The sequence below is a fragment of the Streptomyces sp. T028 genome, from assembly GCF_048159505.1.
GTDB lineage: Bacteria > Actinomycetota > Actinomycetes > Streptomycetales > Streptomycetaceae > Streptomyces.
In genome coordinates this window covers 1-56,124 of sequence record NZ_JBLRVZ010000048.1, presented here as the reverse complement: position 1 = coordinate 56,124, position 56,124 = coordinate 1, and the positions used below count along the sequence as shown (strand labels likewise).

General features: G+C 72.1%; 42 protein-coding genes and 2 pseudogenes. 15 read left to right on the top strand and 29 right to left on the bottom strand.

Annotated features, from left to right (window positions below):
• Positions 1-24 precede the first annotated feature (24 nt).
• Genes ACLZN2_RS38745 through ACLZN2_RS38735 form a run of 3 tightly spaced genes read right to left on the bottom strand, consistent with a single transcriptional unit; the run spans position 25 to position 3,722 of the window.
• Positions 25-948: a carbohydrate ABC transporter permease gene (locus ACLZN2_RS38745; protein ID WP_416984291.1), complete on the bottom strand. Its 924-nt coding sequence runs from the start codon at positions 946-948 to the stop codon at positions 25-27.
• Complete coding sequence (locus ACLZN2_RS38740; RefSeq protein WP_416984290.1) at positions 945-1,991, bottom strand: ABC transporter permease; 1,047 nt, start codon at positions 1,989-1,991, stop codon at positions 945-947. Before ACLZN2_RS38740 ends, ACLZN2_RS38745 begins: the two co-directional genes overlap by 4 nt.
• A gap of 27 nt (positions 1,992-2,018) precedes the next feature.
• Positions 2,019-3,722 carry an extracellular solute-binding protein gene (locus ACLZN2_RS38735; protein ID WP_416984289.1) on the bottom strand — a complete coding sequence of 568 codons (1,704 nt, stop codon included), beginning with the start codon at positions 3,720-3,722 and terminating at the stop codon, positions 2,019-2,021.
• A 328-nt stretch (positions 3,723-4,050) separates the two neighbouring features.
• Here ACLZN2_RS38735 and ACLZN2_RS38730 point away from each other — a divergent pair, with 328 nt between their 5' ends.
• Positions 4,051-6,909 carry a glycoside hydrolase family 3 C-terminal domain-containing protein gene (locus tag ACLZN2_RS38730; protein ID WP_416984288.1) on the top strand — a complete coding sequence of 953 codons (2,859 nt, stop codon included), beginning with the start codon at positions 4,051-4,053 and terminating at the stop codon, positions 6,907-6,909.
• A gap of 73 nt (positions 6,910-6,982) precedes the next feature.
• On the opposite strand, the gene ACLZN2_RS38725 is transcribed toward ACLZN2_RS38730, so the two are convergent.
• The 3 genes from ACLZN2_RS38725 to gabT form a co-directional block, all read right to left on the bottom strand.
• On the bottom strand, positions 6,983-8,428 hold the full coding sequence (locus ACLZN2_RS38725; RefSeq protein ID WP_416984287.1) for an aldehyde dehydrogenase family protein: 1,446 nt from the start codon (positions 8,426-8,428) through the stop codon (positions 6,983-6,985).
• A gap of 122 nt (positions 8,429-8,550) precedes the next feature.
• Positions 8,551-9,162 (bottom strand): phosphatase PAP2 family protein, encoded by a 612-nt coding sequence (locus tag ACLZN2_RS38720; protein WP_416984286.1) that lies wholly within the window; start codon positions 9,160-9,162, stop codon positions 8,551-8,553.
• 590 nt (positions 9,163-9,752) lie between these two features.
• Positions 9,753-11,087, bottom strand: coding sequence for a 4-aminobutyrate--2-oxoglutarate transaminase (gabT, locus tag ACLZN2_RS38715; protein ID WP_416984285.1), 1,335 nt, complete (start codon positions 11,085-11,087; stop codon positions 9,753-9,755).
• A 237-nt stretch (positions 11,088-11,324) separates the two neighbouring features.
• Between gabT and ACLZN2_RS38710 the strand changes: the two genes are divergently transcribed.
• Complete coding sequence (locus ACLZN2_RS38710) at positions 11,325-13,721, top strand: ATP/GTP-binding protein (RefSeq protein ID WP_416984284.1); 2,397 nt, start codon at positions 11,325-11,327, stop codon at positions 13,719-13,721.
• Positions 13,722-13,794: 73 nt separating this feature from the next.
• On the opposite strand, the gene ACLZN2_RS38705 is transcribed toward ACLZN2_RS38710, so the two are convergent.
• Positions 13,795-14,214 (bottom strand): IS200/IS605 family accessory protein TnpB-related protein, encoded by a 420-nt coding sequence (locus ACLZN2_RS38705; protein WP_416984283.1) that lies wholly within the window; start codon positions 14,212-14,214, stop codon positions 13,795-13,797.
• 25 nt (positions 14,215-14,239) lie between these two features.
• Positions 14,240-14,788 (bottom strand): hypothetical protein, encoded by a 549-nt coding sequence (locus tag ACLZN2_RS38700; RefSeq protein WP_416984282.1) that lies wholly within the window; start codon positions 14,786-14,788, stop codon positions 14,240-14,242.
• A gap of 203 nt (positions 14,789-14,991) precedes the next feature.
• Between ACLZN2_RS38700 and ACLZN2_RS38695 the strand changes: the two genes are divergently transcribed.
• Entirely contained in the window at positions 14,992-16,599 is a 1,608-nt protein-coding gene (locus tag ACLZN2_RS38695) for a PucR family transcriptional regulator (protein WP_416984281.1), read from the top strand.
• 106 nt (positions 16,600-16,705) lie between these two features.
• Here the strand turns inward: ACLZN2_RS38695 and ACLZN2_RS38690 are convergent, their stop codons facing one another.
• The 6 genes from ACLZN2_RS38690 to ACLZN2_RS38665 are packed head-to-tail and all read right to left on the bottom strand — an operon-like array spanning position 16,706 to position 23,901.
• The gene (locus ACLZN2_RS38690) at positions 16,706-18,124 is read right to left on the bottom strand and encodes an NAD(P)/FAD-dependent oxidoreductase (protein ID WP_416984280.1); all 1,419 of its coding nucleotides are present in this window, start codon (positions 18,122-18,124) and stop codon (positions 16,706-16,708) included.
• Positions 18,125-18,167: 43 nt separating this feature from the next.
• Entirely contained in the window at positions 18,168-18,968 is an 801-nt protein-coding gene (locus ACLZN2_RS38685; RefSeq protein WP_416984279.1) for an ABC transporter permease, read from the bottom strand.
• Entirely contained in the window at positions 18,969-19,898 is a 930-nt protein-coding gene (locus tag ACLZN2_RS38680) for an ABC transporter permease (protein ID WP_416984278.1), read from the bottom strand.
• Positions 19,898-21,049 (bottom strand): ABC transporter ATP-binding protein, encoded by a 1,152-nt coding sequence (locus tag ACLZN2_RS38675; protein ID WP_416984292.1) that lies wholly within the window; start codon positions 21,047-21,049, stop codon positions 19,898-19,900. The genes ACLZN2_RS38680 and ACLZN2_RS38675 overlap by 1 nt, the downstream gene beginning before the upstream one ends.
• A gap of 5 nt (positions 21,050-21,054) precedes the next feature.
• Positions 21,055-22,302: a polyamine ABC transporter substrate-binding protein gene (locus ACLZN2_RS38670; RefSeq protein ID WP_416984277.1), complete on the bottom strand. Its 1,248-nt coding sequence runs from the start codon at positions 22,300-22,302 to the stop codon at positions 21,055-21,057.
• A 54-nt stretch (positions 22,303-22,356) separates the two neighbouring features.
• Positions 22,357-23,901 carry a gamma-aminobutyraldehyde dehydrogenase gene (locus tag ACLZN2_RS38665; RefSeq protein WP_416984276.1) on the bottom strand — a complete coding sequence of 515 codons (1,545 nt, stop codon included), beginning with the start codon at positions 23,899-23,901 and terminating at the stop codon, positions 22,357-22,359.
• Between the two features lie 211 nt (positions 23,902-24,112).
• Between ACLZN2_RS38665 and ACLZN2_RS38660 the strand changes: the two genes are divergently transcribed.
• Complete coding sequence (locus ACLZN2_RS38660) at positions 24,113-24,670, top strand: NADAR family protein (protein WP_416984275.1); 558 nt, start codon at positions 24,113-24,115, stop codon at positions 24,668-24,670.
• A gap of 258 nt (positions 24,671-24,928) precedes the next feature.
• Here ACLZN2_RS38660 and ACLZN2_RS38655 read toward each other — a convergent pair whose 3' ends face one another.
• Positions 24,929-25,942 carry a DUF4190 domain-containing protein gene (locus ACLZN2_RS38655; protein ID WP_416984274.1) on the bottom strand — a complete coding sequence of 338 codons (1,014 nt, stop codon included), beginning with the start codon at positions 25,940-25,942 and terminating at the stop codon, positions 24,929-24,931.
• Positions 25,943-26,234: 292 nt separating this feature from the next.
• Here ACLZN2_RS38655 and ACLZN2_RS38650 point away from each other — a divergent pair.
• Positions 26,235-27,467 (top strand): annotated as a pseudogene (locus tag ACLZN2_RS38650) (adenosine deaminase).
• An 18-nt stretch (positions 27,468-27,485) separates the two neighbouring features.
• Positions 27,486-28,190, top strand: a complete 705-nt coding sequence (locus tag ACLZN2_RS38645; protein WP_416984273.1) for a glycerophosphodiester phosphodiesterase — start codon at positions 27,486-27,488, stop codon at positions 28,188-28,190.
• On the opposite strand, the gene ACLZN2_RS38640 is transcribed toward ACLZN2_RS38645, so the two are convergent.
• Positions 28,166-29,881, bottom strand: a complete 1,716-nt coding sequence (locus ACLZN2_RS38640; protein ID WP_416984272.1) for an RNA polymerase sigma factor — start codon at positions 29,879-29,881, stop codon at positions 28,166-28,168. The genes ACLZN2_RS38645 and ACLZN2_RS38640 overlap by 25 nt on opposite strands.
• Before the next feature lie 278 nt (positions 29,882-30,159).
• Between ACLZN2_RS38640 and ACLZN2_RS38635 the strand changes: the two genes are divergently transcribed.
• Entirely contained in the window at positions 30,160-31,341 is a 1,182-nt protein-coding gene (locus tag ACLZN2_RS38635; protein WP_416984271.1) for a serine hydrolase domain-containing protein, read from the top strand.
• A 137-nt stretch (positions 31,342-31,478) separates the two neighbouring features.
• Positions 31,479-32,354, top strand: coding sequence for a hypothetical protein (locus tag ACLZN2_RS38630; protein WP_416984270.1), 876 nt, complete (start codon positions 31,479-31,481; stop codon positions 32,352-32,354).
• 7 nt (positions 32,355-32,361) lie between these two features.
• Here ACLZN2_RS38630 and ACLZN2_RS38625 read toward each other — a convergent pair whose 3' ends face one another.
• Positions 32,362-38,160: a TIR domain-containing protein gene (locus ACLZN2_RS38625; protein ID WP_416984269.1), complete on the bottom strand. Its 5,799-nt coding sequence runs from the start codon at positions 38,158-38,160 to the stop codon at positions 32,362-32,364.
• A gap of 93 nt (positions 38,161-38,253) precedes the next feature.
• Here ACLZN2_RS38625 and ACLZN2_RS38620 point away from each other — a divergent pair, with 93 nt between their 5' ends.
• Positions 38,254-39,531, top strand: coding sequence for an SLC13 family permease (locus ACLZN2_RS38620; RefSeq protein ID WP_416984268.1), 1,278 nt, complete (start codon positions 38,254-38,256; stop codon positions 39,529-39,531).
• Between the two features lie 86 nt (positions 39,532-39,617).
• Positions 39,618-40,169, top strand: coding sequence for a hypothetical protein (locus ACLZN2_RS38615; protein WP_416984267.1), 552 nt, complete (start codon positions 39,618-39,620; stop codon positions 40,167-40,169).
• Between the two features lie 37 nt (positions 40,170-40,206).
• On the opposite strand, the gene ACLZN2_RS38610 is transcribed toward ACLZN2_RS38615, so the two are convergent.
• The 7 genes from ACLZN2_RS38610 to ACLZN2_RS38580 form a co-directional block, all read right to left on the bottom strand.
• A complete protein-coding gene (locus ACLZN2_RS38610; protein WP_416984266.1) occupies positions 40,207-41,106 on the bottom strand; it encodes an inositol monophosphatase family protein in 900 nt (299 codons plus the stop codon).
• Positions 41,078-41,740, bottom strand: a complete 663-nt coding sequence (locus ACLZN2_RS38605; RefSeq protein WP_416984265.1) for a hypothetical protein — start codon at positions 41,738-41,740, stop codon at positions 41,078-41,080. The genes ACLZN2_RS38610 and ACLZN2_RS38605 overlap by 29 nt, the downstream gene beginning before the upstream one ends.
• 44 nt (positions 41,741-41,784) lie before the next feature.
• Positions 41,785-42,744: a hypothetical protein gene (locus tag ACLZN2_RS38600; RefSeq protein ID WP_416984264.1), complete on the bottom strand. Its 960-nt coding sequence runs from the start codon at positions 42,742-42,744 to the stop codon at positions 41,785-41,787.
• A 77-nt stretch (positions 42,745-42,821) separates the two neighbouring features.
• Entirely contained in the window at positions 42,822-43,436 is a 615-nt protein-coding gene (locus ACLZN2_RS38595; protein WP_416984263.1) for a hypothetical protein, read from the bottom strand.
• On the bottom strand, positions 43,420-43,926 hold the full coding sequence (locus ACLZN2_RS38590) for an RNA polymerase sigma factor (RefSeq protein ID WP_416984262.1): 507 nt from the start codon (positions 43,924-43,926) through the stop codon (positions 43,420-43,422). Before ACLZN2_RS38590 ends, ACLZN2_RS38595 begins: the two co-directional genes overlap by 17 nt.
• The gene (locus ACLZN2_RS38585) at positions 43,923-44,570 is read right to left on the bottom strand and encodes a class F sortase (protein ID WP_416984261.1); all 648 of its coding nucleotides are present in this window, start codon (positions 44,568-44,570) and stop codon (positions 43,923-43,925) included. The genes ACLZN2_RS38590 and ACLZN2_RS38585 overlap by 4 nt, the downstream gene beginning before the upstream one ends.
• Complete coding sequence (locus tag ACLZN2_RS38580) at positions 44,567-44,932, bottom strand: sortase-dependent protein (protein ID WP_416984260.1); 366 nt, start codon at positions 44,930-44,932, stop codon at positions 44,567-44,569. Before ACLZN2_RS38580 ends, ACLZN2_RS38585 begins: the two co-directional genes overlap by 4 nt.
• Positions 44,933-45,082: 150 nt before the next feature.
• Here ACLZN2_RS38580 and ACLZN2_RS38575 point away from each other — a divergent pair, with 150 nt between their 5' ends.
• Positions 45,083-46,174, top strand: coding sequence for a substrate-binding domain-containing protein (locus ACLZN2_RS38575; RefSeq protein WP_416984259.1), 1,092 nt, complete (start codon positions 45,083-45,085; stop codon positions 46,172-46,174).
• 13 nt (positions 46,175-46,187) lie between these two features.
• On the opposite strand, the gene ACLZN2_RS38570 is transcribed toward ACLZN2_RS38575, so the two are convergent.
• The 3 genes from ACLZN2_RS38570 to ACLZN2_RS38560 all read right to left on the bottom strand — a co-directional run bounded on the left by ACLZN2_RS38570 (position 46,188) and on the right by ACLZN2_RS38560 (position 48,595).
• The gene (locus ACLZN2_RS38570) at positions 46,188-46,988 is read right to left on the bottom strand and encodes an IclR family transcriptional regulator (protein WP_416984258.1); all 801 of its coding nucleotides are present in this window, start codon (positions 46,986-46,988) and stop codon (positions 46,188-46,190) included.
• Between the two features lie 324 nt (positions 46,989-47,312).
• Positions 47,313-48,077 (bottom strand): cyclase family protein, encoded by a 765-nt coding sequence (locus ACLZN2_RS38565; RefSeq protein ID WP_416984257.1) that lies wholly within the window; start codon positions 48,075-48,077, stop codon positions 47,313-47,315.
• Positions 48,078-48,109: 32 nt separating this feature from the next.
• Positions 48,110-48,595 carry a hypothetical protein gene (locus ACLZN2_RS38560; protein WP_416984256.1) on the bottom strand — a complete coding sequence of 162 codons (486 nt, stop codon included), beginning with the start codon at positions 48,593-48,595 and terminating at the stop codon, positions 48,110-48,112.
• 126 nt (positions 48,596-48,721) lie between these two features.
• Between ACLZN2_RS38560 and ACLZN2_RS38555 the strand changes: the two genes are divergently transcribed.
• Positions 48,722-49,492 carry an IclR family transcriptional regulator gene (locus ACLZN2_RS38555; RefSeq protein ID WP_416984255.1) on the top strand — a complete coding sequence of 257 codons (771 nt, stop codon included), beginning with the start codon at positions 48,722-48,724 and terminating at the stop codon, positions 49,490-49,492.
• A gap of 115 nt (positions 49,493-49,607) precedes the next feature.
• Here ACLZN2_RS38555 and ACLZN2_RS38550 read toward each other — a convergent pair whose 3' ends face one another.
• Together ACLZN2_RS38550 and ACLZN2_RS38545 are read right to left on the bottom strand one after the other, a co-directional pair.
• Positions 49,608-50,810, bottom strand: a complete 1,203-nt coding sequence (locus ACLZN2_RS38550) for an ABC transporter substrate-binding protein (RefSeq protein ID WP_416984254.1) — start codon at positions 50,808-50,810, stop codon at positions 49,608-49,610.
• Between the two features lie 118 nt (positions 50,811-50,928).
• Positions 50,929-52,377, bottom strand: a complete 1,449-nt coding sequence (locus ACLZN2_RS38545) for a gamma-aminobutyraldehyde dehydrogenase (protein WP_416984253.1) — start codon at positions 52,375-52,377, stop codon at positions 50,929-50,931.
• Positions 52,378-52,551: 174 nt separating this feature from the next.
• Here ACLZN2_RS38545 and ACLZN2_RS38540 point away from each other — a divergent pair, with 174 nt between their 5' ends.
• The 3 genes and pseudogenes from ACLZN2_RS38540 to ACLZN2_RS38530 all read left to right on the top strand — a co-directional run.
• Complete coding sequence (locus ACLZN2_RS38540; protein WP_416984252.1) at positions 52,552-53,076, top strand: Lrp/AsnC family transcriptional regulator; 525 nt, start codon at positions 52,552-52,554, stop codon at positions 53,074-53,076.
• Positions 53,077-53,095: 19 nt separating this feature from the next.
• A complete protein-coding gene (locus ACLZN2_RS38535) occupies positions 53,096-54,460 on the top strand; it encodes an aspartate aminotransferase family protein (RefSeq protein ID WP_416984251.1) in 1,365 nt (454 codons plus the stop codon).
• Positions 54,461-54,663: 203 nt separating this feature from the next.
• Positions 54,664-55,359, top strand: a pseudogene (locus tag ACLZN2_RS38530) (ABC transporter ATP-binding protein); the annotation flags it as partial.
• Positions 55,360-56,124 lie beyond the last annotated feature (765 nt).

Here is a 56,124-nt window from a genome sequence, read left to right as displayed (position 1 = left end):
CCCCCACGCACCCGCACTCGGGACTCAGCCCTTCACGGCCCCTGTCAGCATGCCCTTCTTGAAGTGTTTCTGGACGAACGGGGACAGGACGGCCACCGGTAGCAGGGCCATCACCATGACCGCCATCTGGACGGCCAGCCCGGACAGTTCGCCGGTCTTGATGGCCTGTCCCAGTCCGACCGGGGCCTCCTGCTTCTGGACGAGCTGGATCATGACGTTCTGCAGCGGCATCATGTCCTGGTCGTTCAGGTACAGCGACGCGTTGAACCAGGCGCTCCAGTACCCGACGGCGTAGAACAGGGTGATGACCGCCAGTACCGCCCTGGACAGCGGCATGACGATCTGCCAGAGGATCCGGAAGTCCCCGGCGCCGTCGATGCGCGCGCTGTCGATCAGTTCCTGCGAGATGCCCATGAAGAAGCCGCGCAGGACGAGGATGTTGAAGACGCTGACCGCGCTGGGGAGGATCAGCGCCAGGTAGGTGTCGGTGAGGCCCAGGGACTGCACCAGCAGGTACGTCGGGATCAGACCGGCGCTGAAGAACATCGTGGCCAGCAGGACGAGCAGCAGCCAGCGATGGCCCAGTGAGCCCGAGCGGGAGAGGCCGTAGGCGCACAGGACGGACACCGTCATGGAGAACAGCGTGCCGACCAGGGTGATGAGGACGCTGATCACGGCCGCCCGGGTCACCTGCCCGCCGCTCAGCAGCTCCCGGTAGGCGACGAAGGTGATGCCCTTGGGGATCATCACCAGCCCGCCCGCCTGGTCGATGGTGCGGCGGGAGGAGAGGCTGGTGACGACGACGATCCAGATCGGGAAGAGGATCCCGAGGCAGGCCAGCGCGAGGACCAGCCCCTTGCCCGCGAGCCCCGCCTTGCTGGGCTCCTCCTCCCAGGCCGGCCGGGGAGGCGCGGACCACGGACGGGACTTTTCGAGCACCGTGCTCACTTCTTGTACACCCCCTGCTCGCCCATGAGATGGGCCACCTTGTTCGCGGCGAGGACCAGCCCGAGGCTGACGACGCCCTTGACCAGACCGGCGGCGGCCGCGTACCCGAAGTCCTGGTTGCGCACGCCGTTCCACCAGACGAAGGTGTCGAGGACCTCCGAGGCTCCTGGCCCGACGGAGTCGCGTTGGAGCAGGATCTGTTCGAAGCCGACGGTCAGGGCGTCGCCGACGCGCAGCACCAGCAGCAGCGCGATCACGGGGCGCAGGGCCGGGAGCGTCACGTGCCAGATGCGGCGCCGGCGTCCGGCGCCGTCCATCGCGGCGGCCTCGTACAGGTCCGTCGGGACGGAGGACAGCGCGGCGAGGAAGACGATGATCCCCCAGCCGGCGTCCTTCCACACGCTCTGCGCGGTGATCAGGTACTTGAAGGTCTCGGGGTCGGTCATGATGTCGAGGCCGTCGTAGCCGTGCTGGCGCAGCAGCTGGGAGAGGATGCCCGCGCCGCCGAACAGCTGCTGGAAGACCGCGATGACCAGCACCCACGAGAAGAAGTGCGGCAGGTACAGGATGGCCTGCGAGATCGCCCGCACCCTCGGCCTGACCACGCTGTTGATCAGCAGGGCCAGCAGGATGGGGATCGGGAAGTACAGCACCAGTTGCAGGAAGAACAGCACCAGCGTGTTCGTGACCGCGTCCCAGAACGCCGAGTCCTCGAAGATGCGCTGGAAGTTCTCCAGGCCCACCCAGGGGCTGTGCAGCATGGAGACGATGCCGTTGTCGCTGATGTACGGGTCGTAGTCCTGGAACGCGACGATGTTGCCCAGGATCGGCACGTAGGCGAAGAGCAGGACCAGCGCGAGGGCCGGCAGGGTCATCAGGAGCAGGACGCGGTCGCGTCTGAAGCGCAGGCGCAGGCTCAGCTTCCCCGAGGGCCGCTTCGCCGCACCCCCGGTGGGGCCGGTGGCGCCGCCGGACGCCACCGGGGACTTGTCCGTCTCGTCTGCTGCCTCGGCACCGCTGCGAGGCACCGTGCTGTGGGACACGGCCGTTCTCCTTGCCTCGGTACCGGGTCAGCTCGCCGCCGAACCGTTCTCGTCGAGAATCTTCTGGTACCAGTCGCGCAGCTGGTCGCCGCCCTTGCTCTTCCAGTCGGAGACGGCCTGCTGCATGTCGCTGATCTTCTTGCGGCCGCGGATGATGTCGTCCTCGAGCTGCTCGAAGTCGCTGGAGAGGTTGGCCCAGCGGGACGGCTCGGTGATCTGCATGCCGTAGAAGGAGGACTTCTTGGTGTGGGCGCCGACCTTCTGCTGCCACTCGACCTGCCCCTTGGCGACCTCGGGGAAGTCGGGGTGGGCAAGGGTGTTGGCCGGGCCGTCGATCATCACGTACGCGTTGAGGACGTCGATGTTGCCCTGGTCGGTCTTGACCGGGACGCCGTCCTTGAGGGTGTAGTGGGTGCCCTCCACGCCGTAGTTGGTCATCATGTACTCCTTGGTGCCGTACGGCGCCGCGGTGACGTTGGCGACGGCGAGCACGTCCTCGATGACCGACTTGGGCGCCTTCTTGTTGACGAAGGCGAAGATTCCCGCCGGGTTCTTGGCCCAGAAGGTGGGGGTGCCGCCGTCATGGGCGAAGAGGTCCATGCCCCAGACCTTGAAGTCGGGGTTCTGGGCGGCCTGTTCGGCGGTGCGGCTGTACCACTGCGAGATGTCGTTGTTGTAGATGAGGTACTCGCCGGCCGCGAACTTCGGGCCCGGGTCGGTGGCGCTGCTCTTGCCCAGCTTGGCGTCGGGGTGCACGAGTTCGTCGGCGAACAGCTTGCGCGTCCACTCGATGGCTTCCAGGTACTCCTGGGTCTCCATGCGGTTGATGAGCTTGCCGTCGACGAGGTTCCACATGAGGCCCTTCTCGTCGCCGGGCAGCACGCCGAAGAGGTTCCAGGCCGTCCACTTCATGTCGAGACAGGCCCACCGCTTGGCCTTGGCGTTGGTGATCTCCTTGGCCAGGGCGAGGAACTCGTCGGCGGTGGTGGGGACTTCGTACCCCTCCTTGTCGAAGATGTCCTTGCGGTAGAGGGGCACGATGTTGGAGACGTACGCCGACGGCATCGGCAGTCCGCGCAGCTTGCCGCCGAAGATGGAGCGCTGCCAGGCGTCCGTGGGGATCGCGGCGAGGTTCGGGTACTTCTTGACGGCGTCGCCGGAGAGGTAGGGCCCGAGGTCGGCGAACTTGCTGATGATCGCGCTGGGTATCCGGCCGTTCATGTTCCAGCCGGGGACGACGACCACGTCGGGGACGTCGCTGGAGGCGAGGACCGCGCCGAGCTTCTGCTCGTAGGTGTTGCCGTCCTGGTTCTGCCAGACGACGTCGACGCCGATGAGGTCGTTCATGCCCGTGTAGTAGGCGTTGTCGGCCTTCGGCGGGGAGCCCCAGAACGGCGACATTATGGTGACCTTGCCGCCGCTGCCGAGCTTCTTCGGCACCGAGGTCTTCAGTCCGGCCATGTCGAGCTTGCTGGTGAAGCCGATCGAGGAGCCGTTCTTGGCCGGGATGTCCGGCGTCACCACGTTGCTGGCGACGTACGTCGGCAGGATCTTCTTGGCGTCCTTGCCGGAGGTGGTGCCGTCGCGCGAGCCGCTGTCCGAGCCGCCGCAGGCGGACAGCAGCGGCATCCCTCCCGCCACCGCTGCGGTGGCGACCGCCGTGGAGGCGAGGAAGCCTCTCCGGCTCGGGCCGGAGGCCCCGGAAGAAGCGGAAGCGGCGTTCGGCGTCATTGCGTCAACCCTTCATGGCGCACCAGGACACCCGGCGGTGGCCGTCGGCTGCGGTGTCTCGAGTGGATCTGGCTGAGCTGAAGCGGGTCCTCCGACCACTGTCACGTAGATTTTCAGTCGAAGCGCTTCGATGTTGCTGCGAGGTTAAGTGAACACCGGGGGGTGCACAAGGGTCGCTTCCAACATTCCTCCGAGGTATGGGAGGTGACCTGTTCTTATGCCCTGCTTGAAATAAGCGTGAGGTTCCCTTGACACCCGCCCGGGTGTCGAATGAGCATCGAAGCGCTTCGAAAGCGCCCTTCCCGCTCCATCGCAAAGGGATCCCCACGTGACCGCACCCACGCCGCACACGCCGCCTTTCCGCGATCCGCAGCTGCCGTTCGCGAAGCGCATCGACGATCTGCTGGCGCGCCTCACCCCGGCCGAGAAGGTCGCCTTCCTGCACCAGTTCGGGCCCGCCGTCGAGCGGCTCGGCGTCGCCGCGTTCCGCACCGGCCAGGAGGCCCTGCACGGTGTGGCGTGGATGGGACCGGCAACGGTGTTCCCGCAGGCGGTGGGGCTGGGCGCGACCTGGAACCCGGATCTCGTACGCCGGGTCGGCGAGGCGGTGTCCAAGGAGGCCCGGGCGATGCGCGCCCGCGACGACCGCGTGGGCCTGAACGTCTGGTCGCCCACGGTCAACCTGCTGCGCCACCCCCTGTGGGGCCGCAACGAGGAGGGCTACTCCGAGGACCCCAAGCTGACCTCGGCGATCGCGACGGCGTACACGCACGGTCTGCGCGGCGACCATCCGACGTACTGGCGCACGGCCCCGGTCCTCAAGCACTGGCTGGCCCACAACAACGAGACGGGCCGGGACGTCACCTCCTCCTCGGTCCGCCCGCGCGTGCTGCACGAGTACGATCTGCGCGCCTTCAGGGAGACCGTCGAGGCGGGCGGGGTGGCCGGGGTGATGCCGGCGTACAACCTGGTCAACGGCCGCCCCAACCATGTCTCCCCGTATCTGCGCGAGCAGTTGCGCACCTGGACGGACGAGGAGCTGCTGGTCTGCTCGGACGCGGGCGCGCCCTCCAACCTGGTCGACTCCGAGCACTACTTCGACACGCACGAGGAGGCGACGGCGGCCGCGCTCCAGGCCGGCGTGGACAGCTTCACCGACCACGGCACCGACAGCTCGAAGATCGTCGCCCGGGTCGAGGGGGCCCTGGAGCGGGGCCTGCTGACGGAGGCGGACATCGACGCGGCGGTCCGCCGGCAGCTCTCGGTCCGCTTCCGGCTCGGCGAGTTCGACCCGCACGACGACCCGCACGCGGGCACCGGCGAGTTCGACACCCCGGCCCACCGCGAGCTCGCCCGGGAGGCCGCCGAGCAGGCGATCGTCCTGCTGCGCAACGACGGGGTGCTCCCGCTGGCGGCCGACACCCGGATCGCGGTCGTGGGCGTGCTCGCCGACGAGTGCAAGCTCGACTGGTACAGCGGCACCCTGATCCACCGCTCCACCCCGCTGGAGGGGCTGTACGAGCGGTTCGGCGCGGAGCGCGTGGAGTTCGCGGAGGGCGTGGACCGCGTCCTGCTGAAGACCTCCGCGGGAACGTTCCTGAAGGTCCCCGAGGCCCCCGAGGCCGCCGACGAGGTGCGCGGCGCGGAGGGTGCCCTGGACCCGGCGCTGCTCGCGGGCCGCACCGATCTGCCGCCGCTGACCTCGGACGTCACCGGCACGGAGCTCGCGCTCGTCGACTGGGGAGAGGGTGTGCTGACCCTGCGCGCTCCCGACGGCCGCTATGTCTCGGTCGCCGAGGACGGCTTCCTGCGCGCGTCCGCCGACCAGCCGGGCGGCTGGATCGTGCAGGAGACGTTCCGCCTGGAGCCCCACGCGAACGGTCACCTCCTCCGGCACCTGGGAACGGATCGCCACGTGTGTGTCGCCGCCGACGGCGTCCGGGTTGCCGGGGGCGACGGGGACGGCACCGAGGGCGAGGCCGAGGTCTTCGAGGTGGTCGTCGTCGAGCGCGGCGAGGACGCGGTGGCCCGGGTCACCGACCGGGCGGACGTCGTCGTGGTCGTGGCGGGCAACGACCCGCACATCAACGGCCGGGAGACCGAGGACCGTACGACCCTGGCCCTCCCCGCCCATCAGGAGCGGATCCTCGCGGCGGCCCGCGCCTCGGGCACCCGCACGGTGCTGGCGCTGGTGTCGGCGTACCCGTACGCCGTGGAGCCGGGCCGGCTGGGCGCGGTGCTGTGGACGGCCCACGGCGGGCAGGCGGGCGGCACCGCCCTCGCCCGGGTGCTGGCCGGTGACGTCTCCCCCGCCGGCCGCCTCCCCCAGACCTGGTACGCCGACGACGCCGATCTGCCCGACCTGCTCGACTACGACGTGATCGGCGCCCGCCAGACGTACCTGTACTTCGAGGGCAGGCCCCTCTTCCCGTTCGGGCACGGCCTGTCGTACGCCTCCTTCTCCTACGCCGACCTGACGGTGGACGTCGGGGACGGCCGGGCGCGGATCTCCTTCACGGTCGCCAACACCGGGGACATGACCGCCGACGAGGTCGCCCAGCTCTACACCCGCGCCGTGGACCCGTCCGTCACCCGGCCGCGCCGCGAGCTGCTCGACCACCGCCGGGTCACGCTCGCGCCCGGCGCCACGGCGGAGGTGTCCTTCGACGTCCCGCTGTCCGCGTTCGCGTTCTGGGACGTCGCGCGGGGCGGCCGGCGGGTCGAGCCGGGGCCGTACGACCTGCTCGTCGGCGGGTCCAGCGAGGACGTCCGGCTGCGCAGGACGATCGTGCTCGACGGCGAGGCGGCCACCGCGCGCCCGGCCCTCCGCCGGGGCATCTCCGCCGCCGACTTCGACGAGCAGAGCGGGACCGCGATCGTCGACCTGACGAAGGTGGCGGGCGACGCGGTGACGCCCGTCGGCGGCGGCTCGGGCGAACTGGTCTACCGGGCCTGTGACTTCGGGCCCGGGACGACGGGGGTGACGGTGACGGTGGCCGGGGAGGGCACGGTCGAGGTGTCGCTGGGCGGCGCCACGGCCACGGCCGTGCTGACCGTCCCGACGCCCACCTCGGGCCCGTACGACTACGTCACCGTCGAGGCGCCCTTCACCGCCGCCGGTGTGCACGACCTGCGTCTCGGACTGCGCGGCCCGCTGCGGCTCGCGCACGTCGGCTTCTCCGGTTGAGGGTCCGGACCAGGCCGACGGCAGGAAGGGGTCCGGCACCGGAAGGCATCGGTGCCGGACCCCTTCGGGAGAGTCAGAGCGCGAGGCCCGTCAGGACCAGGACGCGCTCGTAGGTGTAGTCGTCCATCGCGAACTTCACGCCCTCGCGGCCCACGCCCGACTGCTTGGCGCCGCCGTACGGCATCTGGTCGGCGCGGTAGGAGGGGACGTCGCCGATGACGACACCGCCGACCTCCAGCGCGCGGTGGGCGCGGAAGGCGACCTGGAGGTCATGGGTGAACACGCCTGCCTGGAGGCCGTACTTGGAGGAGTTGACGGCCGCGAAGGCCCCGGCCTCGCCGTCCACCTTCTGCACGGTGAGGACCGGCCCGAAGACCTCCTCGCAGGCGATCTTGGTGTCGGCCGGTACGTCGGTGAGGACGGTCGGCGCGTAGGAGGCGCCGTCGCGCTTGCCGCCGGCCAGGAGGGAGGCGCCCGCGGCGACGGCCTCGTCCACCCAGGTCTCGACGCGCTTGGCCGCGTCCTCGCTCACCAGCGGGCCGACGTCGGTCGTGGCGTCCGAGGGGTCGCCGGTGACCTGGGCCTCCACGGCCGCGACGATCCGCGGGAGGAGACGGTCGTAGACGGCGGCGTCGGCGATGACCCGCTGCACCGAGATGCAGGACTGGCCGCCCTGGTAGTTGGAGAAGGTGGCGATCCGGGTCGCGGCCCAGTCGAGGTCGGCGTCGGAGGCGTAGTCGCCGAGGACGACGGCCGCGCCGTTGCCGCCCAGCTCCAGGGTGCAGTGCTTGCGCGGCACCGACTCCATGATCGCGTAACCGACCTTCTCGGAGCCGGTGAAGGAGATCACCGGCAGCCGCTCGTCCTGGACGAGGGCGGGCATGCGGTCGTTGGAGACCGGCAGGATCGACCAGGAGCCGGCCGGCAGGTCCGTCTCGGCCAGCAGGTCACCGATGATCAGGCCGGACAGCGGGGTCGCGGGGGCCGGCTTGAGGATGATCGGCGCGCCGGCCGCGATCGCCGGGGCGATCTTGTGAGCGCACAGGTTCAGCGGGAAGTTGAACGGCGCGATGCCGAGCACGACGCCCTTCGGGAAGCGGCGGGTGAGCGCGAGCCGGCCCTGGCCGCCGAGGTCGGTGTCGAGCCGCTGGGCCTCGCCGCTGTTGAAGCGCCGGGCCTCCTCGGCCGCGAACCGGAACACGGAGACGGCCCGGCCGACCTCGCCCCGGGCCCACTTGATCGGCTTGCCGTTCTCGGCGGAGATCAGCTGGGCGATCTCCTCGGTGCGCTCGGCGAGCCGCTTGCTGACGTGGTCGAGGGCGGCGGCGCGGACATGGGCGGGGGTGGCGGCGAACTCCTCGCGCACGGCGTACGCGGCGGCCACGGCCTCCTCGACCTGGGCGTCCGTCGGCACGCTGACCCTGCCGACGAGCCGGCCGTCCCACGGGGAGCCGACGTCGAAGCTGTCCTCGCCGGTGGCCTGGCGGCCGGCGAGCCAGAAGCTGTGGGTGGAAGTCATAGGGGCGTTCCCGGCCCTTCCGCGTTGGGGGTGTGCTGTGTGCTGTGGATGGCGTGGTCCACGGTAGGCCTGGCGGGGCGCGGGAGCGCTTGTCCGAGTCGTACGGGTGGACCGTCGGCGCACTACGGTTTGGCGCGGTCGGAGTGGGTCGCCCTGCGCAGGAACAGCCAGAGCACACCGAGGAGCACGGCGCACAGGCACCAGCTCGCCATCACGTCCAGCGGCCAGTGGTAGCCGCGCCGGACCAGCCCGTAGGAGACGGCGAGGACGAGCAGGCCGGCCGTGGCGACCGCCAGCCGCCGGGCCAGGGCCGTCAGCAGCCACGGCAGCAGGATCATCGCCGCGGAGCCGTAGGCGACGGCCGCCGTCGCCGTGTGCCCGGAGGGGTAGTAGCCGGTGGCGGGCGGCACGACGGGGGTGCCGGGCCGCGCGGTCCACTCCTTCAGGGGTACGACGATCAGCGGCACCAGGGTCAGCAGGACGAGGGCGGCGACGGGCGGCAGCCACCAGCGCCGCCTGCCCTCCCACTGCCCGTGCAGGGCCACGTACACCGTCACCAGTACCAGCACCGGGACCGCGACCTGCACGTTTCCCAGGTCGGACAGCAGCTCGGAGAACCGGTCCGGGTGGATCAGGGCGTGGCTGAGGCGGGCGTCGGCGGTGAGGAGGGGGCCGTCGGCCATCACCTGCCAGGTGATCAGGGCGAGGAGGAGGGCGGGGAGGGCGAGGAGCATGGGGGACAGCTTGGCAGGTGGGCGGTGCGGGGGCGCTGTGCGCGTGCGGGGCGCTGTGCGCGTGCGGGGCGCTGTGCGCGTGCGGGTGCGTTGTGGCTGGTCGCGCCCACGCGGCGGAGCCGCACATTGACACAGCCCCGCGCCCCTGACGATCGCCTGCGGCGATCGGGGGCGCGCCGACGGGGCTGTACTCCCTCGCAGAGCACGCCAAACACAAAAAGACCCCGTCAGGGTCCGAGAAGAGGTCTGGAGAAGGAGGTCGGCCACCCCGGAACGGGGGGGATGGTTCCGAGGTGGCCGTCCGGATCGGAATGCCGGCCGCCCCGGGGGGTTTGGGGCGGGCGACCGTCCGATCGGTGAGGAGATCCGGAGCCCTCGGGCTCCGGTTGTGTGCGCGAGGGCACGACCAGGTCGAAGCTGGGGAGGCCCCGGCCTGGGGGTTCGCCCGCAGTCACCTGCGGGCGGGTGTATCTCTCATCTGGGTAGAACGTACGGCAGTGACGGGCGGTACGACAGACGGATGCGTGACCCGCCATGCACCCCGCACACCTTCTTCACACGGCCTGCCGTCCCTGGGGAACAGCTGTGCGTCAGAGGCCGGCCAGGGCCTGCTCGATGATGTCGAGGCCCTCGTTCAGCAGGTCCTCGCCGATGACGAGCGGGGGCAGGAAGCGCAGCACGTTGCCGTAGGTGCCGCAGGTCAGGACCAGCAGGCCCTCCCGGTGGCAGGCCTTGGCGAGCGCGGCGGTGGCCTCCGGGTTCGGCTCCTTCGTCGTACGGTCCTTGACGAGCTCGATGGCGATCATCGCGCCGCGGCCCCGGACATCGCCGATGACCTCGTGCTTCTCGGCCATCGCCGTCAGGCGGGCCTTCATCGTCGACTCGATCTCCTTCGCCCTGGCGTTGAGGTCGAGCTCCTTCATCGTCTCGATCGAGCCGAGGGCGCCCGCGCAGGCGACCGGGTTGCCGCCGTAGGTGCCGCCCAGGCCGCCCGCGTGCGCGGCGTCCATGATCTCGGCGCGGCCGGTGACGGCGGCGAGCGGCAGACCGCCCGCGATGCCCTTGGCGGTGGTGATCAGGTCCGGGACGATGCCCTCGTCCTCGCAGGCGAACCACTGGCCGGTGCGGCAGAAGCCGGACTGGATCTCGTCGGCGACGAAGACGATGCCGTTGTCGGCGGCGAACTTGCTCAGCGCGGGCAGGAAGCCCTTGGCGGGCTCGATGAAGCCGCCCTCGCCGAGGACCGGCTCGATGATGATCGCGGCCACGTTGTCCGCGCCGACCTGCTTGGTGATCTGGTCGATGGCCTGCGCGGCGGCCTCGGGGCCGGCGTTCTCCGGGCCGGTCGGCCAGCGGTAGGCGTAGGCGACGGGGACGCGGTAGACCTCGGGCGCGAAGGGACCGAAGCCGTGCTTGTACGGCATGTTCTTCGCCGTCAGCGCCATGGTGAGGTTGGTGCGGCCGTGGTAACCGTGGTCGAAGACGACGACCGCCTGGCGCTTGGTGTAGTAGCGGGCGATCTTGACGGCGTTCTCGACTGCCTCGGCGCCGCTGTTGAAGAGGGCCGACTTCTTGGCGTGGTCGCCCGGGGTCAGCTCGGCGAGGGCCTCGGCGACCTCCACATAGCCCTCGTACGGGGTGACCATGAAACAGGTGTGGGTGAAGTCGGCGAGCTGCGCGGAGGCACGGCGTACGACGGCCTCGGCGGATGCGCCGACGCTGGTCACGGCGATGCCGGAGCCGAAGTCGATCAGCCGGTTGCCGTCGACGTCCTCGATGATGCCGCCGCCCGCCCGCGCGGTGAACACCGGCAGCACCGAGCCGACGCCCTGGGCGACCGCGGCGACACGGCGGGCCTGCAGCTCCTGCGACTTCGGGCCGGGGATGGCGGTGACGATCCGGCGCTCCTGCGGAAGGGCGGTCATGACGGCTCCTGAGGGTTTTCTTCTGTTTCCGGCTTCCTTTCTCGCAGGCTAGGGCGGGGAACGAGGGGTCGGCATGCTCCATGTGGGCGTTGTCGGCGGGGCCGGTTGTCCGCCGTGGACAGTGACGGGCGGGCGGCGATCCGTGCGGCCCGGCCCCGTATGCGGTGAACTCCCCTTGCGGGGGCGTTAGATTGACCGCTGATGGTGGACGGAGCGGCTGGTCAGGGGGCAAGGGCGATGGACAGCGACGGGATGCGGGACGCGCGCGGTACGCATGCGAATCCTGTGCCGCGTCCGGCGGGACCGCCGCAGGTGCCGCCCCGGCCCTCGGCCGCACCGCCCGCGTCGGCCGTGGGGAGCTGGCTCGACGAACCGCGCCCCGCCGCGAAGCCCGGCATCTGGCGCTTCGGGTACCGGCCGCCGAAGGGTGACCGGGCGGTGGAGCGGCTCGCGCCGGTGACGGTGATCGGGATGCTGGTGCCGCTGGTGGTGGCGCTGGTGCTGTGGTCGCTGTGGCGGCGCGGCAGCCTGCCGTACCAGTTCACGCTGCTGCGGCTGTTCACCCCGGGCGACTGGTGGTGGGGCGGCACGATCGCCTCGCCGAAGACCAATGAGGGCGCCGAGGCCCGGGTGGTCTACGACGGCGTCTTCTTCGCCGTCCTCGTCCTCACCATGGGCCGGCTGGGCAGCTGGCCGGAGACGCTGCGGCATTTCGTGGGCCGCCGTGCGCAGCCCGCCCGCGCCCTGCTCGCCCTGCTGTGCGCGCTGGCCGCCCTGAGTTTCGTTTTCCCCGGCGCGTTCGGGGTCGGCTGGGACGCGCTGCCGGTCCTCGACCCGCTGTTCTCGCTGATCGTCCTGATCAGCGGGAGCTACGAACTGTTCGCCTCCGTCCTGTTCACGGACACCCTGTACGCGGTCGTCACGCTGCTCGTGGTGTGGCCGTTCGCCAAGGCGGGCGGCTGGTGGCCGTATCTGAAGGAACGGCTCGCCTCCCGTGGGGACGCGAAGACGCCCGCGCCGGCCGTCGCGCGGCCCCCCGCCCAGTGGCCCGAGCTGCGGGACGCCGGGCAGGTCGAGGCCGCCGAGCTGCTGACCGGTGAGGTGGCCGGCGGGCGGATGAACGACGTGGACTGCGCTCGGGTGCGGCGGGCGTGGACGGTGGGGCTGCCGGAGTTCCGGGAGACCGTGCTGCGGCAGGGCGGGGCCGCCTGGACCCACCCCTCCGGCGCCCGCGACCTGCCACGCCGCGCCGCCCACCACGATCTGCTCGCCGGGCAGGTCCGCATCGGCCGCTGGGTGGCCGCCGAGCGCACCCCCGTCGCCTACCGCGACGCGGGTGCCGCGCTCGGCCCGGACGTGCTGGGCACCTCGCTGCTGGCAATCGGCCCGTCCGGCGCGGGCAAGACCCGCACGCTGGTCGAGCCGCTGACGGAGGCCCTGGCGCTCCAGGCGCTGACCGGCGGCTGCGCGGTCGTCGCGGTGTCCTCGCCCGGCGGCGGCCCGCTCGGCGCCGACTCCTCGTACGACGTGATCGTCCGGATCGGCGACCCGTCCTCGGTGTACGACCTGGACCCGTACGCCGGGTCCGACGACCCCGACGAGGCCGCCGCGCTCCTCGCCGAGGCGCTGGTCGGCGACCTGGACACCGTCAACGGGCAGAGCGCGGCGACCGCGCTCGCCCAGCTCCTCGGCCCCTACCGGGCCGCCTACGGCCGCTTCCCCGACCTGGGTGACCTGCGCGAGCTCCTGGAGGGCGAGCCGGGTGCGCTGGGCGCGCTGCGGGAGGCGGTGGCCGGGGACCAGGTCATGCGCCGGGAGCTGGAGGCGCGGATCCGGCAGACGGGGACGCCGGGCGATCCGGGCCGTGCCCTCGCCGACCGGCTCGCGCTGCTGAACCGGCCGGTGTTCGCCGGGTTCTTCGGCGGCGGGGGCGAGAGCGGCGGAAGCAACGGCGGCGGGAGCGACGGCGGCGGCGACGCCCACCGCGCGTTCTCGCTGCGGGCCGTCGCCCACCACCCCCTCCGTGTCCGCGTCGACCTGCCCGAGCGGGGGCACGAGGAGGCGGGCCGGCTGATCACCCGGCTGGTCCTCGCCCAGTTCCACGCCGTCGTACGGGAGGGACGGCGGGCGCACTTCGTCTGTCTGGTCCTGGACGACGCGACGGGCACGGTGACCGCCGACTCGGTGCGCCGGATCCAGCGGCTGCGCTCGCAGAACGCGGGCGTGGTCCTCGCCCTGCGCTCGGTGGCGGACGTGCCGGAGGCGTTGCACGGGCCGCTGTACGGGGCGGTGGGCTGCCGGATGGCGTTCTCCGGGATCACCACCTGGGACGGCGGCCGGTTCGCGCAGACCTGGGGCACCGAGTGGGTGGAGACCACGGAGGTCGCCAAGCACACCGTCTTCGCCGACCAGCCGATGACCCGGGCCATCCACGCCCTGCGCAAGCTGGTGACCGGCAAGGCGGTGACCACGGACGCGGTGACCGTGCGCCAGGTCGAGCGGGAGCGGTGGTCGGCGTCCCAGCTGGCGCACGAGGTGCCGCCGGGCCACGCGGTGCTGTCCCTGACGAGCGTCGGGGGCGAGCACGCGCCGCCGATGCTGGTGGACCTCAGGGGGTCAACTACTCGGCCCTGAAAGAACCGAGCTTGTTGACTCAGTCCCCTCATGGCGTCGCTCATGCTCCCGACTGCCCACTACAACAGGGCGGTCACGGGTCACATCCACCGATCCCAGCGGTGCCGGGACCGGATCGGGCATGTTGACGAATACCCACGCCGAGCGTGCACGATCTCGCACGTTGACCCCGGCGACGTGGTCGGCCGACCCAGCGAGGCCGCACCGACGACAGCGGAAAGTGTCCCGAGTGGGGCGGTTGCACCCCGGCACGCTTTGCCTTGTAGGCGATGAACGCGCCGACCTGGTGGAACGGCCAGGAGGACAGCCGTGCTCGCTGGTCGCGCGGAACCGTGACCCGCTCGCGGATGCCCTGAAGTTCCTCCAGGGCGATACCACGCTCGGTGCGTTGGGCGACAGCAACGACTTCCTTGGCCACCTTGTGATTGACGTGGGTGGCGTGGCGGGATTCCTTCCTTGCCCGCTTCCTGAGGAGCTGCTTGGCGGAGCGCATCTTCTTGGCCTGGATCTCAGCCCGTTCACGGGCCTGCCAGCGCCGGTACCGGCCGAGCCTGCGGCCCTGATGGTTGTCCCCGTCCGAGGTCGTGGCGAGGTTGTGAGCAGGCGAAGCGGACGTTCTTGACCCGCCCGTCCAGGGTCCAGATACTCACCGTCTGCGCGTCGTAGTTCCATGACAGGCACCGGTCGTCGTACGTGTGCGCGGCATCGGTTCGGAAGGTGACCGCCTTGGACTCTGCCTTGCGGCGGCGCTTGGATCCCTCCGGGCCGAGATTCCCGGCCCGGATATTCGCCCGCAACGCGCTGCAGGCATCGGCCACCCGTTTGATGATGTGCTGTGCGGCCTGCGCCCCGAAGCCACCGGCCCTGAGCTCGCCATAACACAGCTTGCGCAGCTCACGAATCGACGCCTTGAGCCCGAAGTGCTCGAAGCCGACAGCGGACACTCTGTTCGCGGCCTCGTTGATTGCGGGCAGGGTGCGCTCGAGTGCCGACGCCTGCCCGGCGTCCGGGATGACCTTGACCTGCACCACCAGCTTCACGATCACCGCACGTTCCCAGTCCTTCACCTGACCGGGTGAACCCAGCGCCTGGGTGCCTGGCCACCTGCCCCGCCTGAAACTGTGCTTAGCCCCTGACAGCGATACGGAAGCCCCGGGGTCCTCGCAAGATCATACTGAAGGGCGTACGAGGACCTCGCCAGTGAGGCAGAATCGGCGCAGGCCGTTCATACGCGGCGGCCAAAGGATCACTCTCCCCGTCTGAAGGCCCCATGCCTCCCACGCTCGCCTCGCTCGTCCACCACTCCGCGCTCAAGCTGACCGTGCGGGCGGGTGGGGACCGCCTGGACGTGCCGGTGCGCTGGGCGCATGTCAGCGAGCTCGCGGACCCCGTGCCGTACATGGAGGGCGGGGAGCTGCTGCTGATCACCGCGCTGAAGCTGGACGCGGAGGACCCCGAGGCCATGCGGCGCTATGTGAAGCGCCTGGTCGGGGCCGGGGTGGTCGGGCTGGGTTTCGCGGTCGGCGTCAACTACGACGAGGTCCCGAAGGCGCTCGTCGAGGCGGCCGAGCGGGAGGGTCTGCCGCTGCTCGAGGTGCCGCGCCGTACGCCGTTCCTCGCGATCAGCAAGGCGGTGTCGGCGGCGATCGCAGCCGATCAGTACCGGGCGGTGACCGCCGGGTTCGCCGCCCAGCGGGAGCTGACGAAACAGGCGCTGACGGACGGCCCGGAGGGGCTGCTGGCCGCGCTCGCCTCCCAGGTCGACGGGTGGGCGGCGCTCTACGACGCCTCGGGCGCCGTCGTCGCGACCGCGCCGGAGTGGGCGGGCCGGCGAGCCGCGCGGCTCACGGCGGACGTGGAGCGGCTGCGTGAGCGCCCGGCACCCGCCTCGGCGGTGGTCGGCGGGGCCGGGCCGGCCGAGGGCGGCGAGAGCGCCGAGAACACCGACCGGGTCGAGCTGCACACCCTGGGCTCCGGCCGCCGCCCGCGCGCCGCGCTCGCCGTCGGCACGGCCGCCGCCCTCGGCACGGCCGAGCGGTACGCCGTCCACTCCGCGATCGCCCTGCTCACCCTCACCACGGAACGCTCCCGCTCCCTGCAGGCGGCCGAGCAGCGCGTCGGCACGGCGGTGCTGCGGATGCTCCTGGCGGGCGAACCGGACCACGCCCGGGCCGTCGCCGGTGATCTGTACGGCGCGCTGCTGGACGCCCCGTTCCGGGTGATCGTGGCGGAACCCGGGCCGGCCGGGGCCGAGCCGGACGGCGATCCCCTCGGCGGTCTGACCGAGGTGGCCGAGTCCGCCGCCGCCCGCTCCGGCGAGGCCGTGCTGGTGGTGCCCGAGGGCGAGCGGCTGGTGGTGCTCGCGGCGGACGGGGGCGCGGCCGTCGCGGCGGTCACGCGGTGCGCGGCGACGCTGGAGGTGGCCCGCGCGAACGGCGAGGAACGCGCGGACGAGGAACTCGTCGTCGGCCTGTCGGCGCCGGCCGGTCCCATAGCGGCGGCAGCGGCGTACCGGCAGGCCGAACAGGCGCTGTCGGTGGCCCGGCGGCGGGGCCGGATCCTGGTCGAGCACGAGCAGCTGGCGGCGGGCTCGATGCTGCCGCTGCTCGCGGACGACGCGGTGAAGGCGTTCGCGGACGGTCTGCTGCGCGCGCTGCACGAGCACGACGCGACCGGCCGCGGCGACCTCGTGGCCTCGCTGCGCGCCTGGCTGTCCCGGCACGGCCAGTGGGACGCGGCGGCGGCCGATCTGGGGGTTCACCGGCATACGCTGCGGTATCGGATGCGGAGGGTCGAAGAGATCCTTGGGCGGTCTCTTGATGATCCGGATGTGCGGATGGAGCTTTGGCTGGCGCTGAAGGCGACGTCGGTGGAGTGAAGGTTCGGTTTCGGGTGCGGCGCCGTTGTGGCTGGTCGAGCCCACGCGGCGGAGCCGCACATCGATACAGCCCCGCGCCCCTTTGGGGCGCGTCCGACTCCCCCTGTCAGCTGTCGAAGCCGAGGCCGAGCCGGTCCATGGTCCGCAGCCAGAGGTTGCGCCGGCCGGCGTGCGCGTCCGCCCGGGCCAGCGACCACTTGGTGAGCGCGATGCCGGTCCAGGCGAACGGTTCGGGCGGGAAGGGCAGCGGCTTCCTGCGGACCATCTCCAGCCGGGTCCGCTCGGTGTCCTCCCCCGCCAGCAGGTCCAGCATCACCTCGGCGCCGAAGCGGGTGGCCCCGACGCCGAGGCCCGTGTACCCGGCGGCGTAGGCGACCTTCCCGTGGTGGGCCGTGCCGAAGAACGCGGAGAAGCGGGAGCAGGTGTCGATCGCGCCGCCCCACGCGTGCGTGAAGCGGACCCCCTCCAGCTGCGGGAAACAGGTGAAGAAGTGCCCGGCGAGCTTGGCGTACGTCTCCGGCCGGTCGTCGTACTCGGCGCGGACCCGGCCGCCGTACGGGTAGATCGCGTCGTAGCCGCCCCACAGGATCCGGTTGTCGGCGGACAGCCGGAAGTAGTGGAACTGGTTGGCGGAGTCGCCGAGGCCCTGGCGGTTCTTCCAGCCGATCGCGCCGAGTTGTTCGGCGGTGAGGGGTTCGGTCATCAGGGCGTAGTCGTAGACCGGGACGGTGTACGCCCGCACTCGCTTGACCAGGCTGGGGAAGATGTTGGTGCCGAGGGCGACCTGCCGGGCGCGGACCCGGCCGTACGGCGTGCGGACGGTCATCCCGGCGCCGTACGGCTTGAGGTCGAGGGCGGGTGTGTGCTCGTGGACGCGGACGCCGAGCTTCAGGCACGCCCGCTTCAGGCCCCAGGCCAGTTTGGCGGGGTGGAGCATGGCCACGCCCCGACGGTCGTACAGGCCCGCCTCGAAGGTGGGCGAGGCGACCTGTGCGCGGACCGCGTCGGCGTCGAGGAACTCGATGCCCTCGGCGAGCCCGCGCCGGTCCAGTTCCTCGTACCAGTCGCGCAGTTCCCACGCCTGGTACGTCTCGGTGGCGACGTCGATCTCGCCGGTGCGTTCGAAGTCGCAGTCGATGCCGTGCCGGGCGATCGCCGCCTCGATCTCGTCGAGGTTGCGATCGCCCAGCTCCTGGAGGGTGTGGATCTCGTCGGGCCAGCGGGCGAGCCCGTTGGGCAGCCCGTGGGTGAGGGAGGCCGCGCAGAAGCCTCCGTTGCGGCCCGAGGCGGCCCAGCCCACCTCGCGGCCCTCCAGCAGCACCACGTCCCGCCGTGGATCGCGCTCCTTGGCGACGAGCGCGGTCCACAGTCCGCTGTAGCCGCCGCCGACGACCAGCAGGTCGCAGCTGTCGGCGCCGGTGAGCGCGGGCTCGGGGTGGGGCTTGCCGGGGTCTTCCAGCCAGTACGGCGACGGCTGGGCGTCGGAGAGAGAAGCGAGCCACCGGTTCATGGCGCCAGGGGCCATGATTTCAACTCCCTACAGGGGTGTTACTGGGTTTTGAAGGCGCTCATGCCTTCTGTTTGTTTCGGCGGTTTCCGATGACCATCGAGGTCAGCACGAGCAGTACGGCGACCAGGAACATGGCCGTACCGATGACGTTGATCTGGACGGGCGTTCCGCGCTGTGCCGAGCCCCAGACGAACATGGGGAAGGTGACGGTCGAGCCCGCGTTGAAGTTGGTGATGATGAAATCGTCGAAGGAGAGCGCGAAGGCGAGCATCGCGCCCGCGGCGATTCCGGGGGCCGCGATGGGCAGGGTGACGCGCAGGAAGGTCTGCACCGGTCCGGCGTAGAGGTCCTGGGCGGCCTGTTCCAGGCGTGGGTCCATGGACAGGACGCGTGCCTTGACGGCGACGACGACGAAACTGAGGCAGAACATGATGTGCGCGATCAGGATCGTCCAGAAACCGAGCTGCGCGCCCAGGTTGAGGAACAGGGTGAGCAGCGAGGCGGCCATGACGACCTCGGGCATCGCCATCGGCAGGAAGATCAGCGAGTTGACGGCGCCCCGCGCGCGGAAGCGGTAGCGGACCAGCGCGAAGGCGATCATCGTGCCGAGGAGGGTGGCGCCGAGGGTCGCCCAGATCGCGATCTGGAGGCTGAGCGACAGCGAGTCGCACATTCCGGCGACGCCGCAGGGGTCCTGCCAGGCGTCGGTGGAGAACTGCTGCCATGCGTAGTTGAAGCGTCCCTTCGGTTTGTTGAAGGAGAACACCGTGACGACGATGTTGGGCAGCAGGAGATAACCGAGGGTCAGCAGTCCCGCGATGACGACGAGATGGCGCTTGAACCAGTTGACGACAGGCATCTAGACCAGGTCCTCCGTCCCCGCCCTGCGGATGTAGATGGTGACCATGAGGAGGATCGCGGCCATGAGGATGAACGACAGGGCGGCCGCCGTCGGATAGTCCAGTACGCGCAGGAACTGCGTCTGGATGACGTTTCCGATCATGCGGGTGTCGGTGGAGCCGAGGAGTTCGGCGTTGACGTAGTCGCCGGCCGCCGGGATGAAGGTCAGCAGCGTGCCGGAGACGACACCGGGCATCGACAGCGGGAAGGTCACCTTGCGGAAGGTGGTGAGGGGGGTGGCGTACAGGTCGCCGGCCGCCTGGTGCAGCCGTACGTCGATGCGCTCCAGCGAGGTGTAGAGCGGCAGGATCATGAACGGCAGGAAGTTGTACGTCAGTCCGCACACCACCGCGAGCGGGGTGGCGAGGACCCGGTCGCCGGAGGTCCAGCCGAGCCAGCCGGTGACGTCCAGGACGTGCAGGGTGTTGAGGGCGCCGACGACCGGGCCGCTGTCCGAGAGGATCGTCTTCCAGGCGAGGGTGCGGATCAGGAAGCTGGTGAAGAACGGCGCGATCACCAGGATCATGATCAGGTTCCGCCAGCGTCCCGCGCGGAAGGCGATCAGGTACGCCAGCGGGTAGCCGAGGATCAGACAGAGGATCGTCGCGGCGGCCGCGTAGAGGACCGAGCGGACGAACTGCGGCCAGTACTCGCTCAGCGCGTCCCAGTAGGTCGCGAGATGCCAGGTGACCTTGTAGCCCTCCTCCAGGGAGCCCGTCTGCACGGACGTGGAGGCCTGGTAGATCATCGGCAGCGCGAAGAACACGACCAGCCAGAGCAGGCCGGGCAGCAGCAGCCAGTACGGCGTCAGGCGGCCCCGCCTGCGCGGCGGCTTCTTCTCGGGCGCCGCCGGGGAGAGTGGCGGGGGCGCCTCGGTCAGTGTCGCCATCAGACCGCCGCCTCTTCCTGGATGCCCGCGTCGATGTCCTGGGCCGCGTCGAGCCCGAACGTGTGGGCGGGGCTCCAGTGCAGGACGACGTCGGCGCCGGGGACCAGGCGGGCGTCGCGGTCGAGGTTCTGGGCGTAGACCTCGAACTCGGGGCAGACCGCGCTGTCGATGACGTACTGGGTGGAGACGCCGATGAACGAGGAGTTGGCTATCTTCCCGGTGATGCGGTTGCGGCCCTCGGGTATCTGGCCCGCGTCGTCGGCGTGGGTGAGGGAGATCTTCTCCGGGCGTACGCCGACCAGCACCTTGCCGCCCGCCGAGGTGGGCGCCGAACAACGCGCCTCGGGCAGGACGAGCTTGCCGCCGCCCGCCTTCAGCACGATGTCGTCGCCGCTCTTGGTGTCGACCTCGGCCTCGATGAGGTTGGACGTGCCGAGGAAGTTGGCGACGAACGTGGTCTGCGGGTTCTCGTAGAGGTCGGTGGGCGAGCCGAGCTGCTCGACGCGGCCCGCGTTCATCACGGCGACCGTGTCGGCCATCGTCATGGCCTCCTCCTGGTCGTGCGTGACGTGCACGAAGGTGATGCCGACCTCGGTCTGGATGCGCTTGAGCTCCAGCTGCATCTGGCGGCGCAGCTTGAGGTCGAGGGCGCCGAGGGGCTCGTCGAGGAGGAGCACCTTGGGGTGGTTGATGAGGGCGCGGGCGACGGCGACGCGCTGCTGCTGGCCGCCGGAGAGCTGATGGGGTTTCTTGCGGGCCTGCTCGCCGAGCTGGACGAGCTCCAGCATGTCCTCGACCTGCTTCTTCACGGACTTGATGCCGCGTCGGCGCAGACCGAAGGCGACGTTCTCGAAGATGTCGAGGTGCGGGAAGAGGGCGTAGGACTGGAAGACGGTGTTCACCGGGCGCTTGTACGGCGGGAGGGCGGTGACGTCCTGGTCGCCGAGGTGGACGGTGCCGGAGGAGGGTTCCTCCAGCCCGGCGATCATGCGCAGGGTGGTGGTCTTGCCGCAGCCGGAGGCGCCGAGCAGGGCGAAGAACGAGCCCTGCGGGACGGTCAGGTCGAGCGGGTGTACGGCGGTGAAGGAGCCGTAGGTCTTGCTGATGCCGGTGAGGCGGACGTCGCCGCTGCCGTTGTCCGTGGTCTTCATTGTCGTCACGCCCCAGTGAGCTTCGCGAACTGTGCTTCATAAGCGGTCTCTTCCTTCGTGCTCAGGGAGCGGAAGGCGTGGGACTTCGCCTGCATGGCCTTGTCGGGGATGATCAGCGGGTTGTTCGCCGCATCCTCGTCGATCTTCGCGAGCTCCGCCTGTACGCCGTCGACGGGACAGACGTAGTTGATGTACGCGGCGAGCTCGGCGGCCGCCTCGGGCTCGTAGTAGTAGTCGATGAGCCGTTCGGCGTTCGTCTTGTGACGTGCCTTGTTGGGGATCAGCAGGTTGTCGCTGGAGGTCATGTAGCCGGAGTCCGGGATGACGAAGTCCACGTCCGGGCTGTCCGCCTTGAGCTGGACGACGTCACCGGCCCAGGCGATACAGGCCGCGAAGTCGCCGCTGGTGATGTCGGACGTGTAGTCGTTGCCGGTGAAGCGGCGGATCTGGCCGCTGTCGACGCCCTTCTGGAGGCGGGCGATGGCCGCGTCGTAGTCGTCGTCGGTGAAGCTCGCCGGGTCCTTGCCCATGTCGAGCAGGGTCATGCCTATGCTGTCGCGCATCTCGGTGAGGAAGCCGACCCGGCCCTTGAGCTTGGGGTTGTCGAGCAGGTCGGAGACGGACTTCACCTCGACGCCGTCCAGCGCCTTCTTGTTGTAGGCGATGACCGTGGAGATGCCCTGCCAGGGGTACGAGTACGCCCGCCCTGGGTCCCAGTCGGGGCTGCGGAACTGCTGGGACAGGTTGGCGTAGGCGTGCGGCAGGTTGGACGCGTCCAGTTTCTGGACCCAGCCCAGGCGGATCAGGCGGGCGGCCATCCAGTCGGTGAGGACGACGATGTCGCGGCCGGTGTCCTGCCCTGCCGCGAGCTGCGGCTTGATCTTCGCGAAGAACTCGTTGTTGTCGTTGATGTCCTCGGTGTACTTGACCTTGATGCCGGTCCGCTGGGTGAAGGCGTCGAGGGTCGGGTGCTGCTTGCCGCTGTCGTCGACGTCCATGTACTCGGTCCAGTTGGAGAAGTTGACGGTCTTCTCCTTCGCCGAGTGGTCCTCCGCGGACGTGCCGCCCTGGGTCTTGCCGGCCGCGGGGATCCCGCAGGCGCTCAGCGCCCCGAGGCCGCCCAGGGTGAGCGCGCCGCCCGCGGAGGCGCGCAGCAGCGACCGGCGGGTCATGGCCGCCCGGCCGTTGCGGAAGCTGCGCCTGATGGCGGCCACTTGGGCCGGGGACAGGCGGTCGGGCTCGTACTGCTCCATGCGCGTGGTGCCCTTTCGGGAGATCCGGCCGTGGTCTGCGGCCGAGGGTCGTCGCTAACAGTCCCCGAAGATGGTGCGGTGCCAGGCCTTCCGGGCGACCGCCGTGTTGTCGAACATGACGTGCTTGATCTGGGTGTACTCATCGAACGAATACGCCGACATGTCCTTGCCGAAGCCGGAGGACTTGTAGCCGCCGTGCGGCATCTCGCTGATGATCGGGATGTGGTCGTTGATCCACACGCATCCGGCCTTGATCTCGCGGGTCGCGCGGTTCGCCCGGAAGACGTCCCGGGTCCACGCGGAGGCGGCGAGCCCGTACGGGGTGTCGTTGGCGAGCCGGATGCCCTCGTCGTCGGTGTCGAAGGGCAGGACGACCAGGACCGGCCCGAAGATCTCGGACTGGACGACCTCGCTGTCCTGCGCTGCGTCCGCGATGAGGGTGGGGCGGTAGTACGCGCCGCCCTTGAGCCCCTCCTGTGGGGCCTCGCCGCCGGTCACCACGCGCGCGTAGGCACGCGCCCGCTCCACGAAGGCGGCGACGCGGTCGCGCTGGACGTGGGAGACGAGCGGGCCGATGTCCGTGCCGGCCGCGAACGGGTCACCGACCCGGACGCCCGCCATGAGGGCTGCGGTCGCCTCGACGAACGCCTCGTACAGGGGCCGCTGCACGTACGCGCGCGTGGCGGCCGTGCAGTCCTGGCCGGTGTTGATGAGCGCGCCCGCGACCGCGCCGTGGACGGCGGCCTCCAGGTCGGCGTCGTCGAAGACGACGAAGGGGGCCTTGCCGCCGAGTTCCAGATGGAGGCGCTTGACGGTGGCGGTGGCGATCTCGGCGACGCGCCGGCCGACGGCGGTGGAGCCGGTGAAGGACGTCATGGCGACGTCGGGGTGGCCCACGAGGTGCTCACCGGCCTCCTTCCCCGTCCCCGTCACGATGTTGACGACCCCGTCCGGGATGCCGGCGTCGGTCACCGCCTGCGCGAGGAGCAGCGAGGTCAGCGGGGTGAGCTCGGCGGGCTTCAGGACGATCGTGTTGCCTGCGGCGATCGCCGGAAGGATCTTCCACGCGGCCATCTGGAGGGGGTAGTTCCAGGGGGCGATGGAGCCGACGACGCCGATGGGCTCGCGGCGGACGTAGGAGGTGTGGTCGCCGGAGTACTCACCGGCCGCCTGCCCCTGGAGATGCCGGGCGGCGCCCGCGAAGAAGGCCGTGTTGTCGATCGTCCCCGGGACGTCGAACTCGCGCGTCAGCTTCAGCGGCTTGCCGCACTGGAGGGACTCCGCGCGCGCGAAGTCCTCGGCGCGGTCGGCGAGGACCGCGGCGAGACGGTGCAGGGCGTCGGAGCGCTCTCCGGGCGTGGCGCCGGACCAGCCGGGGAAGGCGGCGCGGGCGGCGGCGACGGCCGCGTCCACGTCGGCGGCGCAGGCCAGTTCGTACGTGTACACCTCCTCGCCGGTGGCCGGGTCGATCACGGTGTGGGTGCGGCCCGAGGTGCCCCGGGTGAAGCGGCCCGCGATGTACTGAGCGCCGTCCGTGAAGCGTTCCCGCGCGGGGAACCTGTCGGTGGTGTCCGGGGTGGCGGTGCCCGGGTTCTGCATGTCGCTCTCCTCCGCCTTCGCCCCGCCTTGCGCGGGGGCCGGTGGCGTAGCTCCAGCCTGATTTGAGTGCCGATCCTGACAGAGCAATGGCACTCCAACAAGGGATTCCGTTGTTGCCTTTTGGTTACGCGACGGAATCTGTCGACCAGGTGTCGAGTCGGGGCGGAAAAGGCGGGACGCAGTGTCAGTGGTGCCTGCCATGCTGGCGTGCATGGAGACGATCAACAGCCGGGAGTCCCTGGTCAGGGAGGTCCGGGCGGGGGCGAGGGTCACATACCTGCACTTCTGGGGGCACCGGCCGCGGCCGGACGGCCGGCTGGGTTCGAGCTGTCTGAGCCAGTGGTGGCCGTCACCCTTCGTGGTGCAAGGGGTGTCCTATGCGACGGCCGAGCACTGGATGATGGCGGAGAAGGCCCGTCTGTTCGGTGACGCGGAGGCGGAGCGGCGGGCGGTGGCCGCCTCGCACCCGTCCCAGGCGAAGAAGGCGGGCCGGCTGGTGCGCGGCTTCGACGAGGAGACCTGGGCGCGGGAGCGGTTCCGGATCGTCGTCGAGGGCAGCGTCCACAAGTTCCGCTCGGCCCCGGAACTGACCGGCTTCCTGCTCGGCACCGGCGACCGCGTCCTCGTCGAGGCGAGCCCCGTCGACCGCGTCTGGGGCATCGGCCTCGCCGCGGACGACGAGGCCGCGGCGGATCCGGAGCAGTGGCGGGGGCCGAACCTGCTGGGGTTCGCGCTGATGGAGGCTCGGGGGCGGTTGCGGGGGGACTGAGCCCGGGATCGGGGCCGGGGGCCGCGGGCCGGGATCGGGGGGCCGGGGGCCGGACGGGGGCCGGGACGGGGGATCGAGGGCTCGGGAGCCCGGGTTCGGGGGCCGGGCGGGAGCCCAGGCCCGGGGTCGGGTTGCTGTTCGCGAATCCGGCCGACGGGCGACAAGTGGTGATTGAGTCTCAGCGACACGCCGTGTGTGCGGCGTGTCGCTGAGACTGAGCGCACACTTGGCTCTCGCTGCGCGGGAGTTCGCCGACGTTCAGGACGGGATCATGACGGCCAGGGCGCCCAGGCCCGCTCCCAGGACGATGCCCGCGATGCCGCAGATGATGCCGGCCAGGGCCTGGCCCGGGTTGGCGGCCTCGCCCCGGCTTGCTTTGCTGCGGCCGATCGCGCCGAAGATGACGCCCAGGACGCCGACGACGATCGCCAGCGGCCACACGCAGAAGAGCACGGCCGAGATGATCCCCAGCACCATCGCGGCCACCCCCATCCCGTTGCTCTCTGTGGGGGGCATGCCGGGCCAGGAGTAGCCGCCCGGGGCCGGGTAGGGGTAGCCGTACGGCAGCCGGCCGGGGCCGTCCGGGGAGATCGGCGGCGGAGGCACCGCACCGGGGTGGGCGAGTGGCGCCGCGAAGGGGTTGGGCGGCGGACCGGTCATCCCCGTCACCGGGTACGGCGGCGGCCCGCCTGCCAACGTGGCCGGATCCGGCGGCGGGAAGGAGGCGAAGGCGCCGCTCACCGGTGGAGAAACCGGGCTTGCCCAGGGGTGCGGGGCGGCGTCCGCCGGGGGCAGCGGGGCGGCCGGGCCGGCCCAGGAGCGCGGGACATCGCTGTCCGCGAGGGCCGCAGGCGCGGCGTCCGCCGGGGGGACCGGGGTGGCGCCGTTCGCCAGGGGCAGCGGGGCGGCCGGGCTCGCCGGGGGGTGGGGTATCGCATCGGCAGGCGGGGCCTGGGGCGGCGGCTCGTTCGCGGTCCTGTGGGCGGGGCCCGCCTGGGCTTCGTCATCCGGGGCTGACCCCTCGGCCAGGGGCACGTCGTCCGGCTGGACCTCGGTCGACGCGGACCGGTCCGACCGCGACTCGGCCGAGGGAGCCCGGTCCAACTGGACCTCGTCCGACCGCGTTCCCTCCGACGAAACCTTCCCCGAGGCCGCCTTGTCCAGCGGCACCCCGGCCGTCGCATGCCGGGGACCGTCCGGCTCGGCGGGAGCAGGGGTCGGCCATGTTTCGCGGGCGGCGTCACCGGCCGGAGTCGGCGCGTCGTCGGACATGCGCGGGATCCCCTCTGTCGAACGTTCCGTCATGCTACGGCCCGAGGCCCGGCGCCGAGGGTCCCGGGGCGGAAGCCGACGGACACCCCCTATTGACGTCCACCCCGCAGCCTCTCCGCCATCCTCCCCGCCGTCCCTGCCACTCTCCGCCGCCTTCCCCGCCCCTCCCCTCCGGCCTCCCCGCCACTCTCCACCGCCCCCGCGCCCTCTCCACATCCTCCCCGCCACTCCCCGCGCCCTCTCCACCACTCTCCGCAGCCCTCCCCCGGACCCTCTCCGGCCCACCCCGCCAATCCCCGCAGCCCTCCCCGCCTACGATGACCCTGACCCACCGATCAGCCGATCACCCGCGTCCCGTCCGGACCCTCCCGTGGCCGGGGACGCCGTCCCGGGGAGGACCCCCTTGACCGACCGCCTCGACGTCTCCGCCGCAGCCGCCGCGTCCGGCGCCCCCACCGGATCCACCGGACCCACCGGACCCACCCGCGCCGGAGTACGCGATCTGCACGCGTTCATCGCCGGGCTGCCCAAGGCCGAGCTGCATGTCCACCACGTCGGCTCCGCCTCCCCGCGGATCGTCTCCGAGCTCGCCGCCCGGCACCCCGACTCCAAGGTGCCCACCGACCCCGAGGCCCTGGCCGACTACTTCACGTTCACGGACTTCGCGCACTTCATCGACGTGTACCTGTCCGTCGTGGACCTGATCCGCACCCCGGAGGACGTCCGGCTGCTGACGTACGAGGTCGCCCGGGACCTGGCCCGCCAGCAGGTGCGGTACGCCGAGCTGACCATCACGCCGTACTCCTCGACCCGGCGCGGTATCGACGAGCGGGCCTTCATGGACGCGATCGAGGACGCCCGCAAGGCGGCCGAGGCGGAGTTCGGGACCGTGCTGCGGTGGTGCTTCGACATTCCCGGTGAGGCGGGGCTGGAGTCCGCCGAGGTGACCGCGCGGCTCGCCACCGACGACCGGGTCCGGCCCGAGGGGCTGATCTCCTTCGGCCTCGGCGGACCCGAGATCGGCGTGCCGCGCCCGCAGTTCAAGCCCTACTTCGACCGGGCGATCGCCGCGGGCCTGAGGTCCGTGCCGCACGCCGGTGAGACGACCGGCCCGGAGACCGTGTGGGACGCGCTCACCCACCTGCGCGCGGAACGCATCGGGCACGGCACCAGCTCCGCGCGGGACGAGAAGCTCCTCGCGCACCTCGCCGAGCACCGCATCGCGCTGGAGGTGTGCCCCACCTCCAACATCGCCACGCGGGCCGTCCGCACCCTCGACGAGCACCCGATCAAGGAGTTCGTGCGGGCCGGAGTCCTGGTCACGATCAACTCCGACGACCCGCCGATGTTCGGCACCGACCTCAACACCGAGTACGCCGTCGCCGCCCGGCTCCTCGGCCTCGACGAGCGGGGCGTGGCGGACCTCGCGAAGAACGCGGTCTCGGCGTCCTTCCTGGACGAGCCGGGCAAGGCCGGGATCAACTCCGAGATCGACACGTACACCGCCGCGTGGCTCGCCGTCTGACCCGGACACAATGGGCCCATGCAGACGCTGACTGCCGTGGCCCATCGCGGCGCCCCCTACCGCTTCCGTGAGAACACGCTCGACTCGCTGCGTTCCGCGCTCGCCCTGGGCGCGGACGCCGTCGAGTTCGACGTACGCCTCACCAGGGACGGCGTGCCCGTGCTGCTGCACGACGAGACCCTGAGGCGGCTGTGGGAGCTGGACCGCCCGCTGCGGTCCCTGTCGGCCGCCGAGGTGCGCGGACTGACGGCGGGCGGGGTGCCGACCCTCGCGGAGGCGCTGGCGGCGACCGAGGGCAGCCGGGTGATGGTCGACCTGCCCGGAGCCCGGAACGTACGGCAGGCCCGCCGGGTCGTGGACGCCGTCCGCGAGGCCGGGGCGGCCGACCGCGCCTACTACTGCGCGGGCGCCGAGGAGATGCTCGCCGTCCGCGCGGCGGATCCGTCCGCCGAGATCGCCCTGACCCGCACCAGCCTGGCGCCCCCGCGCCCGGTCCTGCTCGACGCGATCAAGCCGCACTGGCTGAACTACCGTTTCTCCCTGGTGGACCGGGCCCTGGCCGCGCGCGTCCACCGCGGCGGCCACCTGCTCTCCGTGTGGACCCCGGACACCCGCCGCTCCATGCGCCGACTGATCGCCGCGGGCGTCGACTCGATCACCACCAACCGCATCGACGTCCTGACCGGCCTCCGGGACCGTTACACCGACACGCGTGAGGCCTGAGGAACGGTCGCCGGGTCGGCCGGGGTCTCGCGGGTGACGTACTGCGGGACCGGGGTGTCGTCGTCGCCGGTGTCGCGGACCAGGCCGTAGCGCCCCGCTCCCTCGGGGGGCCCGGTGAGGATGTCCTTCTTCACGGCGTCCCAGGTGCTCGGGAAGACGCTCACGCCGTAGTCGGCGCCGCGTTCGTTCAGGGTGAGGGTGACGCTGCCGTCGACGTAGAAGTACTCGTTCTGCCACATCTGCTGGGTGCCGGCCGGCAGGACGGCGAATCCGGTGGCCGAGCTGCCCATGCCGGTGGCGGTGGTGTCGGTGGTGCTCGTCGGGTCGTCCATCCGGCGCCCGCCGCCCGAGGCGACGTGGAACAGCCTGCCCTTCAGACCGGTCCAGGACGGCATGACCAGGCTGCCGGCCCGGTACTGCGGCGAGATCTGCCAGCGCACGAGGACATAGCCCTGACCGCTGAGGGTGACAGCGTCCCCGCGGTGGTTCATGACCGCGTGGGCGCCGCCGGTGCTGGTGACGCCGGCCTCGGGCCGGTGCGGCAGGGCGCCGGGCGGGGTGTCGGGGTCCGGCGCCTTGTCCACGGCGTCGACGACACTGCCGTACCCGGAGTTCTTGCGCGTCGCCGACGGGGACGGCGAGGGAGAAGCGGACCGCGAGGGGGACGGGGGGCGCGTCTCCGGTTGGAAGGCCGTGCTCGCCGCGGTCGTCGGGGCGGTAGCCGCGCGCGGCGGGTCCTCCGGCGTCTGTACGGCGACGTAGGCGCCGCCCGCTGCCAGCGTGGCGCCGGCCGTCACCGCGACGGCGGGCTTGGTCAGCACGCCCAGCACCTTCGCGGACCAGCCCACGGAGGCGGAGCCCACGGAGGCGGAGCCCGCCACGGCCGCCGCGGTCTTGCCGCCGAGGGCGAGGGACAGCGTGAAGCCGACCGGGACGGGGACCAGCGCGATGCCGACGAGCAGCCGTTCCGCCGGAACGACGCTCTCGCGGGTGTCCCCGCAGTAGCCGCAGCCCCGGATGTGCCGGGCGAGCCGTTTGCGCCAGACGGAGTCGGGGCGGCCGTTCCAGCGCGAGGTCAGCTCGCGCAGGTCGGGGCAGGCGCCGTCGAGGGCGCGCACGATGCCCCGGGAGACCTCGAGGCGCTCCTTCACTCGCTGGACGCGCACGGCGGCGTGCTGCCGGCTGATCCCGACGGCAGCGGCGAGTTCGCGACGGGTGAGTTCGCCGGCGACCTCCAGCCACCACAGGGACAGCAGTTGCCGGTCCTCGTCGTCCAGCCAGCGCACCGCCTCCGCGACCTCGCGCCGCTGGCCCTCCAACTGGAGTCTGAGCACGGTGAGTTCGGCGAAGTCGGCGGCTCCCTCGGGCGCCGTGCTCTCGTCGAGGCGGGCGGCGGTCCTGCGGCGCGCGCGGTCCCGGATCTGCCGCATGGCGATGGCCACGAGCCAGGAGCGGAAGCTGTCGGGGTCGCGCAGGGAGCCGAGGTTGTCGACGGCGCGCAGCATGGTCTCCTGGACGACGTCGTCGACGTCGGCGTGGCCGTTCAGGGCGCGGCCGACGATGTTGTAGACCAGCGGCAGCCAGCCCTTGACCAGCTCGTCCAGCGCCCGCCGGTCACCCGCCTGCGCGGCGGCGATGACGGCCCGCCAGTGCCGCCCGGCCTCGGCACCGGCATCGGCGTAGGTCCTCATGCCCGCACCCTCTCAGCCGGGCCCCCGCTGTTGGCAATGTCGGAGATCACACCCGAGGGGACGGCCGAACCGGCCAGGGGATAACAGTTTTTCGACACCCGTAGGGGTCGACCCCCACAACTCCCCTAACTGACAAGGAAGTTGCTCGGGGTCCGGTCAGGGGCGCGTGCCCTCCTCGGTGAGGATCCGTTCCCGCGCGCCACACCGGAAGATCATCACGAACGGACCCTCCGATCACCGACCGCCACCCCCTCCTTCTCCTTCCCTGGAGTCCCCGTATGCGCGCTCGACGTCGCACGACCGTCCTCGCCGCCTCGCTCGTCCTCGCCGCCTCCCTCGCGACGGCCGGCCCGCTGGCCGCCACCCCCGCGTCAGCCACCCCCGCCGCCCCCGCCGCCCCCGCCGCCCCCGCCGCCCAGCAGGCGAGCAAGCTCGACGAGCAGGCTCTCGCCGCCGCGATCTCCGGCCTCCCCGACGCCGACGCGACCGCCGCCCTCGTCCGCGTCGGCGGCACGGACGGCACCTGGCGCGGCAGCGCGGGCGTGCACGACCTGGAGAGCGGCACGGCGGCGGACCCGGACGCGCGCTTCCGGGCCGGGTCGACGACGAAGGTGGTGACGGCGGCGGCCGTGCTGCGGCTGGCGGCCGAGGGGAAGGTCGATCTGGACCGGCCGGTCCAGCGCTATCTGCCGGGCCTGCTCGGCAAGCAGTTCCGGCCGATCACGGTACGGCAGCTGCTCAACCACACCAGCGGCATCCCGGCCGGGGACGGCCTCGGCGAGACCTTCGAGGAGGTGTACGCCCACCGCTTCGACACGCTCGCCCCGGAGCGGGTCGCGGCGTCGGCGGGGGCGAAGCGGCCCGAGTTCCGCCCGGGGAAGGAGCAGCACTATCTCAACATCAACTACACGTTCCTCGGCCTGCTGATCGAGAAGGTGACCGGGCGGTCGTACGCCTCCGAGGCGACGCGGCTGGTGCTGGCGCCGGCCGGGATGCGGGACACGTACTTCCCGGGCACCGATCCGCGCATCCTCGGCCCGCACAACCACGGCTACCAGAGGGTGGAGAAGGCCGACGGGACGACGGAGTTCCTGGACGTCACCGAGTGGAACCAGGCGGACCGGTTCGCGGCCGGGGACATGATCTCCACGACCGCCGACCTGGAACGGCTGCTCGTCGCCCTCTTCAAGGGCCGGATCGTGCCCGAGCCACAGCTCCAGGAGATGTTCACGGTCCCGGCGGACATCCCCGGCGCCGCCTACAGCGCGGGGCTCACGCGGTACGAAGTCGACGGGCGGGTGTACTGGCTCAAGACCGGGGCCCGCTACGGCTACAGCGCGGTGATCGCCGGCACCCGGGACCTGAGCCGCACGCTCGTCTACTCGGTCAACTCGACGGACGCGAAGAGCGAGGACGCGAACCCGGTGATCGGCCGGATCGTCACGGCAGCGCTCTTGTAGCACCGTCGATCAGCACCGTCGATCAGCACTGGCGATCAGCACTGGCGATCAGCCCTGGCGATGCATACCCCATAGGGGTATAGTCTGGGTTCTTGCATACCCCCCAGAGGTATCCACCGGACGCACAGGAGCCCGCCATGAAGCCCCTCCAGACGATCGGCGCGTTCTCCGCCGCGCTCGCCGTGGTCTTCGGTGCCGCCTACGGCATCGGGGCGGCGGTCGGGCCGGGGACCCCCGCGTCCACGCCCGCCGCCGACCACGGGGAGGCGCACACCGAAGCGGCGGAGTCCCCCGACCTCACCCCGGCCGGGCTCCAGGTCTCCGAGGGCGGCTACACCCTCGATCTGGAGACCCGGAGCCTTCCCGCCGACCGGCCCGGCACGCTGCGCCTCACCGTCCGGGACGCGCACGGGGAGCCGGTCACCGCCTACGAGACCGAGCAGACCAAGCAGCTCCACCTGATCGTCGCCTCGCGCGAGCTCACCACCTACCGCCACCTCCACCCCACCCGGGACGCGGACGGCACCTGGAGCATCCCGGTCGATCTCCCGGCCGCGGGCTCCTACCGCGTCTTCGCCGACTTCCGCCCGGCCGGGGCCGAGGAGAGCCTCACCCTGGGCGCCGACCTCACCGTCACCGGGCGCTACGAGGCGACCGCACCGGCCGCGCCCACCGCCACGACCACCGTCGACGGCTACACCGTGTCCCTCGACGGCAGCCTGGAGGCCGGGGCGGAGAGCGACCTCACCCTCTCCGTCGCGCGCGACGGCCGGCCGGTCACCGCGCTCCAGCCCTACCTCGGCGCCTACGGCCATCTGGTCGCCCTGCGCTCGGGCGACCTCGCCTATCTGCATGTGCACCCGCACGACGAGGCGACGAACGGCCGTATGTCGGGCCCGGACGTCTCCTTCGCCGCGACCACGCCCAGCGCGGGCACCTACCGCCTCTTCCTGGACTTCAAGGCGGGCGGCACCGTCCACACGGCGGCGTTCACCGTGAGCACGGAGAGCTAGCCGGCACTCACCTCAGCGGATCCTCCAGCGCCACGTTCCGCACCCCCGGCAGATGGCCGTCCAGTTCCCCCGGCTCGAAGCGGCACATGCCGACCGCGTGCCAGAACTCGCCGGTGACGTCCCCCTCGTACTTGTAGCCGCCGGAGGGCGCCAGCGCGGCCCAGCCGCCGGGCAGGCCGACCAGGGTGGCGCGCAGGGCCGCCGGGCCGCCGGCCGGGACCTCCCACAGGCGGACCGTGCCGTCCTCGCCGCCGCTGGCGAGGAGGGAGCCGTCGGGACTGAAGGCGACCGCCAGGACCCGCCCGGTGTGGCCGCTCAGCGCGGCCGTCTCCCGGCCGGTGTGCGCGTCCCACAGCCGGACCGTGCGGTCGTCGCCGGCCGTCGCCAGCAGCGGGCGCAGCGGATGCGCGGCGGCCGTCCACAGCTTGCCGGTGTGGGCGGACAGCCGGTGCACGGCCACCCCGTCCCGCCAGATCACGGCGTCCCCGTCCCAGGAGGCGCTGGCCAGCCAGGAGCCGTCGGCGGCGAACGCCACCGCGTACACCCGGTCGGTGTGGCCGTCGAGGACGGCGGTGATCCGGTGCTCGTCCAGGTCCCAGACACGCACCCGGCGGTCGTCGCAGCCGGTGGCGAGGACCCGTCCGTCGGGCCGGAAGGCGATGGAGCGGACCCGGCCGAAGTGCTCGCCGATGGTGACGACATGGGCGCCGGTGGCCCGGTACCAGAGCCGGACGGTGTCGTCGTCGTTGGCGGTGGCGAGGAGGTCGCCGTCGGGGCTGAACGACTCGGCCCAGACGTGGTCGGTCTCCGCGTCCATCTCGCGCTGGTACTCGCCCGTCGCGGCGTTCCACAGATACATGTCGCCGTCGCTGCTCGCGGTGGCGAGCAGGCTGCCGCCCGGGCTGAACACGGCCGAGACCAGACGGTCGCTCTGGCCGGTCAGCTCGCGCAGCCGCTGTCCGGTGCTGGAGTCCCACAGCCGGATCACACCGTCGTTGCCGCCCGCCGCGAGTATCGAGCCGTCGGAGCTGAAGGAGAGGGTGTTGATCTTCCGTCCGTGGCCGCGCAGGATGCGCCGGCCCTGGCTGGTGGCGGGGTCGTGGAGCCGTACGACCCCGTCGTTGCCGCCGGTCACGAGGAGGGAGCCGGTGTCCGGGGCGGGGGCGTCGCCGTGCGGGCGGAACTTGCAGACCCAGACCGAGCCGCGGTGCTCGGCGGGCTGCCGGGTGAGCGGTACGGCCACCGGGTCGGCGCCCGGCTCGACGCGCCAGAGCCGGACCACTCCCTGGCTGTCCCCGGCGGCGAGCAGGCTGCCGTCCGGGTCGAAGAGCACCTGGTAGACGGCGCCCCGGCAGCCGCCGAGCAGCCCGGCACCGGTCCCCTCGGCCAGGTCCCACAGCCGGACCTCCCCCTCGGTGTCGCCGCTCACCAGGTAGCGGCCGCCGGGGTGGAAGTCGAGGGTGTAGACGCGGCCGGTGTGCCCGGTGAACTCGTGCCGGAGGCTGCGGTCGGCGACGTCCCAGATCCGGACCGTGCCGTTGCGCCGCTCGTCGCCGCGGTCGCCGGTGGCGAGCAGGGTGCCGTCGGGGCTGAACCGCGCCCGGTACACCGCGCTCTGATGGCCCGGCAGTTCACCGGTCCACCGCCCGGTCGCGAGGTCCCACAGCCGTACGGAGGTGGAGGCGTCGCCTGTGACCAGGGTGGTGCCGCCGGGTGCGAAGGCCACGGTGTAGACGGGCGCGGAGTGGCCGGGCAGCCGGTGCAGCGGGGTGCCCGAGGCGGTGTCCCAGACGGTGACCACGCCCTCGGCGTCGCCGGTGGCCAGCAGGGAGCCGCCGGCGTCCAGGGCGACGGGCCACACGCCGCGCGGATGGATGTCCAGGACGTGCAGGCAGCGGCCGGAGACCGGGTCCCACAGGCGTACGGTCCCGTCGGCGCCGCCGGTGACGAGGACCCGCTCGCGGAACTTGACGGCGTAGACGCGGTCGGTGTGGCCCTCCAGGGTGCGCAGGGCGGTGCCGGTGGCGGCGTCGCAGACCAGCACCCCGCCGTCCTCGGCGCCGACGGCGAGGAGTTCGCCGTCGGGGCTGTAGGAGATGGGTTCGGGCAGCCGGCTGGTGCGCATGTCGAAGCCGTACGGCATGCCCACCGCCGAGGGCCGGAAGCCGGAGTCGACGGCCATGCCGGGGGCGAGGGCGGCGGCGGCCAGTTCGGGTGCGCGCAGCAGCCGCGGGTCGGTGGTGGCCGTGACCAGCGCGGCGCGCTGCCAGCGGCCGCCCTCGACGCGGGCGCCGGTCAGGTCGGTGCGGATCAGCCGGGCCCGGCGCAGGTCGGCGCCGCGCAGATCGGCGTCGGAGAGGTCGGCACCGTCGAGCCGGGCGCCGGTCAGCCGGGCGTCGCGCAGGACCGCGCCGGCGAGGTTGGCGCCGACCAGCCGGGCGTCGGTGAGGTCGGCGCGGGTGAGGTCGACGCCGGAGAAGTCGCGGTAGGAGAGGTCCTCGCCGGCGAGCGCGGCCCCGCGCAGATCGGTGTGGGCGGGCACCCGCAGCCGGGAGAGGATCTTCACGGCGTTGGCGCGGGCCACCTCGTCCTCGTCGCCCTCAAGAGTCCGCTCGGCCCACTCCTGGCAGGCGCGGTGGTCGGCGAGATCGCACAGGAACTCCACGGCGAGCTGGCTGAGCCGGCGCCGGGCGAGCAGGGCGCTGTCCCCGCCGACCAGCCGGTTCGCGCACTCGCGGGCGATGAGCCACTCCACCACCGAGCCGTGGATGAACCGGAACACCCCGTCCTCGCTGCGCACCAGCAGGCTGCCGGAGCCGACGGCGTGCGCGGCCTGCCCCGGGGAGAGCCGGCTGGCGGCGAGCCCGGTGAGGGTCTCGGCCACGTCGGTCAGCTCGTCGAGCCGCAGGGAGTCCTGGCCGGTCTGCCACAGTCTGAGCGCGAGCGCGGTGACCGCGTTCCACAGCTGGTCGATGCTGAGTCCGGGGGCGCGGCCGGGGCCGCCCGTGGCGCGTTGTTCCTCGAAGGTGAGCCAGGCGGTGAGGACCTCCTGGTAGAGCCCGGCGGGGCTGAGGGCGCGGCCGGCGCCGGCGACCGCGCGCAGTTGGTCGTCGTCGAGGTCGGCGACGAAGCCGAGGAGGCGGGGGTTGCGGCACAGGGCGAGCAGGTCGGGGATGGCGTCGAGCAGGCGCACCCGGCGGTCGGCGGCGCGTTCGTCGCCGTCGTAGCGGTTGACCAGGTAGGCGCGGATCTGCTGCGGGGTGAATTCCTGGACCGCGAGGACGCGGCGGTGCGGGAGCATGCCGACGCGTTCGCCGAGGGCGGTGAGCACCTGGCCCTGGGAGCGGAAGTGCTGGGTGCGGCTGCTGACGACGATCTTGGCGCTGTCCACGGCCGAGTCGAGCAGCACCTGGAGGCGTTCGGCGGCGCGGTCGTACGTCACGCGGGTGACGAGTTCGTCGAAGCCGTCGAACAGGAGCACGATCCGGCCCTGCTGGAGCATGTACCGGAAGGCGCGCAGGTCGATGTTGTCGACGCCGTGCGCGGCGAGGTGGGCGGCGACGAGGCCCTCGAAGGAGTAGGCCCGGTCCAGGGCGTTCAGTTCCACCAGCAGCGGGACGAGGTGCGGCAGTTCGACGGGGATACGGCGGGCCAGCTCGCGCAGCGCGAACGTCTTGCCGTGGCCGAAGTCGCCGAGCAGCAGCAGGAAGCGGCCCTGGTCGGAGTCGAGGAGGCGGAGCATGGCGTCGACCAGTCCGTCGCGGTCCTCGGCGTCGAGCCGTTCGACCTCGCGGTAGCGCTGGGGCAGGTACATGCCCGGGGGGTAGCGGGGGTCGGTGCGCAGGCGTTCGCTCTGGGCGCCGACGTAGGCGCGCAGGTCGAGCAGGCCCTGGAACTCGGTGAAGCTGCGCACCCGTACGCCTCTGCGGCGGGCGAGGTCTCTGAGTTCGCGGGCGGGCGGGGGGCCGTCGTGGACGAGTTCGGCCTCGGTCTCGGAGTCGGCGGCGTGCACCAGGGCGACGACGCGGTCGACGTCCTGGGCGGTGGGGGTGCCGGTGTGGACGGCGACGCGCTGCTGGCGGACGAAGCCCGACTGGGTCCAGGTGACGAGGAGTTGGGGCACGGGTCCGTCGACCGGGCGGATCTGGGCGCCCTCGTGCCGGGTGCGGCAGACCTCGGCGACGCGGGCGAGGAGCACCTCGGCCGGGGACTGCACGGCGCGCGGCTCGGGGTCGGGGGCGCGGTCCGCCCGCGGTTCGGCGGCGGTGGGGTCGGCGGGGCCGAAGGCGCGGTGGGCGCGGCGCCACTCGAGACGGTCCTGCCGGGGTTCGCCGGGGCCGGGCCAGGTCGCGAGTCCGTCGCGGCCGATGCGCAGCAGCTGGTGCCGGGCGGGTCCGGCGGTGCCGAGCAGGGGCAGTTCGCCGGAGCCGGTGGTCAGCAGCGGGCGGGCGCCGGGTCCGGCCGGGCCGTGCAGCAGCAGATGGAGGCGGGGTGCGGTCAGGCGGGCCAGTACGTCGGTGTCGCGCAGCGGCCCGGAGCCGTTCTGGGCGGCGGTGCGCAGCACACCCTGCGGGGCGCTGCCGGGGGCGTGGCGCAGGGCGCCGATCCGCAGCCAGCCCTCCTGCTCGTACGGCCTGAGGGCCTGCGCGAACCAGGCGGCCTGCTCGCGGCCGACCAGGCCGTACTGGTCGTCGAGCCGGTGGCTGTACGCCATGGAGGAGTTGAGGCCGGCGACCACGGTGTGCAGTTCGGGCACGGGGAAGAGGGTCCAGGGCTGGTCGCTGTCGAAGACGACGTCGAGTCCCTGGTAGAGCTCCTGGAAGACCCGGGCGAAGTGCCGCCACTTGGGCCAGTAGGGCGGCCGTGGCGGCATCTCGTCGGCCTCGCAGGTGCTGAAGTAGGCGCGGCAGGCGGCCTGGTTGACGTCGTGGCCGCCGGGGACGAGGGCGACGCGGTGCGGTTCGAGGCCGAGCAGGGCGCGCAGTCCGGTGAGGAAGGCGAGCGCCTGGTCGAACTCGCGGGGGCTGCCGGAGGCGGTGAGGTCGCCGGTGACGACCAGCAGGTCCGGGGAGGGCGCCCCCGCGTCGGTGAGTTCGACGAGGTCGCCCCAGATCGCCGCCTGGAGTTCGGCCGGGTCCTGGCCGCGTCCGAAGACGGGCCCGGCCAGGTGCAGCACGGTGACCGCCTCGCGGACCGCCGGGTCCGCTTCGGCGCGTGGATAGGCGGGTGGGGCCGGGGGCCTGCGCCGGCCGGCCCAGCCGGGGCGGCCGAGCGGTCTGCCCGCCGGGGGTGCGACCGGCGCGGACGGCGCGGGCGGCACGGGCTGTCCCTCCCCGGGGTAGCCGGGCCGCAGCGTGGGGCGGGCCCGGCCGTCGAGTGCCTGCCGGACCCGGATGAGCAGCAGTTCGCGGGCGGCGGCCGGATCGGTCACCGGGACGAGGTCGACGTAGGTGATGGTGGCGAGGAGTCCCTCGACGGGGATGTCCTCGACCCGGACGGTGATCAGCCGCCGCTCGGGCACGTCCGGGTCGGCGCGCAGGGCGGCCTGCCACTCCATCCGGCCGTACCGGGACCGCTCGTAGTTCCGGGACAGTACGGCGATGACGGCGGCGGACTCGCTCACCCCCCGGTCCATGAAGTCCACGAAGTTCGTGCCCGGCACGAAGTCCCAGGCCTGCAGGACGGTCCGGTAGCCGGCCTCCTCCAGGGTCCAGGCGATCCAGGACGCCCAGCGCTCGTCGGCGGGCGAGTAACTGACGAAGAAGTCCAACGGCCCGGTGTCCCCGGTCATCTGACGGTCCCCCATATATTCAATGATGCAATGGACGAGCGTCGTTTTGGGCTGATTTCACGCCAACCCCCCGGTCACACGGCAGCACACGTGTGCGACCCTTCCCCCGTGTCTGTCTTACGGCGTCTGCATGTACTGGACCGGGTGGCGATCGCCCTGCTCGCGACCGGACTGCTGTGCGTGGCCACGGGGTGGCTGCCGGCCGCCGACGCGGGCGACGCGATGGGCCGGATCGCGCCGCTGCTGGCGTTCCTCGGCACGGTGATCGTGCTGGCGGAACTGACCAGCAGGGCCGAGGTGTTCGACGTGGTGGCGGCGCGGGTGGCCCGGGCGGGCCGGGGCAGCTATCCCCTCCTCTTCCTCCTCTGCGTGGCCTTCGCCTCGGTCACGACGGTCTCGCTCAACCTGGACACCACGGCGGTGCTGCTGACGCCCGTGATGCTGGCGCTGGCGGGCCGGGTCGGCATCGCGGCGGTCCCGCTCGCCATGACGACGGTGTGGCTCGCCAACACGGCGAGCCTGTTGCTGCCCGTCTCCAATCTGACGAACCTGCTGGCCGCGGACCGGGTGGCCCTGTCCTCCCTGGGCCTCGCGGGCCGGATGTGGGCCCCCCAGCTGGCGGCGATCGCGGTGACGATGGCCTGTCTGTGGGGGTTCTTCTGGCGCCGCGGCCGTCGGACGCCGGCGCCGCGGGGCCGCCCGGGGGGAGGTCCCGGGGCGGCACGGGTGGAGGAGGTACGGGCGGAGGGTCCGCGGGCGGCGGAGGGCGCCGACCGCTATCTGCCGCCCGGGGTGCACCGGCCCGCCGACCCCGTGGTGTTCCGGGCCTGTGCGCTGGCCTGCGCGGGCTTTCTGCTGGCCATCCTGGTCGCGGACGTGGAGCTGTGGATGGCGTCCGCGACGGCCGCGGCGGTGGCTGTCGTGGCGTTCGCGGCGCGTGAGCCGAAGGCGCTGCGCTGGTCCCTGGTGCCGTGGCGGCTGCTGGTGATGGTGCCCGGGATGTTCCTGGTGGTGGAGACGGTCAACGCCCACGGCCTGCACCAGATGCTGTCCTCCACGGTGGGCCACGACGGCGGCACCCTCGGCCTGTTCCGCGCGGCGGCGGTCGGCGCCGGACTGTCGAACGTCCTGAACAACCTGCCCGTCTACCTGGCCGGCGAGGGCGCGGTCCCGGTGGGCAACCACGACCAGCTCCTCGCCCTGCTGATCGGCACCAACGCGGGCCCGGTCATCACCCCGTGGGCCTCCCTGGCGACCCTGCTCTGGTACGAGCGCTGCGTCGCGTACGGCGTACGGGTACCGGTGGCCCGCCTGATGGGCACGGGCGCGGTCCTGGCGGTCAGCGCGGTGGCGGCGTCGGTGACGGCCCTGGCGCTGACGCGGTAGGGTCTCGCCCGCCGTCGTCGCGGCCAGGGCCCGCGCCACGCCCCCCTTGTCCTTCCCCCTCCTGCGCTTCTCATCGAGGAACTGCCATGCCCGAATGGCTCATCACGCTCCTGATCGCCGTCGGCGGTCTGCTGGCCGCGAACTACGCCCGGCTGCAACTGGCCCACCATCGGCAGGAGGCAGCCGAGCGCCGGGAACAGCACCGGATCCACGCACGGCGGGACGCCTGGCGGCCGGAGTACGAAAGCGCGGTGAAGCTGCTCATCGACGCGGCGGACCTCGCCTACCGGGTGTGCAGTCTCGGGCCTTTGACCCACGAGGAGTTGAAGGACATCGGTGCGCAGCAACTGCACTACAGCCTGGACCAGGCGTCCAAGCGTGTGCTCGAAGAGGTCCGCGAGCCGCTGGAACGCGTGGCCCGGCATGTCTGCGAACTGCTGGGGTACGGCTTGGCGAGCGAGGAGGAGACGCTCGACCTGTACGAACGGGTGCGGTCCGGTGCCGCCTCCGAGGTGCCCCCGCACGGAACCATCACCGCTCAGCGCCGGATGGCGGGGCAACAGACCCTGACCGCGTCGGAACTGGAGCAGGCGGTCGCCACCGCCCGCACCGCGCTCACCAGGGCATGGGGCGGATGAGCCGGTTGCCCGGCTCGCGTCGGGGGTGCCGCCGCCGTTACGGAGCGGAGTAGGGCGGAAGGTGCGCCGGAGCCCGCTCCGGCCGGCGGCGTCCCGCGGGGACGTACGACTCCGCCACCGTGTCCAGCAGGCGGGGCAGGGTCTCCGGGCGGGCGGCGACGAAGGAGCGGTTCGTGTCGGGGCCGGTGAAGGCGGCCGGGAAGTCACGGCCGTCCAGGTGGCAGAGGGTCACGCCGGCCTCGCGGGCGAGGAGGGCGCCGGCCGGGAGGTCGATCGCCTCGGCGCGGTAGCCGACGAAGCCGTCGATGTCGCCGCGGGCGAGCATGGCCCAGGCGACGAGGGGAGCCCAGAGCTGGAGCAGTCGGCGGGAGCGCAGTTCCAGGGTGTGGCGCAGGGCGCGGGCGGTGGGGTCGTCGCGGCGGACCGTGTGGCCCTGGGTCCAGGCGAGGAGAGGTCCGGAGGGGGCGGCCGGGCGGGGGGAGGGGGCGAGCGGGCCGCCCGGGCCGCGGGCGCCGGCGCCGCGCACGGCCGACCAGGTCCGGCCGGTCAGCGGCTCGTGCACGACCCCGACCACGGGCAACGCGTCGACGCACAGGGCGATGCCGACGACGTAGACGGGCAGCCCGATCACCACGTTGTTGCTGCCGTCGAGGGGGTCCACCAGCCAGGTCCGGCTGCCCCCGTCCCCGGCCGCGGCGTCGCCCGTCTCCTCCGCGAGGATCCGGTCGTACGGGAAGTCCTCGCGGATCCGGTCGACGACGAGCCGCTCGGCCAGCAGGTCCAGGTCGGTGACGACATCGCCGTTCTCGCCCTTGGGCCGGGCCGCGAAGCCGTCCGGGAAGCGGGAGCGCAGCAGCGCCCCGGCCGCCTCGGCGGCCGCCACCGCCGTACGGCACTCCGGGGTGAGGTCAGCCGGCGGGTGGGGGTTCGGGCTCATGGATCCTCCTGAGCGCGGCCTGGGCGATCCGGGCGGTCTGGGCCGCGTCGCACATCCTGCGGACCACCCGGTGGCCCGGGGCCCGCAACGGGCCCAGGGAGAGGTCCGCCCGGCCGGGCAGTGTCCGCCCCAGCACCAGCGTGGCGGTCGGACGGCCGTCCGGCACCACCGTGGTGTGGAACTCACCCGCCGGAAGGGCGTAGGTCTGGCCCCGGGAGCTGGTCTGGCCGGGGCCCGGCAGACAGCGCACCAGCCGTCTGGTGGGCCGCAGTTCGTCCACGCCGGTGGGCCGGCTGAGCACCTCGAAGACCCGGTGGGTGGGTTCCGCGGTCTCCTCGGCCACCCCCATCCGCCGGTTGTCCAGATGGCCGTAGAGCACGGTGCTGATCAGGTCCCAGCTGTGCGAGTGCACTTGATGATCGGTCAGGATCGGGTCTGTCGGTCCGAAGACATGGACGCAGACGCCGTCCGCCCCGTCCCGCAGTACGGGAAGACAGACGAACCCCAGTGGATGGCGCACCGCGCGCAGGGCGCGGCGGCCGGTCACGACCTGCTGCAGTTCCGATGCGGCGTGCCGCACCAGCTCGGCGGACTCACCCCGCCGGGCGGCCCGTTCCAGGGCCGGGTAGTCCATGGTCTCCCCCTCGGCGGACCTCGATGGACCGGAGTAGGACGCGCTCAGCCGCGGTAGGGGTCCTCGGCGCGCAGTGCCTTGTCGATGATCTCGCCGACGTCACGGTCGGTGAGGCTCGTCGGCAGGGGCACCCCGAGCCGGTCCATGAGGCGTCTGACCTCGTCGACGGTGGGCTCGTCGCCGAGCTCGGTCGCCTCCCGCAGATCGAGCTTGACGGCCTGCTCGCGGCTCTGGTGCAACTCGGTGACGTAGTAGTCGTACAGCGGCCGGTCCCGCTCCACACAGAGGCTGACGCGGCGCGGGTCGTCCTGCGTGATGATCAGACAGGTGTCGGAGAGGTCGAAGCGCAGCGCCGGGGCGACGGAGCTCAGGTGCACGTCGATCTCCAGGGTGTCCAGCCGCTGCCGGTGCCAGACGGCGGCCAGGACGGTGGCGTACGACTCCTTGCGGGTGCGTTCGGTGGTCCAGCCGCCGGCGTTGTCGTGGCCGAAGGTGCGCCGGAAGCGGGCGTAGGCCTCGCAGACCCGGTCGTCGGCCGGGTTGACGATGTCGATCTTCACGCTGAGGGCGCGGCGCTGCCGCTGCGCCTCCAGCACGCACTGGGGCAGGGTGACGGCCCGCAGATAGGTGCCGGTGCCGCCCTTGAACACCCAGCGGGCGGTGGTGCGGCGGGCCTGTTCGAGCGCGAGGGTCACCTCGGGCCCGGCCAGGGAGCGCACCATCGCCAGGTCCTCTATCGCCCGGCCGGTCGCGGCGGTGGCGGCCCTGATGTCGGCCATGCGCCGCCGGCGCTCGGTCAGCGAGCCGTACACCAGGGCGGCCAGCACGAGCAGGATGGACCCGCTGACGACGTTGTTGTTCTTGTCGAAGTCCTGGTCGGTGATGTCCAGCAGACCGACGGTCAGGGCGACCCCGATGGCGACGACCCCGTCCGCGTTGCGGACCGCCCAGGCGATCGAGTCCTCCAGCCGGCGTCCCGACGGCTGCGGTTGGCTGCGCGACACGTCCCCCACCCTCCCCCGACGGCGACTTCCATGGTAGGAGCACCGACAGGCCGACGGCTACGGCGTGTGAATCGGACTCAACGGCGCGTACTCGACTCCAGGGGCGCGCTCGACGGCGCCTGGGTGGTGGAGGAGCCGTCGGTCCCGGGGACGGCGGAGGGGGCGTCGTCGGCACCCGTGCCCTCGGAGGTGGCTTCGGAGACGGGGGACACCTTGGACGGGGTGAGCGCGCCCGGCTGCTCGGACGCCGACGTGTCCGGCACGACCGAGGGGGCCGGGCTGGCCGACAGGTCCGGTCCGTCCGACGGCTCGGTCGACGGTTCGGGCGACGGCTCGGTCGACGGTCCGTTCGACGGGCTGCTCGCGGGCGGCGGGGCGAGTGGGACCGTCGGGCGGGCCGGGGACTCGTGCGCGGTCAGCCGCAGCGGCAGCAGTACGGCGAGCGCGGCGACGGCGCAGGTCGCGGCGGCCCCGGCGGCCGTGCGCAGCAGCCGACGGCGGGAGGCGCCCCGGCGGATCTCCTCGTAGCGGCCGGGCGGCGGGGCGAGATGGCCGACGGGAGGCCGCAGGACGACGGTGAGCGGGTCGTCCGGGTCGGGGTGGTCGGGGTCGGGCCGGTCGAGGTGGGCGCGGTCGAGGTCGCGGCGGCCGGGGTCCGGGCCGTCGTCGAAGTCGTCAGCGGGTGTGATCAAGGCTTCTCCTCAAGTGGGCGCGGAGCAGTTCGCGGGCCGCGTGCAGGTCGGCCTTGACGGTTCCTTCCTTGCGCCCGGTCAGCACCGACACCTCCCGGATCGGCATGTCAGCGTAGTAGTGCAGCATGATCGGCACGCGCAGCCGGTCCGGCAACGACTGCACGAGCAGCCGGACCGAGGGGTCGTGCGGTTCGGCGGGCGCGTGCACCGCGGCCTCGACGGTGGCCCGGCGCACGGCCCGGCGTTCCCGCTCCAGTTTGCGCCAGTGGTCACGGACCAGGTTGGCGGCGGTGACGTAGAGGAAGCCCTGGGGTTCCGCGACGGACGTCCAGCGGGCCCAGAGCCGGGTGAAGGCCTCCGAGGCGATCTCGTGGGCGGTCCCGTCGTCGTCGACGAGCCGGCGGCACCAGCCGGCGAGGCGTGGGTAGAGGGCGGCGAACAGTTCGGACGCCGCCCTCTCGCGCTCCCGGGAGCGGGCGGGGCGTTTCAACGTTCTCCCGCGGAGGTGTGGGTGGAATCCGAGGTCAGCGCGGCGAAGACGATCACGTTGTCGCGGTAGCCGTCCCCGCTGCGGGGACCGCCGCACGTGATGAGACGCAACTCCGGCCGGTCCACGTTCCCGTAGACGTCCTCGGTCGGGAACTCCGCCTTGTCGACGGTCCGTACCTCGGTGACGGCGAACTCGGCCGTCGTGCCGTTCCCCAGGCGCGCCGCGATCCGGTCGCCCCGGCGCAGCCGGTCGATGTGCCGGAAGACACCGTCGCCGTAGTCGCCGACGGTGACGTGGCCGAGGATCACCGACGGTCCGGTCTGCCCCGGCGTCGGCGAGTGCCCGTACCAGCCCGCCCGGTCGTGCGCCTCGACCGGCGGCACCTCCACGGTGCCGTCGGCCCGCAGCCCCAGCCGCATCACCGGGGTGTCGACCCCGATGGCCGGGATCCGCAGCGTGACCGGTACCGAGCGCGCGAGGGGGCGCGCGGCCTGCGCGGTGCGGGACGGCGAGGCCGAGGGCGTGCCGGGGGCGGCGGAGGTGGCGGCCCCGTCCGCGGTGGTGCGGTCGGCCGAGCCGCCGCAGCCCGTCAGCAGGACGGTGAGGGCCGCGGCGGCCAGGGCGCGCCTGGAGAGCGGGCTCATGCGCCGGTCGCCCTCCGGCGCCGTACGACGAGGAAGCCCGCGCCGGCCGCGGCGAACACCGCGGCGGCCGCACCGCCGCCGATCAGCCCGGCGTTGCTCTCGGAGTCCTCCCCGACACCGGTGTCGGCCGCGCCCCTCGGCACGACGCCGACCTGACTCGGCACGGCGGAGGGGGCCTCGGAGACCTTCGTGGCGTCGTCGGCGGAGTCCATGTCGTCCTCGGCCGCCGAGGGGACGGCGCTGGCCGCGCTCAGCTCGGGGGTGCTGGGGACGGCGGACGGGGCCCCGTCGGCGAAGGCCGGGGCCGCGCCCGCCAGGATGGCGGTGCCGAGTGCCAGGGCGGCGAGGCCCGTTCGGGACATGAGTCGCATCTGTCGCTCTCTTTCGTCGGTGCGTCGTCCGTCGGTGTGTTGACGGATCGAGCGGAGAGACGAGGCGGACCGGACCCAGGTTGTAAAGAACTGGCAAAGCAAGAAATGCTGTGCCTTTCCGAGGGATCAGAGGGAAGTTCGATGAACACACGCTCGGTGCGCGGTGCGATGGCGGTCGCCGCCTCCCTGTGCGCGCTGGTCGCGCTCTCCGCGTGCACCGTCCGGCCCGACCCCGGCGCCGAGGACGTGAGCGCCTCGCCCGCGCAGGCGAAGAACCTGAAGGTCGGCTGGTCGACGACCTCGCTGGCGCCCGCGTGGATGCGACAGACGCTGACGACGCTTCAGGGGGACGTCGACCGGCTGAGGTCGGCGGGCAAGGTGGGCTCGTTCCGGGCCTTCGACGCGGGCAACGACACCGACCGCCAGATCGCACAGATCCGCGCCATGGTCCGGCAGACGTACGACGTGATCCTGGTCGACGCCGGTTCGCCGACCGCGCTCGACCCGGTGCTGGAGCAGGCCGTCGCCTCCGGGATCACCGTGGTCGCCTTCGACTCGCTGCCGGCCAGTCCCGCGGTCATCAAGGTCGGCACCGACCAGTGGGCCTGGGGCTCGATGCTGGCCGGCTGGCTGGTCGACGAACTGGGTGGCAAGGGCGACATCATCGCCATGACCGGGCCGGCCGGGGCCGCCGACCGCGACGAGCGGTGGGCGGGGGCCACCGCCGTCTTCGAGCAGTACCCCGGTATCAGGGTCGTCGACACCGTGGACAGCCCGAACTCCGTCGCCCCTGCGGCCAAGGCCTTCGCGTCGGCGTACGCGAAGCACCCGGGAATCCAGGGCGTCTTCGCGCCGGGCGGGACACTCGCGGCGGCCGTGCTGCGGACGCTGGTCGAGCAGGACGGGACGCTCGTCCCCGTCACCGGCGAGAACTACAACGGCTTCCTGAAGCTGTGGCAGAGCAAGCGGGCGGAAGGGTTCTCCGGCCTGGCCACGGCCCAGCCCGACTATCTCTCGGTGATCGCCCTGGAGGCGGCCGTCGCCCAACGGGAGGGCGTCAAGGTGCCCATGGCCATCGACGTCCCGCTGCCTGAGATCACCGACGGCGACCTCGCCCGGTACGCCGACCCCGGCGCACCCGACGACACCTACCCGGTCGACACCCTCCCGCAGTCCCGGATAGACCAACTGATCGGCAGACAAGCGGCGGTGAGCGAGGAGGGAGCGGGGTGAGGGGGACGGCGGCTCAGGGACCGTCGAGGGACCGCGCCAGCGTGTCGGCCGCCGCCCGCAGATCCGCGTGGATCGCGGGCTCGCGCGGCAGCAGGTCCCGCTGTCTGCCGACCACCGACACGGCGGCCCGGATGTGTCCCCCGGTGTCCCGCACGGGCACGGCGTACTCGGTGACGCCGTGCTCGAACTCGCCGTGGGCCACGACGACCCCGCGCAGCCGGTCGCGGTCGCCCGCCGCGACGAGTTCGGCGACCGAGCGGGCCGCGCTGGGGCCGCCCACGCCGATCAGTTCGTAGTCGTCGAGGAGGGCCGTGAGCTCCTCGGCGGTGTGGTCGAGGAGGAGAGCCCGGCCCGCGCCGGTGCACCAGCACGGGGTGACGAGACTCGCGCGGCCGAGCCAGTCGGGGGCGGTGCCCGCGGCGGACTCGGACCGCAGCAGCCGCACCTGGACCCCGTCGCGGACCGAGAGCCGTGCGCCGGCCCCGTGCGCGACCGCGATCCGGCGCAGGACGGGGCGGCTGCGGCGGAGCAGCCCGGGGTGCAGGGACGCGGCCACCGCGAAGAAGGACTCGCCGGCCCGGAGCGTCGCGTCCTCACGGCGTTCGAGGAAGCCCTTGTCACAGAGGTCCTGGGTGGTGCGGGACGCCTTGCTGCGCTCGACACCGACCTCGTCGGCGAGCCGGCTGACGTTGAAGCCGCCCCTGCCGGACGTCTCCCGGTCCAGCACCGCGCTCACCATCCGCAGAGCCATGCGCAGGGAGGAGGCCGTGGTCGGGCCGGTCGGCCGACCGGGCACGGGGCCGTTCGTCGTCACCTCGGCACTATAGCCAGCCGCCCGATCACCGCTCGCGGGACGAACGCCCTTCGCCTGCAGCACCCCGACAGCCCTCCTGCCGGGGTGCAGAGCCTGTGTCATATCCCCGGCCGGGCGCGCGACGCCTGACACGCACGCTCGCCGCGTTGCCGAAACACCCACGTGGCTCCTCCCCCACGCTCGGCTTCGCTCGCGCGGGGGCACCCCCATCGAGGGCGCTCCGGCGCCTTGCGATCGCACGCTCCCCCACTCTCGGCTTCGCTCGAGCGGGAGGGGCCCCCATGACGCCGCGCGCTGATCCGACCGGGGATATGACACAGGCTCTCAGTCCTGGTGGTGCAGGGCGAAGACGCGGGCGGGGAAGCCCGAACCGCCCTGTGGCTTGGGCCAGGTGGCGACGATCAGCGCGCCGGCCTCGGGCACCCGGTCGAGGTTGGCCATCAGCTCGATCTGCCAGCGGTCCCGCTCCAGGACGTAGCTCTCCAGGCTGAAGTCACCGGCGGAGGTGGCGAGTCCGGGGTCGGTGTCGGTCTGCTCGTGGCCGATCGCGGTGACCCCGGCCTCCTCGAAGAGGTACCGCAGGACCTCGGCCGACCAGCCGGGGTAGTGGCTGACGCCCGCCGCGTCCTTGTTGGCCATCGCGGCCGGGTCGGGCCAGCGGCGGCCCCAGCCGGTGCGCAGCGCGACGAACGCCCCTTCCGGGACACGCCCGTTGCGGGCCTCCCAGGCCGCCACGTCGTCCAGGGTCGGTACGGCGTCCGGGTCGGCGGCGACGCGCTCGCCGATGTCGAGGACGACGAGCGGCAGGATCATCTCGTCGACGGGTATCTCGTCGAGCGGGCGGGCTCCGGCCACGAAGTGCACGGGCGGGTCGACGTGGGTGCCCCACTGGCCGACGATCGTGTACAGGTGCACGTTGAAGCCGTCGCCGCGGGACATGTCGAAGGGCATCTCGCGCTTCTCGTCCGGGAAGGCGGGGAAGTGCGGCTGGCCCGGGTGGAAGGCGTGGGTGAGGTCGGTGCGGACCGTCTTCGCGATCAGCTCCCGGTGCAGGGCCCAGAGCGGGGGCTCGGTGGTGGTGAAGGTCATGGCGGTACGTCCTCTTTCTCGGCGGGGGCCGCTCAGGCTCGGGTGACGAGGTCCAGCGGGGCGGACAGCTCGATCACCGGGACCTCCCAGGGGTGGGCGTCGACGAGGCGGGTGAGGATCCGCGCGAGTGCGTCCTCGTCCGTCGCGGCGTCGACGTGGGTGGTGACGGCGAGGGTGGACGAGAGGAACCGTCCGCCGACCGAGCCGAGGGCGGGCCGCGCACCGGGCCGGACGGTGAAGCCCTCCGCGCCGAGGGCGACCTCGAAGACATCGCCGTAGACACCGAAGTCCCCGAGTTCCGGCGAGGTCTCCAGGATCCGTAGCAGCGAGGCGAAGGACTCGTCCGAGCTCAGGCCGTCGAGGTCGCCCTCCGCGCACGCGGCCATCGCCGCCGCCCCGACGGGCCAGTAGACCTTGATCGTCCGGACCGTCCGCCGCCGGACGGCACCCCGGGCGTCGCCCCGGGCAGATCCGCGGGCCGGTCGGGCGGATTCCGGAGTGATCGTCGTCGTGGCCATGCGTAGGTGTCCCTCGATGTTCGGCTGCGGCTGATGCAAGGATGCTAAGCGTGCATTAAACGCACGGCAAGATGCAGATACTGCACACTTCAGGATCGTGAGGGAGGTCGGCGATACAGTGCGCACGTGGACTCGACCGTGGTGAAGGGCCTGGAGGCGCTGTCGGCGCTGGCCCGGGGAACGGCGGAGGGCCTACGGCACGGCTCCGCCGCGTCCGTCGCGGAACTGGCCCGGCGGATGGGCCGCGACCGCAGCCAGCTCTCCCGTACCGTCACCGCGATGACCGCGGAGGAGTTCGTCGCCCGTGACGACGTCTCGGGGGGCGTCACCCCGCACTGGCGGCTCTACGCGACGGCACGCGACCTCACCGCACACCGTCTGCGCACCGACGGGCTCACCGCGCTGGAGGGCATGGCCACCGAGACCGGCGAGAGCTGCTACCTCGGCGTCCTGGTCGGCGACACGACCGTGACCGTCGCCGAACGGGTGCCTCCGGGCAGCCGGCAGCTCGGCTCGTGGATCGGCCGCCCCTATCCGGCCTACTGCAGCGACTGCGGACAGGCGCTGCTGAGCGACGCCGACGACGACGAGGTCGCCGCGGTCTTCGCGCGCACCGAGTTCACGCCCCACGGCCCCCGCACGCCCACCGGACTGGACGACTTCCTGCGCCGCCTGGCGGTGACCCGGCAGCGGGGCTACTCGATCGTCGACGAGGAGGCCGAGCCGGGCCTCTACTCGGTCGCCGTCCCGGTCCGCGACTTCACCGACGAGGTCGTCGCCGCCGTACAGGTCGTAGGACCGCGACGGCGTCTGGAACCGAAGACGCGGGAATGCGTGGCGGCCGCACTGCGCGGGGGCCGCCGACTGGAGACGGCGCTGCGCGGCGCCCGAGCGTAGGTCCGGCGCCGCGAGCCCGACCGACCTGCTTGAGGTGCTCGCCCTGCTACGGGAGCGGTACGAGGCTTCACCCGTCGACGCTGCGAGCGCCGACGGCGATGCGTCGGCGCCCTCGTCACAGACCGACGATCGTGTTCCACCTCCGGGTGAACCCCAGCCGTTCCGTGGAGGTGATGTCGCGGGCGACGGCGAGGCGGGCGCGCATCGCCTCGTCGGGGAAGATCAGCGGGTTGTCGGCGAGGGCGGCCGTCTCCTCGTCGTCGGAGTCGGCGAGGACCGCCTGGGCGGCGGGGACGGGGCAGACGTAGTTGACCCAGGCCGCGAGTTCGGCGGCGACCTCGGGGTCGTAGTAGTGGTCGACGAGCCGCTCCGCGTTGGTCTTGTGGCGGGCGAGGTCGGGGATCATCAGGGAGTCCGACCACAGCTCCCCGCCCTCTTCGGGGACGACGAAGCGGATGTCGGGGTTGTCGGCCTGGAGCTGGATGACGTCACCGGAGTACGCCTGGCAGGCCAGGACGTCCCCGCTGACCAGGTCCTTGGTGTAGTCGTTGCCGGTGAAACGGCGGACCTGGCCGCTCCCGACCTGCTTCTCCACCTGGTCGCACACGGTGTGGAAGTCGTCGGCCGTCCATTTCGTGATGTCGACGCCGTTGCCCTGCATCAGCAGCGCGAAGGCCTCGTCCAGCCCGGAGAGCAGGGTGACCCGCCCCTTGAGGTCGCCCGCCCACAGGTCGGCGACGCCGCGTAGCTCGCGGCCGAGTCCGCGCCGGTTGTAGGCGATGCCGGTGATGCCCGACTGGTAGGGCACGGTGTACTCGCGTCCGGGGTCGAAGGCGGGTGAACGCAGCAGCGGGTCAAGGTACTTGGCCACGTTCGGCTGGCTGTCCCGGTCCATCTCCTGGACCCAGCCCAGCCGTACGAACCGGGCGCACATCCAGTCACTGATGACGATCAGGTCCCGGCCGGTCTCCTGACGGTTCATCAGCGAGGGGCTGATCTTGCCGAAGAACTCGTCGTTGTCGTTGATCTCCTCGACGTAGTCGACGGATACCCCGGTCCGCTTCGTGAAGGCGCCCAGCGTCGGCCGCTTCGTCGGGTCGTCGTCGTCCGTGTCGATGTAGAGCGGCCAGTTCGCCCAGATCAGCCGCTTGTCCGTGGCGGAGACATCGACACCGGCCCGCTCACCGGGCGCCACGTAGGCGGCCCGCACGCCACAGCCGGCGAGGGCACCGAGCCCGGCGGTGGACCCGACGGCGCGAAGAAGGGAGCGGCGCGAGAAAGGAGAGGGCACGGGCAAACGGACCTCCTGAGGAAGCATGCCGCACACCCCGCGCCCCCAAGGGGCGCGGGGCAGCGTCCATATGCGGCTCCGCCGCGTGGGCGCGACCAGCCACGGCCGGGCCCGCAGACGAAAATCAACCGACCCAGCGGAGCGCCTACGCGTCGAGGGACGTCATCACATGCTTGATACGCGTGTAGTCGTCGAAGCCGTACGCCGAAAGGTCCTTGCCGTAGCCGGACTTCTTGAAGCCGCCGTGCGGCATCTCCGCGACCAGCGGAATGTGGGTGTTGATCCACACACAGCCGAAGTCGAGCTTCTTCGACATCCGCATCGCGCGCCCGTGGTCCTTGGTCCACACCGAGGAGGCGAGGGCGTACTCGACGCCGTTGGCCCACCGCACCGCCTGTTCCTCGTCCGAGAAGGACTGGACGGTGATGACCGGGCCGAAGACCTCCTTCTGGATGATCTCGTCGTCCTGCTTCAGCCCGGAGACGACGGTCGGCGCGTAGAAGTAGCCCTTCTCGCCGACCTGGTGGCCGCCGGCCTCGACCTTGGCGTGGGCGGGCAGCCGCTCGATGAAGCCGGAGACCTGCCTGAGCTGGTTGGGGTTGTTCAGCGGGCCGTACAGGACGTCCTCGTCGTCCGGCTGCCCGGTCTTCGTCTCGGCCGCGGCCTTGGCGAGCGCGGCGACGAACTCGTCGTGGATCGACTCGTGGACGAGGACGCGGGTGGCCGCCGTACAGTCCTGCCCGGCGTTGAAGAAGCCCGCCACGGAGATGTCCTCGACGGCCTTGGGGATGTCGGTGTCCTCGAAGACGACGACCGGCGCCTTGCCGCCCAGCTCCAGGTGGACGCGCTTGACGTCCTTGGCCGCGGACTCGGCGACGGACATGCCCGCGCGCACCGAGCCGGTGATGGAGGCCATCGCCGGGGTGGGGTGCTCGACCATCAGCCGGCCGGTGTCACGGTCGCCGGTGATGACGTTGAAGACGCCCTTGGGCAGGATCGAGCCGACGATCTCGGCGATCAGGACGGTGGAGGCCGGGGTGGTGTCCGAGGGCTTCAGGACGACCGTGTTGCCGGCCGCGATCGCCGGGGCGAACTTCCACACGGCCATCATCATCGGGTAGTTCCACGGCGCGACCTGTGCGCAGACGCCGACCGGCTCGCGGCGGATGATGGACGTCATCCCGTCCATGTACTCGCCCGCGCTCCGCCCCTCCAGCATCCGCGCCGCGCCCGCGAAGAAGCGGATCTGGTCGACCATCGGCGGGATCTCCTCGGAGCGGGTCAGCCCGACCGGCTTGCCCGTGTTCTCCACCTCGGCCGCGATCAGGTCCTCGGCGCGCTCCTCGAAGGCGTCCGCGATCTTCAGCAGGGCCTTCTGCCGCTCGGCCGGGGTGGTGTCCCGCCAGCCCGGGAAGGCCGCGGCGGCGGCCGCCATCGCGGCGTCCACGTCCACCGCACCGGACAGCGGCGCGGTCGCGTACGCCTCGCCCGTCGCGGGGTTGACCACCTCGGTGGTCCGTCCGTCGGCGGCGTCCCGGAACTCACCGGCGATGTAGTTCCGTAGTTTGCGCAGCTGACGCAGCTCGGTGCTCACTGCCCGGCCCTCCAAGTTCGCGTATGCCAGGTGTCCACTGACTGAGACACCACACTAATCCTTGCCCCGACGTTTTCAACACCCCCGATCCCACCAAGGCTGCGGATTCCGTAGATCTCGATGACGTAAACAACGAATTTCATCGCCCCGACCTTGCGGAACTGTCGAGACGTCGTGCACAGTGAGGCCGTGGCCAGTCGAAGCGCAGAGCACAGGGACGGCGGGAGCTCCCGCGAGTCCAGGAACGGCACCCCGCATCTGGATGCCGTCAGCCTCGCCATCATCGAGCAGCTCCAGGAGGACGGCCGCCGGCCGTACGCCGCGATCGGCAAGGCCGTCGGCCTGTCCGAGGCGGCCGTGCGCCAGCGCGTGCAGAAGCTGCTCGACCAGGGCGTGATGCAGATCGTCGCCGTCACGGACCCGCTCACCGTGGGCTTCCGCCGGCAGGCGATGGTCGGGATCAACGTCGAGGGCGATGCCGAGGCCGTGGCCGAGGCGCTGAGCGACATGTCGGAAGTCGAGTACGTGGTGATGACCGCGGGCTCGTTCGACATCCTCGCCGAGATCGTCTGCGAGGACGACGACCACCTGCTGGACGTCATCAACAAACGCATCCGTGCCCTGCCCGGTGTGCGCTCCACCGAGAGCTTCGTCTATCTGAAGCTGAAGAAGCAGACCTACATGTGGGGAACCCGATAACCGTGAGGACCCGATAACCGTGAGCACCAAGGACCTCAGCCGCACCGCGTACGACCACCTGTGGATGCACTTCACCCGCATGTCCTCGTACGAGAACTCCCCGGTCCCGACGATCGTCCGGGGCGAGGGCACCTCCATCTACGACGACAAGGGCAAGCGCTACGTCGACGGACTCGCGGGCCTGTTCGTGGTCCAGGCCGGCCACGGCCGCACGGAGCTGGCGGAGACCGCCTTCAAGCAGGCGCAGGAACTGGCGTTCTTCCCGGTCTGGTCCTACGCCCACCCCAAGGCCGTCGAGCTGGCCGAGCGGCTCGCCGACCACGCACCGGGCGACCTCAACAAGGTCTTCTTCACCACGGGCGGCGGCGAGGCCGTCGAAACCGCGTGGAAGCTGGCCAAGCAGTACTTCAAGCTCCAGGGCAAGCCGACCAAGTACAAGGTCATCTCCCGCGCGGTCGCCTACCACGGCACCCCGCAGGGCGCCCTGTCCATCACCGGCCTGCCCGCGCTGAAGGCGCCCTTCGAGCCGCTCGTCCCCGGCGCCCACAAGGTGCCGAACACCAACATCTACCGCGCCCCGATCTTCGGCGACGACCCCGAGGCCTTCGGCCGCTGGGCCGCCGACCAGATCGAGCAGCAGATCCTCTTCGAGGGCCCGGACACCGTCGCCGCGGTCTTCCTGGAGCCGGTCCAGAACGCGGGCGGCTGCTTCCCGCCCCCGCCCGGCTACTTCCAGCGCGTCCGTGAAATCTGCGACCAGTACGACGTCCTGCTCGTCTCCGACGAGGTCATCTGCGCCTTCGGCCGACTGGGCACGATGTTCGCCTGCGACAAGTTCGGCTACGTACCGGACATGATCACCTGCGCCAAGGGCATGACGTCCGGCTACTCCCCCATCGGCGCGTGCATCGTCTCCGACAGGATCGCCGAGCCGTTCTACAAGGGCGACAACACCTTCCTGCACGGCTACACCTTCGGCGGCCACCCGGTGTCGGCGGCGGTGGGCCTCGCGAACCTCGACCTGTTCGAGCGCGAGGGTCTGAACCAGCACGTCCTCGACAACGAGTCCGCGTTCCGCGCGACGCTGGAGAAGCTGCACGACCTGCCGATCGTCGGCGACGTCCGCGGCAACGGCTTCTTCTACGGCATCGAGCTCGTCAAGGACAAGGCGACCAAGGAGTCCTTCGACGCGGAGGAGACGGAGCGCGTCCTGTACGGCTTCGTCTCCAAGGCCCTGTTCGAGAACGGCCTGTACTGCCGTGCCGACGACCGCGGCGACCCGGTGATCCAGCTCGCCCCGCCGCTGATCTCCAACCAGGAGACCTTCGACGAGATCGAGCAGATCCTGCGCGCCACGCTGACGGAGGCGTGGACGAAGCTGTGATCAACTGACCCTGTGATCAACACCGGCCCCGGTGTCCGCCGTGCGAGTGAGAAACGGCGCGCCGGGGCCGTGCGCTGTCCGCAAGCCCGCCGCGACCTCCTTAGCGTGCTCGTGACCGATCGGCCCTGCCTTCGTTCCCCGTTCGTTCCCCCGGACGGGGGACCCACGCAGGGAACTACGGATCTGAACCGAGGTGTACGCCCATGGAGGCCCCGCCGGACAACGACGTGCTCTGGGCACGCTCGCTGCACTTCACGCACCGCGACGGATCCCCGGCGCTCGGCGGAGTCTCGCTTGCCGTGCGGGAGGGCGAGATCCTCGCCGTCAGCGGCCCGCGCGGCAGCGGCAAGACGACCCTGCTGCACTGTCTGTCCGGCCTGGTGCCCGCCCAGCGCGGCGAGGTCTGGTTCAACAGCGTCCCGGTCCACACCATGGGCCCGATGGCGCGGGAGCGACTCCGCCGCGACCGCTTCGGCTGGATCGACCCCGCCCCGGTGCTCGTCCCCGAGCTGAACGTCTGGGAGAACGCGGCCCTCCCCCTGATGCTGCGCGGCACCAGCCGCCGCCGGGCCAAGGCCGCCGCGCTGGAGTGGCTGGAACGCCTCGACGTCGGCGACAAGTCCCGCAGCCGCCCGCACGAGCTGACCCAGGCGGAACGCCAGCGCGTCTGCATCACCCGCGCGCTCGCCCCCGCCCCCTCCATCCTCTTCGCGGACGAGCCCACGGCCCCGCTCCACCGCTCCGACCGCGCCCACGTCCTGCGCACCCTCACCAACGCGGCCCGCTCCCACGGCATCACGGTCGTCCTCGCCACCCACGACCCGGAAGCCGCCTCCCTGGCCGACCGCCGGGTCACCCTCCTGGACGGCCGCCGAGTCAACACGGTCCACCTCCCCCCGGCCCCGACACCCCCGGACACCACCGGGGAACGCGCCGAGTGGAGGCACCGGGAGACCCGGGGAGGGGCAGCGGGCCGTAAGGGCCCGGCGGGCAGGGGCGCACCGGACGACCGGGGAAGGCCACGGGCCCGGACCCTGACCGACGGCCGGACCCAACTGGGCGGCCGGAGGACACCGTACGACCCGAGCAGGCCGGAGAGCCGGGGCACACCGGCCGGCGTGACCACGCGGGAAGACCCGGCCGCCTCGAACGACCTGGCCGCCTGCAATGACCGGCAGGATGGCGCCCTAAGCGTCTCCAGCCACCGTGGCCTGCCGGACGGCCCGGCGAGCGGCCCGGCGGATCTGGAGCCCCAGGGGAGCCCGGACGGCCGGAGCAAGCCGGAAGGCCGGGGCGGAGCAGACGATCCACGCGAGCCGAACCGCCTGGTGCAGTCACACCTCACAGGAGAGCCGAACACTGCGGGCGGGCCAGTCGGGCATCACGAGCCAGACCTCCTGCGAAAGCCAGACCTCCTGCGGAAGCCAGACCTCCTGCAGAAGCCGAACGGCCAGGCCAAGGCGAACGGCCAGCGCAAGCCGAACGGCCAGGGCGAGGCGAACGGCCACAGCACGCCGGACTGCCAGCGCCCGCCGAACGCCCACAGCACCCCGGACGGCCACGGCGAGCGGGACGCCCACAGCACGCCGAACGGCCAGCGCAAGCCGAACGGCCACAGCACCCCGGACAGCCAGCCCACGCCGAACGCCCACAACACCCCGGAC

Coding starts and splice junctions, on each gene's coding strand:
- ACLZN2_RS38670 (WP_416984277.1), bottom strand. CDS start 22,302: ATGGAGCAGTACGAGCCCGACCGCCTGTCCCCGGCCCAAGTGGCCGCC.
- ACLZN2_RS38640 (WP_416984272.1), bottom strand. CDS start 29,881: ATGAGGACCTACGCCGATGCCGGTGCCGAGGCCGGGCGGCACTGGCGG.
- ACLZN2_RS38560 (WP_416984256.1), bottom strand. CDS start 48,595: ATGGCCACGACGACGATCACTCCGGAATCCGCCCGACCGGCCCGCGGA.
- ACLZN2_RS38630 (WP_416984270.1), top strand. CDS start 31,479: ATGAAGCCCCTCCAGACGATCGGCGCGTTCTCCGCCGCGCTCGCCGTG.
- ACLZN2_RS38655 (WP_416984274.1), bottom strand. CDS start 25,942: ATGTCCGACGACGCGCCGACTCCGGCCGGTGACGCCGCCCGCGAAACA.
- ACLZN2_RS38575 (WP_416984259.1), top strand. CDS start 45,083: ATGAACACACGCTCGGTGCGCGGTGCGATGGCGGTCGCCGCCTCCCTG.
- ACLZN2_RS38645 (WP_416984273.1), top strand. CDS start 27,486: ATGCAGACGCTGACTGCCGTGGCCCATCGCGGCGCCCCCTACCGCTTC.
- ACLZN2_RS38695 (WP_416984281.1), top strand. CDS start 14,992: ATGCCTCCCACGCTCGCCTCGCTCGTCCACCACTCCGCGCTCAAGCTG.
- ACLZN2_RS38725 (WP_416984287.1), bottom strand. CDS start 8,428: ATGACTTCCACCCACAGCTTCTGGCTCGCCGGCCGCCAGGCCACCGGC.
- ACLZN2_RS38665 (WP_416984276.1), bottom strand. CDS start 23,901: ATGCAGAACCCGGGCACCGCCACCCCGGACACCACCGACAGGTTCCCC.
- ACLZN2_RS38625 (WP_416984269.1), bottom strand. CDS start 38,160: ATGGGGGACCGTCAGATGACCGGGGACACCGGGCCGTTGGACTTCTTC.
- ACLZN2_RS38550 (WP_416984254.1), bottom strand. CDS start 50,810: ATGCTTCCTCAGGAGGTCCGTTTGCCCGTGCCCTCTCCTTTCTCGCGC.
- ACLZN2_RS38660 (WP_416984275.1), top strand. CDS start 24,113: ATGGAGACGATCAACAGCCGGGAGTCCCTGGTCAGGGAGGTCCGGGCG.
- ACLZN2_RS38720 (WP_416984286.1), bottom strand. CDS start 9,162: ATGCTCCTCGCCCTCCCCGCCCTCCTCCTCGCCCTGATCACCTGGCAG.
- ACLZN2_RS38675 (WP_416984292.1), bottom strand. CDS start 21,049: ATGAAGACCACGGACAACGGCAGCGGCGACGTCCGCCTCACCGGCATC.
- gabT (WP_416984285.1), bottom strand. CDS start 11,087: ATGACCGCCCTTCCGCAGGAGCGCCGGATCGTCACCGCCATCCCCGGC.
- ACLZN2_RS38685 (WP_416984279.1), bottom strand. CDS start 18,968: ATGCCTGTCGTCAACTGGTTCAAGCGCCATCTCGTCGTCATCGCGGGA.
- ACLZN2_RS38690 (WP_416984280.1), bottom strand. CDS start 18,124: ATGGCCCCTGGCGCCATGAACCGGTGGCTCGCTTCTCTCTCCGACGCC.
- ACLZN2_RS38710 (WP_416984284.1), top strand. CDS start 11,325: ATGGACAGCGACGGGATGCGGGACGCGCGCGGTACGCATGCGAATCCT.
- ACLZN2_RS38615 (WP_416984267.1), top strand. CDS start 39,618: ATGCCCGAATGGCTCATCACGCTCCTGATCGCCGTCGGCGGTCTGCTG.
- ACLZN2_RS38605 (WP_416984265.1), bottom strand. CDS start 41,740: ATGGACTACCCGGCCCTGGAACGGGCCGCCCGGCGGGGTGAGTCCGCC.
- ACLZN2_RS38635 (WP_416984271.1), top strand. CDS start 30,160: ATGCGCGCTCGACGTCGCACGACCGTCCTCGCCGCCTCGCTCGTCCTC.
- ACLZN2_RS38580 (WP_416984260.1), bottom strand. CDS start 44,932: ATGTCCCGAACGGGCCTCGCCGCCCTGGCACTCGGCACCGCCATCCTG.
- ACLZN2_RS38565 (WP_416984257.1), bottom strand. CDS start 48,077: ATGACCTTCACCACCACCGAGCCCCCGCTCTGGGCCCTGCACCGGGAG.
- ACLZN2_RS38610 (WP_416984266.1), bottom strand. CDS start 41,106: ATGAGCCCGAACCCCCACCCGCCGGCTGACCTCACCCCGGAGTGCCGT.
- ACLZN2_RS38735 (WP_416984289.1), bottom strand. CDS start 3,722: ATGACGCCGAACGCCGCTTCCGCTTCTTCCGGGGCCTCCGGCCCGAGC.
- ACLZN2_RS38680 (WP_416984278.1), bottom strand. CDS start 19,898: ATGGCGACACTGACCGAGGCGCCCCCGCCACTCTCCCCGGCGGCGCCC.
- ACLZN2_RS38705 (WP_416984283.1), bottom strand. CDS start 14,214: ATGCGCTCCGCCAAGCAGCTCCTCAGGAAGCGGGCAAGGAAGGAATCC.
- ACLZN2_RS38585 (WP_416984261.1), bottom strand. CDS start 44,570: ATGAGCCCGCTCTCCAGGCGCGCCCTGGCCGCCGCGGCCCTCACCGTC.